Annotated in this window: 46 protein-coding genes (2 of these 46 only partly in view); 34 read left to right on the top strand and 12 right to left on the bottom strand. The window is 64.2% G+C overall.

Annotated elements, in window-relative coordinates:
* The 30 genes from UB31_RS16445 to UB31_RS16590 form a co-directional block, all read left to right on the top strand.
* On the top strand, nt 1-1386 hold the 3' portion of the coding sequence (locus UB31_RS16445) for a fumarate reductase/succinate dehydrogenase flavoprotein subunit (RefSeq protein ID WP_045011842.1). It extends 357 nt beyond the left edge of the window; only the last 1386 of its 1743 coding nucleotides appear in the window; its start codon lies beyond the left edge, outside the window; its stop codon occupies nt 1384-1386.
* Nucleotides 1387-1416: 30 nt separating this feature from the next.
* Complete coding sequence (locus UB31_RS16450) at nt 1417-1650, top strand: 4Fe-4S dicluster domain-containing protein (protein WP_045011595.1); 234 nt, start codon at nt 1417-1419, stop codon at nt 1648-1650.
* Between the two features lie 2 nt (nt 1651-1652).
* Nucleotides 1653-2630 carry a HEAT repeat domain-containing protein gene (locus tag UB31_RS16455; RefSeq protein ID WP_045011596.1) on the top strand — a complete coding sequence of 326 codons (978 nt, stop codon included), beginning with the start codon at nt 1653-1655 and terminating at the stop codon, nt 2628-2630.
* A gap of 115 nt (nt 2631-2745) precedes the next feature.
* Nucleotides 2746-3918 (top strand): fumarylacetoacetate hydrolase family protein, encoded by a 1173-nt coding sequence (locus UB31_RS16460; protein ID WP_045011597.1) that lies wholly within the window; start codon nt 2746-2748, stop codon nt 3916-3918.
* 278 nt (nt 3919-4196) lie between these two features.
* Nucleotides 4197-4967 (top strand): FadR/GntR family transcriptional regulator, encoded by a 771-nt coding sequence (locus UB31_RS16465; RefSeq protein ID WP_045006368.1) that lies wholly within the window; start codon nt 4197-4199, stop codon nt 4965-4967.
* Between the two features lie 2 nt (nt 4968-4969).
* Nucleotides 4970-5896 carry a Gfo/Idh/MocA family protein gene (locus UB31_RS16470; protein ID WP_045011843.1) on the top strand — a complete coding sequence of 309 codons (927 nt, stop codon included), beginning with the start codon at nt 4970-4972 and terminating at the stop codon, nt 5894-5896.
* Between the two features lie 2 nt (nt 5897-5898).
* The gene (locus tag UB31_RS16475) at nt 5899-6975 is read left to right on the top strand and encodes an aldose epimerase family protein (protein WP_045011598.1); all 1077 of its coding nucleotides are present in this window, start codon (nt 5899-5901) and stop codon (nt 6973-6975) included.
* On the top strand, nt 6972-7853 hold the full coding sequence (locus UB31_RS16480; protein ID WP_156163208.1) for an SMP-30/gluconolactonase/LRE family protein: 882 nt from the start codon (nt 6972-6974) through the stop codon (nt 7851-7853). Before UB31_RS16475 ends, UB31_RS16480 begins: the two co-directional genes overlap by 4 nt.
* Before the next feature lie 73 nt (nt 7854-7926).
* Nucleotides 7927-9000, top strand: coding sequence for a multiple monosaccharide ABC transporter substrate-binding protein (chvE, locus tag UB31_RS16485; protein WP_045011599.1), 1074 nt, complete (start codon nt 7927-7929; stop codon nt 8998-9000).
* Between the two features lie 63 nt (nt 9001-9063).
* A complete protein-coding gene (mmsA, locus tag UB31_RS16490) occupies nt 9064-10641 on the top strand; it encodes a multiple monosaccharide ABC transporter ATP-binding protein (protein WP_045011844.1) in 1578 nt (525 codons plus the stop codon).
* Nucleotides 10638-11828: a multiple monosaccharide ABC transporter permease gene (gene mmsB, locus UB31_RS16495; protein ID WP_045006364.1), complete on the top strand. Its 1191-nt coding sequence runs from the start codon at nt 10638-10640 to the stop codon at nt 11826-11828. Before mmsA ends, mmsB begins: the two co-directional genes overlap by 4 nt.
* Before the next feature lie 63 nt (nt 11829-11891).
* Nucleotides 11892-12554, top strand: coding sequence for an HAD family hydrolase (locus tag UB31_RS16500; RefSeq protein ID WP_045011600.1), 663 nt, complete (start codon nt 11892-11894; stop codon nt 12552-12554).
* Nucleotides 12555-12562: 8 nt separating this feature from the next.
* Nucleotides 12563-13513, top strand: coding sequence for a sugar-binding transcriptional regulator (locus UB31_RS16505; protein WP_045006362.1), 951 nt, complete (start codon nt 12563-12565; stop codon nt 13511-13513).
* Nucleotides 13514-13880: 367 nt separating this feature from the next.
* Nucleotides 13881-15134: an ABC transporter substrate-binding protein gene (locus UB31_RS16510; protein ID WP_245305544.1), complete on the top strand. Its 1254-nt coding sequence runs from the start codon at nt 13881-13883 to the stop codon at nt 15132-15134.
* Between the two features lie 90 nt (nt 15135-15224).
* Nucleotides 15225-16097 carry a carbohydrate ABC transporter permease gene (locus tag UB31_RS16515; RefSeq protein ID WP_045006360.1) on the top strand — a complete coding sequence of 291 codons (873 nt, stop codon included), beginning with the start codon at nt 15225-15227 and terminating at the stop codon, nt 16095-16097.
* A 4-nt stretch (nt 16098-16101) separates the two neighbouring features.
* A complete protein-coding gene (locus tag UB31_RS16520) occupies nt 16102-16932 on the top strand; it encodes a carbohydrate ABC transporter permease (protein WP_045006359.1) in 831 nt (276 codons plus the stop codon).
* 15 nt (nt 16933-16947) lie between these two features.
* A complete protein-coding gene (locus tag UB31_RS16525; protein WP_045006358.1) occupies nt 16948-17955 on the top strand; it encodes an ABC transporter ATP-binding protein in 1008 nt (335 codons plus the stop codon).
* A gap of 39 nt (nt 17956-17994) precedes the next feature.
* On the top strand, nt 17995-18768 hold the full coding sequence (locus tag UB31_RS16530; protein ID WP_045011601.1) for an SDR family NAD(P)-dependent oxidoreductase: 774 nt from the start codon (nt 17995-17997) through the stop codon (nt 18766-18768).
* Between the two features lie 38 nt (nt 18769-18806).
* Entirely contained in the window at nt 18807-20453 is a 1647-nt protein-coding gene (locus tag UB31_RS16535) for an FGGY-family carbohydrate kinase (RefSeq protein WP_045011602.1), read from the top strand.
* Between the two features lie 17 nt (nt 20454-20470).
* Nucleotides 20471-21406 (top strand): carbohydrate kinase family protein, encoded by a 936-nt coding sequence (locus UB31_RS16540; RefSeq protein WP_045011603.1) that lies wholly within the window; start codon nt 20471-20473, stop codon nt 21404-21406.
* Between the two features lie 126 nt (nt 21407-21532).
* Entirely contained in the window at nt 21533-22954 is a 1422-nt protein-coding gene (locus tag UB31_RS16545; protein ID WP_045006354.1) for an amidase, read from the top strand.
* Between the two features lie 82 nt (nt 22955-23036).
* A complete protein-coding gene (locus UB31_RS16550; RefSeq protein ID WP_045011604.1) occupies nt 23037-23987 on the top strand; it encodes an ABC transporter permease in 951 nt (316 codons plus the stop codon).
* Nucleotides 23984-24877 (top strand): ABC transporter permease, encoded by an 894-nt coding sequence (locus UB31_RS16555; RefSeq protein WP_045006352.1) that lies wholly within the window; start codon nt 23984-23986, stop codon nt 24875-24877. Before UB31_RS16550 ends, UB31_RS16555 begins: the two co-directional genes overlap by 4 nt.
* Nucleotides 24878-24879: 2 nt before the next feature.
* Entirely contained in the window at nt 24880-25893 is a 1014-nt protein-coding gene (locus UB31_RS16560; protein ID WP_045006351.1) for an ABC transporter ATP-binding protein, read from the top strand.
* On the top strand, nt 25890-26894 hold the full coding sequence (locus tag UB31_RS16565; RefSeq protein WP_045006350.1) for an ABC transporter ATP-binding protein: 1005 nt from the start codon (nt 25890-25892) through the stop codon (nt 26892-26894). The genes UB31_RS16560 and UB31_RS16565 overlap by 4 nt, the downstream gene beginning before the upstream one ends.
* A 54-nt stretch (nt 26895-26948) precedes the next feature.
* The gene (locus tag UB31_RS16570) at nt 26949-28445 is read left to right on the top strand and encodes an ABC transporter substrate-binding protein (RefSeq protein ID WP_045011605.1); all 1497 of its coding nucleotides are present in this window, start codon (nt 26949-26951) and stop codon (nt 28443-28445) included.
* 524 nt (nt 28446-28969) lie between these two features.
* On the top strand, nt 28970-30055 hold the full coding sequence (locus UB31_RS16575) for a cytochrome-c peroxidase (protein ID WP_045011606.1): 1086 nt from the start codon (nt 28970-28972) through the stop codon (nt 30053-30055).
* Nucleotides 30056-30073: 18 nt separating this feature from the next.
* Nucleotides 30074-30394, top strand: coding sequence for a plastocyanin/azurin family copper-binding protein (locus UB31_RS16580; protein ID WP_045006348.1), 321 nt, complete (start codon nt 30074-30076; stop codon nt 30392-30394).
* Between the two features lie 84 nt (nt 30395-30478).
* On the top strand, nt 30479-32137 hold the full coding sequence (locus UB31_RS16585; protein ID WP_045011607.1) for a methyl-accepting chemotaxis protein: 1659 nt from the start codon (nt 30479-30481) through the stop codon (nt 32135-32137).
* Nucleotides 32138-32311: 174 nt separating this feature from the next.
* Nucleotides 32312-33286, top strand: coding sequence for a magnesium transporter CorA family protein (locus UB31_RS16590; protein WP_045006347.1), 975 nt, complete (start codon nt 32312-32314; stop codon nt 33284-33286).
* Nucleotides 33287-33300: 14 nt separating this feature from the next.
* Here UB31_RS16590 and UB31_RS16595 read toward each other — a convergent pair whose 3' ends face one another.
* The 10 genes from UB31_RS16595 to UB31_RS16640 form a co-directional block, all read right to left on the bottom strand.
* The gene (locus UB31_RS16595; RefSeq protein WP_045006346.1) at nt 33301-34854 is read right to left on the bottom strand and encodes a hydantoinase/oxoprolinase N-terminal domain-containing protein; all 1554 of its coding nucleotides are present in this window, start codon (nt 34852-34854) and stop codon (nt 33301-33303) included.
* Nucleotides 34855-34860: 6 nt separating this feature from the next.
* On the bottom strand, nt 34861-35967 hold the full coding sequence (locus UB31_RS16600) for an S-methyl thiohydantoin desulfurase family protein (protein WP_045006345.1): 1107 nt from the start codon (nt 35965-35967) through the stop codon (nt 34861-34863).
* Complete coding sequence (locus UB31_RS16605) at nt 35964-36650, bottom strand: AroM family protein (protein WP_045006344.1); 687 nt, start codon at nt 36648-36650, stop codon at nt 35964-35966. The genes UB31_RS16600 and UB31_RS16605 overlap by 4 nt, the downstream gene beginning before the upstream one ends.
* 7 nt (nt 36651-36657) lie before the next feature.
* Nucleotides 36658-37734, bottom strand: coding sequence for an ABC transporter ATP-binding protein (locus tag UB31_RS16610; protein ID WP_045006343.1), 1077 nt, complete (start codon nt 37732-37734; stop codon nt 36658-36660).
* Complete coding sequence (locus tag UB31_RS16615; protein ID WP_045006342.1) at nt 37731-38795, bottom strand: ABC transporter substrate-binding protein; 1065 nt, start codon at nt 38793-38795, stop codon at nt 37731-37733. Before UB31_RS16615 ends, UB31_RS16610 begins: the two co-directional genes overlap by 4 nt.
* Before the next feature lie 20 nt (nt 38796-38815).
* The gene (locus UB31_RS16620) at nt 38816-39679 is read right to left on the bottom strand and encodes an ABC transporter permease (RefSeq protein WP_045006341.1); all 864 of its coding nucleotides are present in this window, start codon (nt 39677-39679) and stop codon (nt 38816-38818) included.
* 8 nt (nt 39680-39687) lie between these two features.
* Entirely contained in the window at nt 39688-40563 is an 876-nt protein-coding gene (locus UB31_RS16625; RefSeq protein WP_045006340.1) for an ABC transporter permease, read from the bottom strand.
* Nucleotides 40560-41342, bottom strand: coding sequence for an IclR family transcriptional regulator (locus UB31_RS16630; RefSeq protein ID WP_045006339.1), 783 nt, complete (start codon nt 41340-41342; stop codon nt 40560-40562). Before UB31_RS16630 ends, UB31_RS16625 begins: the two co-directional genes overlap by 4 nt.
* Nucleotides 41343-41524: 182 nt before the next feature.
* Nucleotides 41525-42151, bottom strand: a complete 627-nt coding sequence (locus UB31_RS16635; RefSeq protein ID WP_045006338.1) for an alpha/beta hydrolase — start codon at nt 42149-42151, stop codon at nt 41525-41527.
* The gene (locus UB31_RS16640; protein ID WP_045006337.1) at nt 42148-43086 is read right to left on the bottom strand and encodes a ring-cleaving dioxygenase; all 939 of its coding nucleotides are present in this window, start codon (nt 43084-43086) and stop codon (nt 42148-42150) included. The genes UB31_RS16635 and UB31_RS16640 overlap by 4 nt, the downstream gene beginning before the upstream one ends.
* Before the next feature lie 129 nt (nt 43087-43215).
* Between UB31_RS16640 and UB31_RS16645 the strand changes: the two genes are divergently transcribed.
* Nucleotides 43216-44127 carry a LysR family transcriptional regulator gene (locus UB31_RS16645; RefSeq protein ID WP_045011608.1) on the top strand — a complete coding sequence of 304 codons (912 nt, stop codon included), beginning with the start codon at nt 43216-43218 and terminating at the stop codon, nt 44125-44127.
* 207 nt (nt 44128-44334) lie between these two features.
* Nucleotides 44335-45066, top strand: a complete 732-nt coding sequence (locus UB31_RS16650; protein WP_156175375.1) for a hypothetical protein — start codon at nt 44335-44337, stop codon at nt 45064-45066.
* Nucleotides 45067-45204: 138 nt separating this feature from the next.
* On the opposite strand, the gene UB31_RS16655 is transcribed toward UB31_RS16650, so the two are convergent.
* Nucleotides 45205-47898 (bottom strand): hybrid sensor histidine kinase/response regulator, encoded by a 2694-nt coding sequence (locus tag UB31_RS16655; protein WP_045011610.1) that lies wholly within the window; start codon nt 47896-47898, stop codon nt 45205-45207.
* Entirely contained in the window at nt 47895-48926 is a 1032-nt protein-coding gene (locus UB31_RS16660) for an ABC transporter substrate-binding protein (RefSeq protein ID WP_045011611.1), read from the bottom strand. The genes UB31_RS16655 and UB31_RS16660 overlap by 4 nt, the downstream gene beginning before the upstream one ends.
* Nucleotides 48927-49220: 294 nt before the next feature.
* Between UB31_RS16660 and UB31_RS16665 the strand changes: the two genes are divergently transcribed.
* Together UB31_RS16665 and UB31_RS16670 are read left to right on the top strand one after the other, a co-directional pair.
* Nucleotides 49221-49967 (top strand): hypothetical protein, encoded by a 747-nt coding sequence (locus UB31_RS16665; protein WP_045011612.1) that lies wholly within the window; start codon nt 49221-49223, stop codon nt 49965-49967.
* 71 nt (nt 49968-50038) lie between these two features.
* On the top strand, nt 50039-57671 hold the beginning of the coding sequence (locus tag UB31_RS16670) for a leukotoxin LktA family filamentous adhesin (RefSeq protein ID WP_045011613.1). Its footprint extends 8909 nt past the window's final position; 7633 of the gene's 16542 nt are visible here — the first part of the coding sequence; its start codon is at nt 50039-50041; the stop codon falls past the right edge of the window.

Raw genomic sequence — 57671 nt, forward strand, 5'->3', positions numbered from 1 at the left:
AACGGCGACTACGCCGTCAAGAAGGTGCACCACATCGGCACCTATGTTCTGCCGATGCCGAACGGCGAGACCGTGAAGAAGGCGCTGTACCGCCAGCTCCGCCGTGCCCGCATCCTGATCTCCAACCGCTACATGGCGACGCGGCTGCTGAAGTCTTCGGATGGCCGCATCGCCGGTGCGATCAGCGTCAACACCCGCACGGCCGAGATCCTGGTCATCAAGGCCAAAGCCGTGATCCTCTGCATGGGCGCAGCCGGCCGTCTGGGCCTTCCGACCTCCGGCTACATGTTCGGCACCTACGAGAACGCCGCCAATTCCGGCGACGGCTATGCGATGGCCTATCACGCCGGCGCCGCGCTCGCGAACCTCGAATGCTACCAGATCAATCCGCTGATCAAGGACTATAACGGCCCCGCCTGCGCCTATGTCGCCGGTCCGTTCGGCGCCTTTACCGCCAACAACGAGGGCTCGCGCTTCATCGAGTGCGACTATTGGTCGGGTCAGATGATGCTCGAGTTCTACAACGAGCTGCTGTCCGGCAAGGGCCCGGTGTTCCTCCAGCTCAAGCATCTCCATCCCGATACCATCTCGGAGATCGAATCCACGCTGCACAAGGTGGAGCGGCCGACGCGCGGCCTGTTCCAGCAGGGGCGCGGGGTCGACTACCGCAACGAGTCGATCGAGATGCATATCTCCGAGATCGGCTTCTGTTCCGGTCACAGCGCCTCCGGCGTGTTCGTCGACGACAATGCCCGCACCACCGTCCCCGGCCTCTATGCCGCCGGCGACATGGCGAGCGTGCCGCACAACTACATGCTCGGCGCCTTCACCAACGGCTCGGTCGCCGGTATCGACGCGATGGAGTTCGCCGACAGCCACGACTTTGCGGAGTTCGACGCCGCCGATGTCGCGAACGAACGCGACCGCGTGCTGGCGCCGACAAAGCGTGAGGACGGCATTCCGCCGAACCAGGTCGAATACAAGACCCGCCGCCTCGTCAACGACTATCTCCAGCCGCCAAAGGTTACACGCAAATACGAGCTTGGCATGCGCCGCCTCGCAGAGACGCGCGAAGACATGCAGGAGCATATGATCGCGCGTAACGCGCATGAATTGCTCCGTGCCCTCGAAGTGCAGTCGATCATGGATTGCGCCGACATGGCTGTGCATGCCTCGCTTTACCGCGAGGAGAGCCGCTGGGGCCTCTATCACTGGCGCACGGATTTTCCGGAGAAGGACAACGAGAACTGGTTCTGCCACACGCTGCTGAGCAAGCAGAACGGCAAGATGACCAGCGAGAAGCGTGCCGTCGAGCCCTACGTCGTGCCGATCGCGGACGACGAGAAGGATCTCTACGACAAGCAGCGTATCCGCGCCACCGCCTGATCCACCACAACTTAGCACCAGGAGCATTCAATGCCTCTCGCTTCCTATCAAACGTCGGTTCCGGTGGTCGTCGACGACGCCAAATGCATCGCCGACAAGGGCTGCACCGTGTGCGTCGACGTCTGCCCGCTCGACGTGCTCCGCATCAGCGACATGTCTGGCAAGGCCTACATGGCCTATGACGAGTGCTGGTACTGCATGCCCTGCGAGGCGGATTGTCCGACCGGCGCCGTCACCGTCAACATTCCCTATCTCCTGAGGTAGTCATGTCGAGCCCGTTCGAATCCTACGACGATCTCGAAGACGCCGACGAGCGGCTTCAGGCTGCCGACCCCGCCGAGCGCCGCGTCGCCATCATCGCACTCGGCCATTCCGGCGATCCGGCAGCCGTCGGCCATCTCGCCAAGATGGTCGCCGATCCCGACGCCGGTGTGCGCCAGCAGGTCGCCATGGCGCTCGGCGAGTTCGACGGGCCGGAGGCCGCGAGCGCGCTGGTCAAGCTGCTGGTCGATCCCGAAAGGATTGTGGCATCGGCTGCGGCAGACAGCATGGCCGAGTTCAAGGATCCGGCTTGTGCCGAAATCATCCTGCCGCTGGTCAAGCATGCCCACGCCTTCGTGCGCATGGGCGCGCTGCGCGCGCTGAAGGAGCTGCGCTGCAAGGATACGCTGAAGCCCGCGCTGGAAGCGCTCCAGGACACGGACGCCGCCGTGCGCGTGCAGGCGATCGGTGTGATCGGCTTCTTGAAGCTGGAAGAGTCGATCCCCGCGCTGACCGCACTGATCAATGATCCCGACGCCCATGTCCGACGCGCCGCGGTGAGCGCATTGGCCTTCTCGCATCTGAAGCCGGCGGCCGAGAGCATAACCCGCGCGCTGAAGGACACCGACTGGATGGTCCGTGAGATGGCCGCGGAAACGCTGGGCCTCAACGTCAACGGTTCGCTTGCGGCCGACCAGCTCATCGGTTCACTCGCTGATGAGTTCTGGCAGGTGCGGCTGAAGGTGATCCGCAGCCTCGGCAAGATGAAGATCGAGCGCGCGGTGCGCCCGATCGGCAATAGCATCAGCCACGACCAGGCCAATCTGCGGAAGGAAGCCGCTGCCGCACTCGGCGAGATCGCGCATCCCGACGGCGAGGCATTCCTGGCTGTCATCGCCGACGACGCCGATCCCGACGTGCGCAAGAACGCGCGCTGGGCGCTCCAGCAGATTGCGGCCCGCAAGGCGCGGGCAGGGGCATAGCTGCGAGGCATCCTGCCGCTCTGGACTTCCCCCGCCAGACGTTTATTTGTCTTCGCCAACGTGATCGGCCGCTGTTTGAACGTGGCCGATCCGAAAAACAGCGAGGACGCCGGCCATGACGACACTGTCCGTTAAAGACCTTCTCCCCGAGGATGGAACGAAGGGGACGCTCGTCGGCCGTGTCTGGCTGCCGCAGGCGAACGGCCCGGCCGTGGTCGTCGTGCGCAGCGACGGCGTCTTCGACGTCACCGCGAAATTTTCGACCATCAGCGCGCTCTGCGAGGAGGACAATCCCGCCAAGGCGCTTGCCGCAACCAAGGGTGAGCGCATCGGCGATCTCGAGGCGATCATGGCCAATACGGCACCAGATCACCGCGATCCGAAAAAGCCATGGCTGCTTGCGCCCGTCGATCTCCAGACGCTGAAAGCTGCCGGCGTTACCTTCGCCATCTCGATGCTGGAGCGCGTGATCGAGGAGCGAGCGAAGGGCAACCCGGCCTCGGCCGAAGCGATCCGCAAGGAGGTGACGCGGTTGATCGGTGACGATCTGTCAAAGCTCAAGCCGGGCTCGGACCAGGCGATGCGGCTGAAGCAGGTGCTGATCGATCAGAACGCCTGGAGCCAGTATCTCGAGGTCGGCATCGGTCCCGATGCCGAGGTCTTCACCAAGGCGCCGACCTTGTCCTCGGTCGGCACCGGCATGGATGCCGGCCTGCATCCGAAATCGACCTGGAACAATCCGGAGCCGGAACTCGTGCTGTTCGTGTCGAGCCGCGGCAAGATCGTCGGCGGCGCGCTCGGCAATGACGTCAATCTGCGCGACTTCGAGGGCCGCTCGGCGCTGCTGCTCTCGAAAGCAAAGGACAACAACGCCTCCTGCTCCATCGGTCCGCTGCTGCGCCTGTTCGATGAAACGTTCTCGCTCGATGATGCGCGCAAGCTTGATATCAGCCTGAACGTGAAGGGGCAGGACGGTTTCGTTCTCGACGGTCATTCCTCAATCAGCATGATCAGCCGCGATCCGACCGACCTGGTCGAACAAACCATCGGCAAGGTGCATCAATATCCCGACGGCTTCGTGCTGTTCCTCGGCACGATGTTCGCGCCGGTCAAGGATCGCGATGCGCCGGGGCAGGGCTTCACCCACAAGCGCGACGACATCGTCACGATCGCTGCGCCTCAACTCGGCAAGCTCGTCAACCGCATGCGGACCAGCGACGAGTGCGAACCCTGGACCTTCGGCATCGGTGCGCTGATGAAGAACCTCGCGCAGCGGAAGCTGATCTAGCTCTTCGCCTCCAGCGCGACCGAAGCTCGTCGCGACCCCGCTGGCCGAGAAAGGGAGCGCACCTTCATCTTCGCGTTGCAGAGACGGAACAAAATCGCGTGGGGCGTGTCATAGAACGGCCACCCCATACTTCTCCGAGTCAATGAAGAATAGTCAGATAATATGACTAGTCAGCTCGCCTCGTCCGTGAAATAGTTGCCCAAATGGCCCCGAGAGGGCCGTGCGTGGGTGCCATATTACCAAAATGGGCGCTCGCCGGTAATTGGGAGAGGCGCCTCATGACCGCGCGGATCGTGGTCATCCCGACCAAACGAGCTCATTCCAACAACGCGGAAGTCGCGCGCTCGATCGGCGTCGACATCATCGCCGGCCGCTACGCGGAGGGAACGCGGGTGCCGGGCGATGCCGAGCTGACCGCGATGTTCGGTGTGTCGCGGCCGGTGCTGCGGGAGAGCGTGAAGACGCTGGTCGCCAAGGGCCTGCTCACCACCAAGGCGCGGGTCGGCACCGTCGTGCGCGAGCGCGCCGCGTGGAACATGTTCGACGCTGACGTGCTGGCCTGGCATCTCGACGCCGGCATCGACAAACGCTTCCTCAACGATCTCGCCGAGATCCGTCTCGCGGTGGAGCCGCGGGCGGCCGTGCTCGCGGCGGCGCGGCGCTCGGAGGAGGACCTTGCCGAGATCCGCCGCAGCATGGAACGCATGCGCCTTGAGGCTTCCGATTCCGTCGGCTTTGCCGATGCCGATCTCGCGCTCCACGTCGCGGTGGCGCGTGCGTCCGGCAATCTGTTCATGCGCTCGATCGGACATGTCATCGAAGCCGCCTTGCGCGCGTCGTTCCTGCTCAGCGCGCCGGTCGAGCCGGACGATCGCGACGCCGTGCTGCTGTGGCACCAGAAGATCGTCGATGCCATCGCGGCCGGCGATGCCGACACCGCCTCGGAAGCGATGGTCTATGTCATTCACAACGGCATGCACCGCCACGAGGGTACCGTGATCGAGACCGCGCCGGCCGAGCCGTTGTCATCCGCGGATACTGGAGAATGAGCGTGACTGAACTTCGCATCGCCATCGTCGGCTTTGGCAAGATCGCGCGCGATCAGCATGTCGGTGCGATCGCCGCGACATCGGGCGCGACGCTCGCGGCCGTCGCAAGCCGCAATGCGTCGCTGCCGGAGCTGCCGCATTTTGCCACCATCGAGGAATTGCTCGAGAAAGGACCGCCGATCAATGCGGTCTCGCTCTGCACGCCGCCGCAGGTTCGGCGTGCGCAGGCCGCGGCCGCACTCGCCGCCGGCAAGCATGTGATGCTGGAGAAGCCGCCCGGCACCGGCGTCGCCGAGCTCGATCCACTGATCGCGATGGCGGCGGATGCGAAGCGCACACTGTTTGCGACCTGGCATTCGCGCCACGCGCCTGCGGTCGAACCGGCACGCGAATGGCTCGCCACGCGCCGGATCAAATCCGTGCACATCAATTGGAAGGAAGACGTCCGCGTCTGGCATCCCGGGCAGGTCTGGATCTGGGAGCCGGGCGGGCTTGGCGTGTTCGATCCCGGCATCAACGCGCTCTCGATCCTGACCCGCATCCTCCCGCAACCGGTGTTCGTCACCGCGGCCGAGCTTGCCTTTCCTGCCAATCGCCAGGCGCCGATTGCCGCGAGCCTGACGCTGGCCGACATCAGCGGCCTGCCGGTCACCGCCGAGTTCGATTTCCGCCAGACCGGCCCCCAGAGCTGGGATATCGCCGTGGAAACCGATCAGGGCCGGATGGCGTTGTCCGGCGGCGGCAGGCGGATGGCCGTCGATGGCAAGGCCATTGCCGAGGCGCCTGATCAGGAATATCGCGAGCTTTACCGGCGCTTTGTCGAGCTTGCGGCCACGGGCGCAAGCGATGTCGATCTGGCACCGCTTCGTCTCGTCGCCGATGCCTTCCTGCTCGGCAAGCGCACGATCGTTGAACCGTTTATGGACTAGACATGGCTGGCTCAAAAATAACAAAAGACGTCTTTGGAACGCTGCCGGACGGCCGCACTGTCGATCGCATCGTCTTGCGCGGAGAGGGCGGGTTCGAGGCCCGCATCATCACCCATGGTGCGGTGATCCAGGCGCTGATCGCGCCGGATGCCAAGGGCGGCTACGACGATGTTGTGCTCGGCCATGATGCCTTCGCCGGCTATCTCGCCGAGCGAAAATTCTTTGGCGCCACAGTCGGCCGCTACGCCAACCGCATCGCCCAGGGGCAGTTTTCGCTCGACGGCGAAACGGTGCAGCTTCCCGTCAACAACGGCCCGAATGCGTTGCATGGCGGCCTGGACGGGTTTGACCGCAAGCTATGGGACATTGCCGAGATCGATGAGGGCTCGCAACCCGCGGTGACGCTGATCTACACGAGCCCGCATGGCGAAGAGAATTATCCCGGCCGGCTCGACGTCCGCCTGACCTATCGCGTCACCGGCCCGACCGAGCTGTCGCTGACTATGGAGGCGCGGACCGACCGGCCGACCATCGTCAATTTGACCAACCACAGCTTCTTCAATCTGGAAGGTGCGACCTCAGACACGCCCATCCTCGACCATAAGCTGATGGTCGCGGCCGAGCATTTCCTCGCCATCGACCCCACCGCCATTCCACTGCCGGAGCCGCCGCGCGCGTTGGCCGGAACGCCCTTCGATTTCCGCAACGCCCACCCTGTTGGTGAGCGCATCCGCGAGAGCGATACGCAGCTGCGCAACGGCAAAGGCTACGATCACACCTACTGCCTCGGGCGCGAGGGCAAGCTTGCTCTCGCCGCGCGGCTGGAGGCGCCGCGTTCGGGGCGGATCATGGAGCTCCTCACCAATCAGCCTGGTCTTCAGGTCTATTCCGGCAATTATCTCGACGGAACGATTTCGGGGAAGGGCGGCAAGCTGATCCGGCAATCGGACGCCATGTGTCTTGAGCCGCACATCTGGCCGAATGCGCCGAACCGGCCGGATTTTCCGAGCCCGCGCCTCGATCCCGGCCAAGTCTATCGGCATCACACCGTCTACCGCTTTGCAGTGAGGGCGCCATGATCGAAGAGGTGCCGACTTCCGTCCTCTCGAACGATCCCTGTCATCTCGGCGAGGGGCCGACTTATGACGTGACTACCGACACCGCCTGGTGGTTCGACATTCGTGAGGGGCGTTTGTTCGAAGCGCATCTCGGCAGTGGCGCGATCCGCGTCCACGCACTCGGCCGGATGGCGAGCGCGCTCGGGCGCATCGATGCCGAACGTCAGCTGATCGTGGCGGAGGATGGCCTCTATATCCGGACACTCGCCGATGGCGCGATGACGCTGTTCCGTCCGCTCGAAGCGGATAATCCCGACACGCGCTCCAATGACTGCCGCGTGCATCAGTCCGGCACGTTCTGGATCGGCACCATGGGCCGCAAGGCGGAAAGAGGGACCGGCGCGATCTACGCGCTCCATGGCGGCAAGATCTCGATGCTGTTTCCCGGCATCAGTATTCCCAATTCGATCTGCTTCTCGCCGGACGGTGCGACCGGCTATTTCACCGACACCGCGCGCGCGGTGCTCTACGCGGTTCCGCTCAATCCCGCGACCGGCTTGCCGCGTGGGGAGCCGGAGGTTTTGTTGCGCCACACCGGCATCGGCGGCTTGGACGGCTCGGTCTGCGATGCCGACGGGCAGATCTGGAACGCCTGCTGGGGCGCAAGCCGTATCGATGTCTACAGTCCGCAAGGCGAGCACCTGCGCTCCTTGAGTGTGCCGGCAAAGCAGGCGAGCTGCCCCGCCTTCGTCGGGCCCGATCTGTCGCGCCTGCTCGTCACCTCCGCCTGGCAGGACATGGACGCGGCCGCACGCGCCGCCGATCCGCAAGCCGGCTGCACTTTTCTGCTGGAGGCATCCGCGCGCGGTCGCGCGGAGCCAGACGTCAAGCTCGCATAGGAGACCAGAAACACCCCACGACCATCCTTTTCGACGAAACCAAAAAACAGTCTGACACCCAAGGGAGTGAAACATGCTGAAACTGAAGACGACATTTTTCGCGCTGGCGCTAGCCGGCGCCGCGACGATGGCCGCAGGCGTCACCGCCTTCGCCCAGGACAAGCTGACCGTCGGCATCGCCATGCCGACCAAGTCCTCGGCGCGCTGGATCGACGACGGCAACAACATGGTCAAGGTGCTGAAGGAGCGCGGCTACAACACTGACCTGCAATATGCCGAGGACGACATTCCGAACCAGCTCTCGCAGGTCGAGAACATGGTGACCAAGGGTGCGAAGGCGCTGGTGATCGCTGCAATCGACGGCACCACGCTGTCGGACGTGCTCAAGCAGGCCAAGGCCAAGGGCATCACCATCATCGCCTATGATCGCCTGATCCGCGGCACGCCGAACGTCGACTATTACGCGACCTTCGACAATTTCCAGGTCGGCGTCTTGCAGGCCGATTCGATTGTGCAGGGCCTCGGGTTGAAAGACGGCAAGGGCCCGTTCAACATCGAGCTGTTCGGCGGTTCGCCCGACGACAACAATGCCTACTTCTTCTACAACGGCGCGATGAGCGTGTTGAAGCCATATATCGACAGCGGCAAGCTCGTCGTCGTGTCCGGCCAGATGGGCATGGACAAGGTCGCGACCCTGCGCTGGGACGGCGCCACGGCGCAGGCCCGCATGGACAATCTGCTCAGCGCCTACTACGGCAACAAGAAGGTTAATGCCGTGCTGTCGCCCTATGACGGACTTTCGATCGGCATCATCTCCTCGCTCAAAGGCGTCGGCTATGGCAGCGCCGATCAGCCGATGCCGATCATCTCGGGCCAGGACGCCGAAGTGCCCTCGATCAAGGCGATGCTGCGCGGTGATCAATACTCGACCATCTTCAAGGACACCCGCGATCTCGCCAAGGTGACCGCCGACATGGTCGATGCCGCGCTCGCCGGCAAGCAGGTCACCGTCAACGACACCAAGACCTATGAGAACGGCGTCAAGATTGTGCCGTCCTATCTGCTCAAGCCGGCCGTGGTCTACAAGGACAATTGGGAGAAGCTGCTGGTCGACAGCGGCTACTACAAGAAGTCGCAGTTTCAATAAGACTCTTTCTTCCCCTCTCCCCGCCTGCGGAGAGAGGGGAAGTAACGGATGGGACATGACACGATGACCGCCATGCTGGAGATGCGCAACGTCAGCAAGAGCTTTGCCGGCGTGCAGGCGCTGCGCGACGTCAACTTCTCGGTCGAGGCAGGGCAGATCCAAGCGCTCGTCGGCGAGAATGGCGCCGGCAAGTCCACGCTGATGAAGGTGTTGAGTGGCGTCTACCCTCACGGCAGCTACGAGGGCACCATTATCTTTGATGGCGAGGAGCGCCGCTTCCGCGACATCAACGATTCCGAGGCGCTCGGCATCATCATCATCCATCAGGAGCTGGCGCTGATCCCGCTGATGTCGATCGCAGAAAACATCTTCCTGTCGCATCCGCCGTCAAAACTCGGCGTGATCGATCGCGACGAGGTCTACCGCCGCACGCGCGATCTGCTGGTGCAGGTCGGCCTGAAGGAATCGCCGGATACGCTGATCACCGATCTTGGCGTCGGCAAGCAGCAACTGGTCGAGATCGCGAAGGCGCTGTCCAAGCGAGTGCGCATGCTGATCCTGGACGAACCGACCGCGAGCCTGAACGAGGCCGACAGTGCTGCGCTGCTCGAACGTCTCATGAAATTCCGCGAGCAGGGCATCGGCTCGATCCTAATCTCGCACAAGCTCAACGAGGTCGCGCGCGTCGCCGACCACATCACGGTGCTGCGCGACGGCCGTACCGTCGACAGCATCGACTGCCATGCCGAGCCGATCCAGGAAGACCGCATCATCCGCAGCATGGTCAACCGCGATCTCGCCCATCGCTTCCCCGAGCGCAGCGCGAAAATCGGCGAACCCGTGCTCGAGGTCGCCAATTGGTCGGTCTATCACCCGATCCATCCCGAACGGCAGGTGATCAAGAACGTCAATTTCGGCGTGAAGCGCGGCGAGGTCGTAGGCATTGCCGGGCTGATGGGCGCCGGCCGCACCGAATTCGCCATGAGCTTGTTCGGCCGCTCCTGGGGCACCAATGTCAGCGGTCGCATCCGGCTCGAAGGCCATGAGATCGCGCTGCCGAACGTCGCAGCCGCAATCGACGCCGGCCTCGCCTATGTCACCGAGGACCGCAAGCAGCTCGGGCTGATCCTGGCCGACGATGTCCGCAAGAACATCACGCTCGCAAGCCTCGACCAGGTCGCACCCAACCGCGTGATCGACGATATCGCCGAGCTGAAGGTCGCCAGCGACTATCGGAACCGAATGCGGATCCGCTGCTCCGACGTCTATCAGGAGACCGGCCAGCTCTCCGGCGGCAACCAGCAGAAGGTGGTGCTGTCGAAATGGCTGATGACCGACCCCAAGGTTTTAATCCTGGACGAGCCGACGCGGGGCATCGATGTCGGTGCCAAATACGAGATTTACTGTATCATCAACGAGCTTGCGGAGGCCGGCCGCGGCGTCGTGGTGATCTCCTCGGAGATGCCTGAGCTGCTCGGCATCTGCGACCGCATCTGTGTCATGAACGATGGCGCCTTCGTCGGCGAGTTCCCTGGCACTGAAGCGACGCAGGAAAAAATCATGCGCGCCATCATGCGCAATGAACGAAGCAATGAAAACAGCGTGCCTGAGGCCGTGGAGATGGGAGGATCGCAGCCATGACCGACAAGACGGTTTCGCTGCCTGAGGAGCGCCGGCACGGCAGCTTCATCAAGAACAATTTGCGTACCTACGGCATGCTGCTGTCGCTGCTCGCGATCATGCTGTTTTTCCAGGTCATGACCGGCGGCACGCTGCTCCAGCCGCTCAACCTCACCAACCTGGTGCTTCAGAACAGCTATATCGTCATCATGGCGCTGGGCATGCTGCTGGTGATCGTCACCGGCCATATCGACCTTTCGGTTGGTTCGGTCGCGGGCTTTGTCGGCGCGGTCGCGGCCGTGCTGATGGTGACGTATAAGGTCGACTACACGCTCGCCTTCATCATTTGCCTCGCGGTCGGCGCCGCCATTGGTGCTGCGCAAGGCTACTGGGTCGCCTATTTCAAGATCCCGTCCTTCATCGTGACGCTGGCCGGCATGCTGGTGTTCAAGGGGCTTGCGCTCGCGGTGTTGCAGGGCCAGTCGCTCGGCCCGTTCCCGCCGACGTTCCAGAAATTATCGTCCGGCTTCATTCCGGAACTGCTGCCCGAAGCCGGCACGCTGCATCCGACCTCGATGCTGATCGGCGCCGTGCTGGCGCTGGGGCTGGTCTATGCCAGCGCCAAGAGCCGCACGCGCGAGCTGTCGCACGGCATCGAGGTCGAGCCTTACGCGTTCTTTCTCGGAAAAAGCATCGTGCTGGCCTGCGCGGTGCTGTACTTCACCTATCTGATCGCGATCTATCGCGGCCTGCCCAACGTGCTGGTGATCATGAGCGCGTTGATCGCGCTCTACGGCTTCGTTACCCGCCGCACCGTGATCGGGCGCCATATCTATGCGGTCGGCGGCAATGCCAAGGCGGCCAAACTCTCGGGCATCAAGACCGAGCAACTGACCTTCCTCACCTTCGTCAATATGGGTGTGCTGGCGGCGCTCGCCGGCCTCGTCTTCGCCGCGCGCCTCAACACCGCGACGCCAAAAGCAGGTTTGGGCTTCGAGCTCGACGTCATCGCCGCCTGCTTCATCGGCGGCGCCTCGGCCTATGGTGGCGTGGGTCGCGTCGGCGGCGCCGTGGTCGGCGCCATGATCATGGGCGTGATGAACAACGGCATGTCCATCCTCGGCGTCGGCATCGACTACCAGCAGGTCATCAAGGGCCTGGTGCTGCTCGGGGCGGTCTGCATCGACGTGTATAACCAGCGGCGGTAGCTAGATCGGCACACCATACGGTGAGCTATTGCTCAGTTGATGGGTATATGATCGAATGGCCGGATGGCGAACGGCCAGCCAGAACCTGATCTCATCATCTTCGATTGCGACGGCGTGCTCGTCGACAGCGAGCTGTTGAGCTGCCGTTGCCTGTCGGAGGTGCTGGCGGAGTTCGGTTTCGACCTTCACGTGGAGCAGGCGCTCGAGCTCTTTCTGGGGCGTAGCACGGCTGCGATCGGACAATATTATCGCGAGCGCGGCGAGATCCTGCCTGACGATTTCCTCCCGCGCCTGAAGGCACGGGTGCTCGAGACGTTTGCGGGGGCGCTCCAGCCGATCCCCGGGGTGAGCGCCGTCTTGTCCGAGTTGAAGGCGCCGCGTTGTGTCGCATCTTCGAGCGATATCGATCGGGTCTCGCTGTCGCTTAACGTGACGGGTCTCGCTTCGCATTTCGATAGCCGTCTCTACACCGCGCAGATGGTCAAGCACGGCAAGCCGGCGCCGGACCTCTTTCTCTACGCAGCCGAAAAGATGAAGGCAGATCCTAAGCGCGCCCTGGTGATCGAGGACAGCGTCAGCGGCGTGCAGGCGGCGAAGGCGGCCGGCATGACGGTCTGGGGATTTGTCGGCGGCAGCCATTATCATGGGCGTGACGGTCACGCTATACTGGCCGCCGCCGGGGCCGATCGGGTCTTCGCGCGCATGAGCGATTTCTGGGAGGCGTGACTTCAGCTATGGCCGTCGAGAACGAAAAGTCGAGACTCGACGACGCCGCGCGCGCCGGCTGGCTCTATTTCATTGCCGGCCACACCCAGGACGAGATCGCAAAGATGCTCCAGGTGTCGCGGGCCTCTGCCCAGCGGCTGGTGTCGCTGTGCCTTGCCGAGCGGCTCATCACCTTCCGGCTCGAACATCCCATCGCCGCCTGCATGGAGCTGGCGGCACGGCTGAAGGAGCGATTTGATCTCGCCCATTGCGAGGTGGTTCCGGCTGATCCGGCCGCGCCGCAGGCCACAGCCGGCATCGCCGAGCGCTGCGCCAATCTGCTGGACGCGACGCTGCGCTCGGAGACGCCGGTGATCGTCGCGCTCGGCACCGGGCGCGCGGTGCGCGCCGCGGTCGAGCGCGTCACGCCGATCGACCGGCCCAATCACCAGATTGTCTCGCTGGTCGGCAACATCTCCGCAGACGGCTCGGCGAGCTTCTACGATACCGTCGGCCGGCTCGCTGATCGCACCGGCGCCCGGCATTATCCGATGCCGCTGCCGTTCCTGATGTCCTCGGAGGACGAGCGCAACAAGATGGTCCGCATCGAGCCGATCGCCAAGGTGAAGGCGGTCGCGGCCAAGGCTGATCTGCGCCTTGTCGGCATCGGCCAGATGGACCAGAAGGCGCAGGTCCATGTCGACGGCTTCGTCACCCGTGACGAACTGTTCGAGATGATGCGCCAGGGCGCCATCGGCGAGATCACCGGCTGGGCCTATGACGCGAAAGGCCGCCTGCTCAAGGCCGGCACCAACAAGCGCCTCACCAGCATTCCGCCGGAAGTACCGGCGAAGACCACCACGATCGGCGCGGCTGTCGGTGCGGCCAAGGTGCAGGCGATTGCGGCGGCGCTGAATGGGCGCCTGATCAACGGCCTGATCACGGACGAGACGACGGCAAGGGCGATTCTGGAGCGGTAGGGCGTTCGCTCTTCCAGCCTCCCGAGGCGGGAGGTCTTGCCACCCACACCGCTGTCATCATCCGCGAAAGCGGATGATCCAGTACGCCGCGGCCTGGCTTGGGGCAAACCAACAGACGATACGGAGCACTGGATGCCCCGCTTTCACGAGGCATGACAGCGAGAGTAGGGAATGGGCCGGCCCTCCCGCACCGCAGCACTCATAAGTTGCGAGAATGCTCGCGCGCGTGCTTGACAAGCGTCGCCCCTCAGTTGAACATACGCTCAACGCGTGGGCATATGCTCAAAAACGCGATTTGAGGGAGGTCACCGTGAAACACGTCCTCGGCGTCGTCTGTGGCGCCTCCGTACTGCTTGCCGTCCCCGCGATGGCCGAAACGACCCTGACGATCGCGACCGTCAACAACGGCGACATGATCCGCATGCAGGGGCTGACCAGCGAATTCACCAAGGCGAACCCCGACATCTCCGTGAAATGGGTGACTCTCGAAGAGAACGTGCTGCGCCAGCGCGTCACCACCGACATCGCCACCAAGGGCGGTCAGTTCGACGTGCTGACCATCGGCACCTATGAGGTGCCGATCTGGGCCAAGAAGGGCTGGCTGGTGCCGCTCGCCAATCTCGGCGCCGATTACGACGTCGCCGACCTGCTGCCGAAGATCAAGGACGCGGTCTCCGTCGACGGCAAGCTCTACGCCGCGCCGTTCTATGGCGAGAGCTCGATGATCATGTACCGCACCGATTTGTTCGAGAAGGCCGGCCTGAAGATGCCGGAAAAGCCGACCTGGGATTTCGTGATCGACGCCGCCAAGAAGGTCACCGACAAGAGCGGTGGCGTCTACGGCATCTGCCTGCGCGGCAAGGCCGGCTGGGGCGAGAACATGGCGTTCCTCTCCGCCATGGCCAATTCCTACGGCGCGCGCTGGTTCGACGAGAAGTGGGAGCCGCAGTTCAATACGCCGGAATGGAAGGCGACACTCACGACCTACGTCAATCTCATGAAGGACGCCGGCCCTCCCGGCGCGAGCTCCAACGGCTTCAACGAGAACCTGGCGCTGTTCAACGCCGGCAAGTGCGGCATGTGGATCGACGCGACGGTGGCGGCATCGTTCGTCACCAACCCGAAGGAATCCAGGGTCGCCGACAAGGTCGGCTTCGCGCTGGCGCCCAACACCGGGCTCGGCAAGAACGCCAACTGGCTGTGGGCCTGGAGTCTCGCAATCCCCGCCGGATCGAAGAAGTCGGAAGCCGCCGAGAAGTTCATCGCCTGGGCGACGAGCAAGGACTACACCAAGATCGTGGCGGCGAAGGAGGGCTGGGCCAATGTGCCGCCGGGCACGCGGACCTCGCTCTACCAGAATCCTGAGTATCTGAAGGTCGCCCCGTTCGCCAAGCTGACGCTGGCCTCGATCGACGCCGCCGACCCGAACAAGCCGACAGTGAAGCCCGTGCCTTACGTCGGCGTGCAATACGCTGCCATTCCCGAATTCCAGGGCATCGGCACCCAGGTGGGGCAGCAATTCTCCGCCGCACTTGCGGGATCGATGACGGTGGATGCGGCGCTGACCGCGGCGCAATCGGTGACCGAGCGCGAGATGAAGCGCGCCGGTTACATCAAGTAGACCCGAGCTCTCCCTGAGCTCACACTCGCGGCCATCCACTTTTCGCTTGATGGATGGCCGCCTTTTCCCCTCGCCCGAGGAGACGCGTGGATGGCAACCCGGCAGACGCAATTCCTTGCGCGGTCGCTCCTGGCCCCGGCCGTCGGGCTCCTGTTCATCTGGATGATCGTCCCGCTCGCGCTGACGATCTACTTCTCGACGCTGCATTACAGCCTGCTCGATCCCGGCTCCGAGGCGTTCGTCGGGCTGGAGAATTTCCGCTACTTCCTCACCGATCCCGCGTTCCTCGCCTCGCTCCAGAACACGCTGGTGCTGGTCGGCTCGGTGCTGGCGCTGACCATCCTGCTCGGCATTCCCCTGGCGCTGCTGATGGACCAGCCCGTGATCGGCCTCAACATCGTACGGCTGATGGTGATCGCGCCGTTCTTCGTGATGCCGACGGTGAGCGCGCTGGTGTGGAAGAACCTGCTGATGCACCCGGTGTCCGGGCTGTTCGCCTGGCTCGCCGAGGTGTTTGGGTTGACGCCGATCGACTGGTTCACCGACGCGCCGCTGCTCGCCGTGATCCTGATCGTCGCCTGGCAATGGTTGCCGTTCGCGACCTTGATCCTGCTGACCGCGCTGCAATCGCTCGACGAGGAGCAGAAGGAGGCGGCCGAGATGGATGGCGCCAGCGCGCTCTCCGCCTTCATCTACATCACGCTGCCGCACCTGGCGCGACCCATCACCGTGGTGATCCTGATCGAGACCATCTTCCTGCTCACGGTGTTCGCCGAAATCTATGTCACCACGGGCGGCGGTCCGGGCCTTCAGACCACCAACATCGCCTTCCTGATCTATTCGCAGGCGCTGATCCAGTTCGATGTTGGCAGCGCATCGGCAGGCGGTCTCGTGGCGGTGGTGATCGCCAACATCGTCGCCTTCTTCCTCGTCCGTATCGTCGGCCGCAACCTGGAAGCCTAAAATCATGGCGCGCAAGTCAACGACGCAGCGGGTGGTGGTCTCGACGATCGGGGCGTGGTTCTTCGGCTTCCTGATCTTCTTCCCGATCCTGTGGATGGTGCTGACGAGCTTCAAGACCGAGCTCGAAGCTTTCGCCATTCCGCCGTCCTTCCTGTTCTTCCACTGGACCACCGAAAATTACGCCACCGTCCAGGAACGCAGCGACTATCTGCTCCATGCGATGAACTCGATCATCATCGCCGGCGGCTCGACGTTGATTGCGCTGCTGATCGCGATCCCCGCAGCCTGGTCGATGGCGTTCTCGCCGACCAAGCGCACCAAGGACATCCTGCTCTGGATGCTCTCGACCAAGATGATGCCGCCGGTCGGCGTGCTGGTGCCGATCTACCTGATCTTCAAGACCTTCGGCCTGCTCGATTCCCGCATCGGCCTCGTCTTCATCCTCTGCCTCGGCAATCTGCCGATCGTGATCTGGATGCTCTTCACCTATTTCAAGGAAATTCCGCGCGACATCCTGGAAGCCGCGCGCATGGATGGCGCCACCATCGGCCGCGAACTCGTCTATGTGCTGACGCCGATGGCGATCCCGGGCCTGGCGTCGACCATGCTGCTCAATTTGATCCTAGCCTGGAACGAGGCGTTCTGGACGCTCAACCTGACGACCTCGAACGCCGCGCCACTCACCACGTTCATCGCGTCCTATTCGAGCCCGGAAGGGCTGTTCTGGGCCAAGCTGTCGGCGGCTTCCACGCTGGCGATCGCGCCCATCATCATCCTTGGTTGGTTCAGCCAGAAGCAGCTCGTGCGCGGGCTCACCTTCGGCGCGGTAAAGTAAGGGGGCTGCCGGATCATGGGTCAGATTACGCTTCAGGACGTGCAGAAATCCTTCGGCCCCGTGCACATCATCAAGGGTGCCGATCTCGAGATCGCGGACGGCTCCTTCGTGGTGTTCGTGGGACCATCCGGCTGTGGCAAGACCACGCTGCTGCGGCTGATCGCCGGGCTCGAGGACGTCAGCGGCGGCAAAATTTTGATCGACGGCAAGAACGTCGTCGATACGCCCCCCGCGAAGCGTGGTCTCTCGATGGTGTTCCAGTCCTACGCGCTCTATCCGCATATGAGCGTGCGCGGCAATATCGGTTTCGGCCTGAAGATGGCGGGCCTCTCCAAAGACGAAACCAACCGCAAGGTGGAGGCCGCCGCCGCGACGCTCAACCTCACGCCCTATCTCGACCGCAAGCCGCGCGAACTCTCCGGCGGCCAGCGTCAGCGCGTCGCGATCGGCCGTGCCATCGTCCGCGAGCCCAAGGCGTTCCTGTTCGACGAGCCGCTGTCGAACCTCGACGCGGCCTTGCGCGTGCAGATGCGCATCGAGGTGACGCGGCTCCAGAAGCAACTTGGCACCACCGCGGTCTACGTCACCCACGACCAGGTCGAAGCCATGACCATGGCCGACAAGATCGTCGTGCTCAATGGCGGCAAGATCGAGCAATATGGCTCGCCGCTGGATCTCTACGAGAAGCCCGCCAATCTCTTCGTCGCCGGCTTTATCGGCTCGCCGAAGATGAATCTCGTGACCGGCGAGCCCGCCAAACAGCAAGGCGCGACCACCATCGGCGTGCGGCCGGAGCACATCAAGATCGAGCGCGATGGCGGCGGCGGCTGGCAGGGAACGATCGCGGTTGCCGAGCATCTCGGCAGTGACACTTTCCTCTATGTCGATGCCGGTCCGCTCGGGATGCTGACCGCGCGCTACATCGGCGAATTGAGCCTCCATGCCGGCGACCACGTGTCGCTGGCGCCGGACCCCGCGCGGATTCATCGCTTCGATGCAGGCGGCAACGCCATTCGGGGTTAACAAGAAACGGCAAGAAACGAAAGAAACGGAAATACCAACATGTACCTGGAGAAATTCAAGCTGAGCGGCAAGACCGCGTTCATCACCGGCGGCGGGCAGGGCATTGGGCTGGCCTGCGCCGAAGCGCTGGCCGAGGCCGGCGCCAGGGTCGTGATCGGCGATCGCGACAGCAAGGTCGCCGACAGCGCCAAGGCCAGTCTGAAGGCGAAAGGCTACGATGCCGAGACCGCGATCATGGACGTCACCGACACCAAGCGCGTCGCGGAAGTTGCGAACGACCTCGTCGTCCGCCACGGCAAGGTCGACATCCTCGTCAACAATGCCGGCATCGCCCGCAGCGAGACGCCGGCGGAAACCGTCACCGACGAGCATTGGCTCAACGTCATCGACGTCAATCTCAACGGCACCTTCTGGTGCTGCCGCGAATTCGGCAAGCATATGCTCAAAGCCAAGAGCGGCGCCATCGTCAATATCGGCTCGATGTCCGGATTCATCGTCAACAAGCCGCAGGAGCAGGCCTTCTACAACGCCTCCAAGGCGGGCGTGCACCATCTGACCAAGTCGCTGGCCGCCGAATGGGGCGCGCGCGGCGTGCGCGTCAACGCGGTGGCGCCAACTTATATCGACACGCCGCTCAACGCGTTCGTCAAGAGCGATGCCAGAATGTATGACGCCTGGATCGGTGGAACCCCGATGGCGCGGATGGGGCAGGTCGACGAGATCGCCTCGGTCGTGCTGTTCCTGGCCTCGGAGGCGGCGAGCCTGATGACCGGCAGCATCGTGCTTGTGGATGGCGGCTACACTTGCTGGTAGGCTTGCGTCAAAATTGACGAAAGCGACCGGGAGCAACAATGCCGCGAGCGTATATCGGCGTCGACGTGGGGACCACGAGCACGCGGGCAGGGGTGTTTGACGAGGCGGGCACCTTGCTTGCGACCGCCAAGCATCCAATCCGGATCTGGCACGAGGCCGGCGACATCGTCGAGCAGTCGTCGGCCGACATCTGGGACGCCTGCGTGAGATCGGTGCGGGCCGCGATGGCGGAAGCTGCAATCGCGCCCGACAGCGTCGGCGGCGTCGGCTTCGATGCGACCTGTTCCCTCGTGGTGCTCGATCCCCTGGGCGAGCCGGTCACCGTCAGCGGATCCGGTGACAGGCAGCGCAATGTCATCGTCTGGATGGATCATCGCGCCATTGCCGAGGCGCGGCTGATCAACGAGACTGGGGACGCGGTGCTGCGCTATGTCGGCGGCTCGATCTCGCCCGAGATGGAGATGCCAAAGCTGTTATGGCTGAAGCGGCACATGCGCGCGAGCTTTGACGCCGCCGGTCATTTCTTTGATCTGGCAGATTACCTGACCTGGCGCGCGACGGGATCGCTGCAACGTTCGACCTGCACCGTCACCTGCAAGTGGAACTATCTCGCCCATGATGGCGGCGGCTGGAGCGCACCGTTCTTCAAGCGCATTGGCTTGTCGGAATTCGTCAGTGAGAAATACGCCCGCATCGGCACCGAGATCGTTGCGCCGGGCACGCGCCTCGGCGCGGGTCTCACGCGCGCCGCCGCCTTCGATCTGGGCTTGTCGCCGGGTACGCCGGTCGGCGCCTCTCTGATCGACGCCCATGCCGGTGGCATCGGCGCGATCGGCGGCCGCGACGGATCGGGCGGGGCGGCTGACGTCTCGGACCGCCTTGCCTACATCATGGGAACGTCGGCCTGCATCATGGCGACGACGAAGGAGCCGTGTTTCGTGCCCGGCGTCTGGGGGCCTTATTATTCCGGTATGGTGCCGGACTTCTGGCTCAACGAGGGCGGGCAGTCGGCCGCGGGCGCGGCGATCGACCATCTTCTCAAATCGCATCCGGGCCATGCCGAGGCGAGTGCGGCGGCGCGTAACGACGGCGTCGATCTCATCGAGTTCCTCGAGCGCCGCATCATCGCGCGCGCCGGCGATGCCAGCCGCGCCGCGCTGCTCGCCCGTGATATCCATGTCCTCCCCGAATTCATCGGCAATCGCTCGCCCTATGCCGACCCCGATACGCGCGCGGTGATCGCGGGCCTCGATCTCGACACCGATATCGGCGCCATGGAGCGGCTGTTCGTTGCCGGCCTATGCGGGCTCGCCTATGGTCTTGCCGAGGTGATCGAGGCCTTTGCCGCGCATGGCGTTCATTCCAGCATCATGATCATGGGCGGCGGCGCCAGCCGGAGTCCGCTGGTGCGACAGATCATGGCTGATACCACCGGCCTGACGGTCGCGCTGCCGCAGACGAAGGAGCCGGTGCTGCTAGGTGCGGCGATGTTAGGTGCGGTTGCCGGCGGCGCCTATGCCTCGATCGGCGAGACCATGGCAAAAATGTCGGCGCTGGGACGGAAGAGCGCACCGACCGCGCCCGACATGGCCGCGTTTCACGCCCGCAAGCGGGATGTGTATAAGTTGCTCCGCGAGGTCGACCGCGGCAGCCGTGCCGCGATGCGCCACGCCGCAAAGGACTGAATTCGGGGTTGAAACGGATGCTGATGTCTTGCGGCGATGCGCTGATCGATTTTGTACCGACTCGAAACGCCGAGGGGCGCGAGGCGGTGATGCCGGCGGTCGGCGGCTCCTGTCTTAACGTTGCGATCGGGATGGCGCGGCTGGGGGCGCCAACTGTCTTTGTCGGCGGCATCTCGACCGATCTGTTCGGGCGCATGATCGCCGATCATGCCGCAGCCTCGAACGTAGAGCTCAGCTTCGCCACCCGCAGTGATCATCAGACCACGCTCGCCTTCGTGCGCATCGTCGCGGGCGAGTCGCATTACGCCTTCTATGATGCCGAGACCGCGACGCGGAATTGGACCTACCGGCGCGGCTCTATTCCCTTTGATAAAGTCGAAGTCCTCCACGTCGGATCGACCACGCTGGTCAACGACCAGGGCGCGGCCGAGACCAAAGCCCTGATTGCAGACGCGCGGGCGTCCTCGACGATCTCCTTCGATCCAAACTGCCGGCCTAATCTGGTCAAGGACAAGCCGGCCTATCTCGCGCGCATGGCGGAGTTCGGCGGCCACGCCGATCTCATCAAGATGTCGGATGTCGACTTCGCCTATCTCTTTGGCGAGGAGCCCTATGCGCAACGTGCGAGCGCGCTGCTGGGGCAGGGCACGAGCCTCGTCGTCATCACCCGCGGCAACAACGGTGCCATGGCCTGGCATGCCAAGGCTGGGCATGTCGAAGTCACTGCGCCAAAAGTCGAGGTCGCCGATACCATCGGCGCCGGCGACAGTTTTCAGGCCGCGCTGCTGTTCGCCCTGCACAAGCAGGGACGCCTTGCCCGGCAGCAATTGAAGGACATCGGCGCTGACGAGCTCCGCCGCGCGCTGTCCTTTGCCGCCAATTGTGCCGGCCTGACCTGCACTCGCCCGGGCGCCGATCCGCCCTGGAGCCATGAGATCACCTGGAGCTGGTAGCTAGACAGGGTGTCCGGGCTCCTAATTTCTGAGTTGTTCCGGTGAATTGCGGCCATGCGCCGGCCGAAATGGACAGGATAGCCACACGCTGGCAAGGTCCGCGCGACCTCACGCGAGCCTGCCCTTATGAGCAACGATCTGTGTTTCCTGTCCGCCGTCGAACTGCGCGCGCGCATCAGCGGCAAGGAGGTCTCCCCTGTCGAGATCACCCGCGCTGTGCTCGCGCGCGCCGAGGCGCTCCAGGGCGAATTGAACTGCTTCATCACGCTGTGTGGCGACGAGGCGCTTGCCGAGGCGCGCGAAGCCGAGCGCAAAATGACGGCCGGCGAGCCGCTCGGCTTGCTGCACGGCATTCCCTACACCGTCAAGGACATCGTCAACACCAAGGGCGTGAAGACCACGTTCGGCGCCGTTCCCTACAAGGACAATGTGCCGAATGAGGATGCCGTGGCGGTTGCGCGGTTGCGCGCCGAGGGCGCGATCCTGATCGGCAAGACCACGACGCCGGAATTCGGCAGCAAATGTCTGACCGACTCACCGCTGTTCGGCCGCACCCGCAATGCGTGGAGCGCGGAGCGTTCCTCCGGCGGCTCCAGCGGCGGCGCGGCGGTGGCGGTGGCAAGCGGCATCGCGCCGCTGGCGATCGCGACCGATGGTGGGGGCTCGACGCGGATTCCCGCCGCCTGCAACGGCGTGGTCGGGCTGAAGCAGAGCAACGGGGTCATCGCGCACAGCCAGGCGCTCGATGCTTTCGGCAATCAGACCTATGTCACGCCGATGACGCGCGATGTCGCCGACACCGCCTTGATGATGCAGGCGATGGCCGGCGAGGATGCCTGCGATCCCTGGTCAATCGGCGTGCCCGTGCCTGATTTTATCGGCACGGCCACCCCGCGCGGCGATCTGCGCGGGCAAAAAATCCTGTATTGCCTGTCGCCGCCCGGACGTCCCGTGTCTGCGGATGTCGCCACGGCCTTCAAGGCAAGCCTCGATCGGTTGGCGAGCCTGGGTGCCGAGCTCGAGCAATTTTCGGGCGAAGGGTTTGATATCGAGCCGATCTGGCGCGCCATCAACCACACGGTCTGGCGCACGCGTTTTGCCAAGCTGGTTGCCGAGCACGGCGACGTCCTCAGCGAGGCCTTCGTCAAGCAGGTCGCGCTTGCGACCAATGTCAGCGGCGTCGCCTATCAGGAGGCGATGTTCGCGCGCACCGCGCTGTTCCGGCGCGTGCAATCCCTGCTTGCGCGCGGTCATCTGCTGGCGATGCCGACCATCACCCGCACCGCATTGCCGATCGACCAGGATCTGTTCGGCACCATCGAGATCGACGGCAAGCATTTTGACAGCGTCCGGCCGCACTGGTTCCCCTGGACCATGCCTTTCAACATGACCGGCCACCCGGCAATCAGTCTCCCCTGCGGCTTCGGCCGCGACGGCCTGCCGATCGGGCTTCAGCTTGTCGGCCGATTCCGTGCCGACGCAGAATTGCTGCGCGTCAGCGCGCTGTTCGAGGCCTCGCACGACCTTTTGTCCCGCCGGCCCGGCTGATGAGGCACTTGCCGCAAAGGGCTTGCCTTGGGCGTCCGGACATGTTGATCGTGCCGCGGATGAGCCCTGAAACCGAGCGCGCATGAGCGTATTCTTTCTCCGACGTCTCCTGACCTTGCTCGCGACGCTGGTCGGCGCATCCGTGATCATTTTCCTGGTGCTGGATGCCTTGCCCGGCAACGCTGCGCAGATGCTGATGGGCGCCGATGCGTCGGCGGATGCGGTGCGCGCGCTCACGGTCAAGCTCGGGCTCGATCAGCCGCTCGCGGTTCGTTACCTGCACTGGATCAAGGGACTTCTGATCGGCGATCTCGGCAACTCTTATGTTTACGGCACGCCAGTCGCGAGCCTGATCGCGGAGCGGCTGGTACTGACCATTCCGCTCGCGATCATGTCCATGCTGATCACGGTGACGCTGGCGCTCTCGGCCGGCATCTACACCGCCGCCAACCACAACAAGCTCGGCGACGTCGGCGTGATGTCGCTGACCCAGATCGGCATCGCTCTGCCGAACTTCTGGTTTGCGATTCTACTGGTGCTGCTGTTCTCGGTGCGGCTGCAATGGTTGTCCGCCGGCGGTTTTCCCGGCTGGGAGGACGGCATCTGGTTGGGTGTCAAATCGCTGCTGCTGCCGGCGGTCTCGCTGGCGGTGGTGCAGGCCGCAATCCTCGCGCGCGTCACGCGCTCGGCGGTGCTGGAAGTGCTGCGCGAAGACTTCGTTCGCACCGCGCGCGCAAAAGGTCTCGGCAAGCGCGAGGTGCTGTGGAGCCACGTGCTGCGCAACGCCATGATCCCGGTGATGACGGTGATGGGGCTGCAATTCGCTAATCTGCTGGCCGGCACGATCGTGATCGAGAACGTGTTCTATCTGCCGGGCCTTGGCCGGCTGATCTTCCAGTCGATCGCCAACCGCGACCTGATCGTGGTGCGCAACTGCGTGATGCTGCTCGCGGCGATGGTCGTCGTCGTCAATTTCGTGGTCGACATCCTCTATGCCTTTATCGATCCCCGCATCAAGGTGCACGATTTGTGAGCGCGCCGCTGACTAGCCTCGCTGACGCACCGATTGCTGTGCGTCCTTTGCCGGCCCGGACGTTTTGGGGCCGCGCGCTGCGCCATCGCAGTTTTGTGCTGGGCGGCGCGCTCAGCCTGCTGGTGCTCGTCTCGGCGCTGCTGTCGCTGGTGTGGACGCCGTGGTCACCCTACGAGATCGACATCGCCTCGAAACTCCGGCCACCATCCGCGGCGCACTGGCTCGGCACCGATTCCTTCGGGCGCGATATCGTCTCGCTGCTGCTTGCGGGCGCCCGCTCCACCATTCTGGTCGGCATCATCGCTGTCGGCATCGGTCTCACCTTCGGCGTCTGCCTCGGCCTCATCGCCTCGGCCCGGCGCGGCTGGACCGAAGAGATCATCATGCGCTTCTCCGACTTCACCTTCGCCTTTCCGGCCGTGCTCTCAGCCATCATGCTCGCCGCGGTGGTGGGGCCGGGCATGGTCACCTCAATCATCGCGATCGGCATCTTCCAGATCCCGACGCTGACCCGGTTGACGCGCGGCTCGGCCAACGCGATCTGGGCGCGCGAATATGTGTTGGCGGCGCGCGCCGCGGGGAAGGGCAAATTCCGCATCACCATCGAGCACGTGCTGCCCAACATCCTGTCGATCCTGATCGTGCAGGCGACCATCCAGTTCGCGCTCGCAATTCTTGCCGAAGCCGCCTTGTCTTATCTCGGCCTCGGCACGCAGCCGCCGCAGCCGTCCTGGGGTCGCATGCTGAACGACGCACAGACATTGCTGTTCCAGTCGCCGATGCTTGCGGTCTATCCGGGTGCCGCGATCGCCATCGCCGTGCTCGGTCTCAATCTCCTCGGCGACGGATTGCGCGACCTGCTCGATCCCCGACTGGCGCGGGAGCGGTGACGATGGCTGATCCCGCAACCCTACCGCTGATCGAGGTCGCCAATCTCGGCGTCCGCCTCAACACCAGCCGCGGGCCGGCACAGGCAGTGCGCGGCGTCAGTTTTGCGTTGAAGCGCGGCGAGACGCTCGGGCTCGTCGGCGAATCCGGCTGCGGCAAGTCGGTGACGGCGTTGTCGCTGATGGGGCTGTTGCCCGATAGCGCGGTCATCACCGGCAGCATCAAGCTCGAGGGACGCGAACTCGTCGGGCTACCGGATGCGGACTATTGCGGCTTGCGCGGCAACCGCATCAGCATGATCTTTCAGGAGCCGATGACGGCGCTGAACCCGATGCACACGATCGGCCATCAGGTTGCCGAGCCGCTGCGGCGTCACAAGAAATTTTCGGCGGCGCAGGCGCGGCGAGAGGTAATCGCCTTGCTCGACCGCGTCGGCCTGCCCGATCCGGCCAAGCGCATCGATGCCTATCCGCACCAATTTTCCGGCGGCCAGCGCCAGCGCGTCACCATTGCGATGGCGCTTGCCTGCGAGCCCGACCTGTTGATTGCGGACGAGCCGACCACCGCGCTCGACGTCACCATCCAGGGCCAGATCCTCGATCTCATCGCCGATCTCGTCGAGGAGCGCGGCATGTCGATGATCCTGATCTCGCACGATCTCGGCGTCATCGCCGAGAACGTGCAGCGCATGATGGTGATGTATGGCGGCACCGTCGTCGAGAGCGGGCCGACCAACGAAGTGTTTCGTCGCATGGGACATCCCTACACGCAGGGCCTGTTCCGCGCGCGGCCGAAGCTTGGCGCGCGCAAGGGGACGCGGCTGACGACGATCGCGGGCACCGTGCCGGAGCTCGCGGATCTTCCGGCCGGCTGCACCTTCTCCGAACGATGTCCGCTTGTGATCGATCAGTGCCGCGCGGCGCTGCCGCCGATGGTCGAAGTCGGCCCCGGCCATGGCGTGCGCTGTGTCCGCACCGATGTCTCCATGGCCGCGAATGTCGGAGCGCTGTCCGCATGACCGCCGCGCCTCTTCTCGACGTGAAAGACCTCGAGCAGCGCTACACGCTGCCCCGCGAAAGCCTGTTCCGCCCGCCCGGCCAGGTGCGCGCGCTCAATGGCGTCAGCGTGCAGGTCAATGCTGGCAAGAGCCTCGGCATCGTCGGCGAGTCCGGCTCGGGCAAATCGACCTTCGCGCGGGTGGTGATGGCGCTGGAGCGGCCGACATCGGGACAGGTGGCGATGCTCGGCCGCGACCTCAATCAGATCTCCGCCAATGAGCTGCGCCGTGCGCGCCGCGATTTCCAGATGGTGTTCCAGGACCCTTACGGCTCGCTCGATCCGCGCCAAACTATCGCGCGCATCGTGGCTGAGCCGCTGACCGTGCTGGAAGGCGCCGATCGCAGCACGTTCCGCGAGCGCGTCGCCGCGGTGCTGCGGCAGGTCGGTTTGCGCGATGCCGACATGGACAAATATCCGCACGAATTTTCCGGCGGCCAGCGTCAGCGCATCGCGATTGCCCGCGCGCTGATTACGCAGCCGAAGCTGATTGTGGCCGACGAGCCGGTCTCCGCGCTCGACGTCTCCGTGCAGGCGCAGGTGTTGAATCTGATGCAGGACCTCCAGGAACAGTTCGGCCTGAGCTACGTCCTGATCAGTCACGACCTCGCCGTCGTCGACTATCTCTGCGACGAGGTCGCGGTGATGTATCTCGGCCGGATCGTCGAGCAGGGCCGCCCCGAGGATTTGTTCGAGCGCTGCGCCCATCCCTATACAAGGGCGCTGCTGGACGCTGTGCCGCGGGCGCGTGCCGGTGGCGGCCGGCGCCGGCGCGGGGCCCAGGCGATCGCCTCGCAATCGGCGACTGCCGCCGGTTGTCCCTATGTCGCGCGCTGTGCGCTCGCCGACCAGCATTGCCGCGAGGCCCTGCCTGAGTTACGCAAGGTTGGCGAGGCCCATCTCGCCGCCTGCCACAAGGCGGAGGCCGTGATGGCGTTGCCGCAGCCTGCCGCGGAGGGTTAGTCTCGGGCGCAGGTTTGGCGTAGACTGGGAATTGAGAAGGCAGGGGAGATACGTATGTTCAGGAAACTATCGATCGTCGCTTTTGCCGCAGCCCTTGCCGCGGCGCCGCTGCCGGTGCTGGCACAAAGCAAGAAAGACAGCGTCGTCATGGCGATGGCGCTGGAGCCGCCGGGACTCGATCCCACCAACGCTGCGGCGGCCGCGATCGCCGAGGTCACGCTCTACAACATCTATGAGACCCTGACCAAGATCAACGAGGACGGCTCGGTCTCGCCGCTGCTGGCCGAAAGCTGGACCGCGTCGCCCGACCTGAAGAGCTATACGTTCAAGCTGCGCAAGGGCGTCAAATTCCACAATGGCGAGGCCTTCGATTCCGCCGCGGTGAAGTTCTCGTTCGAGCGCAATGCGGTGCCGACCAGCACCAACAAGGACAAGAGCCTGTTTCAGAACTTCGAGTCCGTTGCTACGCCCGATGCCGACACGGTGGTGCTCACTCTGAAGAATTCCGAGCCGAACCTGCCGTTCCTTTTGGGACAGGCGAGCGGCTCGATCGTCGAGCCGAAGAGCGCGCCGACCAATGTCACGCAGCCGGTCGGCACCGGGCCTTACCAGCTCGGTGCCTGGGCCAAGGGCTCGTCGATGACCCTGACCAAATGGGCCGACTACCGCAACGCCGCTGCGATCAAGCTTGCGAAGGTGACGATCCGCTTCATCTCCGATCCGTCGGCGCAGACCGCGGCGCTGCTCTCGGGTGACGTCGATGCATTCCCGCGCGTCGCGGCGCAGCGCACCATCGCGCAGTTCAAGGCCGATCCGCGCTTCAACGTCCAGGTCGGCGGCTCCCGTGCCAAGACCATCGTCGCCATCAACGAGCGCAAGAAGCCGCTCGATGACGTCCGCGTGCGCCGCGCCATCCTGGCCGCGATCGACCGCGAGGCGATGATCGACGGTGCGGTCGACGGCTTCGGCAGGCCGATCGGCAGCTTCTACGTGCCGGGCGCGCTCGGCTTCGTCGACACCACCGGCATCAATCCCTACGACCCCGAGAAAGCCAAGAAGCTGCTTGCCGAAGCTGGCGTCACGACCCCGTTCGAGCTGTCGCTAAAACTGCCGCCGCCGTCCTATGCGCGGCAGGGCGGCGAGATCCTCGCGGCCCAGCTCGCCAAGGTCGGCATCATCGCCAAGATCGAGAACGTCGAATGGGCGCAATGGCTGTCGCAGGTGTTCGCCGGCAATGGGCCGCACAATTTCGATCTCACCATCGTCAGCCATGTCGAGCCGTTCGACCTCGTCAAGATTACCGAGCCGGACTACTACCTCGGCTACAACAACGACGCCTTCAACGCGCTGTACAAGCAGATCGTGTCGACGCCGGATGAAGCGGCCCGCGCAAAGCTGCTCGGCGACGCCCAGCGCATGCTGGCTACCGACGCCGTCTCCGGCTATTTGTACCAGCCGCAACTGATCACCATCACCAACAAGAAGCTGAAGGGCGTCTGGAAGGAAGTGCCACAGTTCGAGAACGATTTTTCGACCTGGGCCTGGGAGTAGGGCCACAAGGGCACGGCCCTGTTCACCTCTCCCACGGGAGAGGTGAACAACAAAATCTGAAAAACAACCCCATGCACAGTAGCCGGTGACTGCCGGTTCAATGGCTTACGCATTCCCCGGAGCCGTTGCCCCGTCGGGCAAAACAGTGGCATGATGTGATCATGGCGGGGGCGCCGGTAACCGGTGCCGTCTCCGGCTTGCTGTGTCAGCTGCAGCTGATCACCATCGCCGGCAAGAAGCTCAAAGGTGACCGGAAGAAAGTCCCGCAGCCCGAGAACAATTCTCGACGGCGGCCTGGGAATAGGCGCGGTGCTCCCACATCTCAGTGAAATTGCACAGTTCATCGGTTGTTGCCGATTCTTCCTGCACTTTATAAGTGCGGAATTGCCGAAAGCCGATAGTCAAACGGCGCGGCCGGTACGATTTTATTTAACGATTTGTAGCTAAATTCATCGTGATTTCTGATTGCGCGTTGCTTCGACTTTTTTCGGTGTCGCAAATGGCACCTTTTGGGGGACATTTGCATGCCGACCCAGGGCTCCTATCGCTCGCGGCTGTTTATTGCGACGATCGCATCGGCCACACTCGGCATTCTCGGTTTCGCTACGATCGGTTTTGGCGCCGCTGTGGTCGGCGAAAGCCGAAAGGTCGAGATCACGCAGAAAGGATCGAGCGGCCTCGATGCACTCAAGGCGCAGTATCGCAGGCCCGCGACGATCCCTTTCCCCAAGGACAATCCTTACACGCCCGAGAAGTCGGCGCTCGGCAAGAAGCTCTATTTCGACACGCGCCTCTCGGTAACCTCCGCGCAGTCGTGCGCGAGTTGCCATAGCCCGGGCTTCGGCTGGGGCGATGGCCTTGCCGTCGGCGTCGGTCACGGCATGGCGAAGCTCGGTCGTCGCTCGCCGACAATTGTCAACGCGGCCTGGAGCGCGATCTACATGTGGGATGGCCGTCTTCCGACGCTGGAAGATCAGGCGCTCGGTCCGATCCAATCGCCCGGCGAAATGAACATGAAGCTCGACCAGCTTATGGAGCGGCTCGCGAGCATTCCCGAATACAGGCCGATGTTCGACGCGACGTTTCCAGGCCAGGGCATGAAGCCGGCGACGTTGGCGCAGGCAATCGCGACCTATGAGCGTACCGTTGTCTCGGAACGAGCGCCGTTCGACGCCTGGATCGAAGGCAACGAGAAGGCGATCTCCGAAGAGGCCAAGCGTGGCTTCGCTGTGTTCAATGGCAAAGCGCAATGCGCCGCCTGCCATGAGGGCTGGAATTTCACCAATGAGGGCTTTCAGGACATAGGCCTGCTGAGCACCGACATCGGCCGTGGTGAATACCTTCCCGGAGTGATCAAGATGCAGCACGCGTTCAAGACGCCGGGCCTGCGCGAGATCACCCGCCGCGGTCCTTTCATGCATGACGGCTCGCTCGCCACGCTCGAAGCGGTCATTGACCATTATGACCACGCCGGCGTTGACCGGCCCAGCCGATCGGACCTCATGCGTCCGCTCGCACTGACCGCGCAGGACAAAACCGATCTCATCGCATTCCTCAAGACATTGACCAGTGAACTCGGTCCGACGGCCGTGCCGGTCCTCCCACGCTAAACCTCGAAGGATATTCACATGCGCACAATTGCTCTCTTCACCTGCGTCATCGTCGCCGGCTTTTCGGTTGGGGCCTACGCCGCGACCGAAGTGATCCACCAGCAGGGGCGCGTCTTCTCTGCCGAGAGCGTCTCGGTCAAGAAAGGCGAGGCCATCACTTTCCTGAATGACGACACCGTGCCGCATAACATCATGTCGGCCAGCAAGGGCAACGAGTTCAATCTGGGATCGCAGGCGCCGGGCACCTCGACAGACGTGTCTTTCAAGGAATCGGGCGACGTGCAGGTGATCTGCGCCATTCATCCGCGCATGAAGATGATGGTCAAGGTGACAGACTAGGATTTTTGTTTTGACGCGTTTTCTTTACGCGAACCGGTATCCACTTCGCTCGAAAACGCTCTACCAAGGCACCGGAGATTGACGATGTTGATACGCTACAAGATTTTCGGTGCCTTCAGTGTCGTGATTCTCCTGGCCTGCGGCATAGCCTTCTACGGCATTCGCGCCATCGGCAATTCCGGCGACATGGTCGTTCGTCTCTATGACGGCCCGTTGATGGGGATCAACCACGCGCGTTCCGCTCACTCAGCGCTGCACGAGGCACGGCTGGTGCTCCAGCGGGGCCTGGTCGCGGGCAGCTCCGGCGAATTGGTTGCGAAGTTCGAGGCGCTGGTACGCGAAAGCGTCGAGGACCTGAAAGTGGTGCGCGAGCGCGCCGCGACGCCCAATGTTTCGGCTGCGCGCGAGAAGGTCGAGAGTCAGCTCAAGGACTGGTCGACCGCCGCGCTCAAGATCCTGAAGCCGTCGCCCGGCGGCACGACGGAGATCCCGACCAGCTTCCTGCTCGCACAGCAAGGCGACCGGCTGATGGCGTCGATTGACGATCTCGTCGAGCTCGTCGCGGCTTACGGCTATGAATATCGCATGGCAGCGGAAGCAGACGTGGAGTCGGCCCGCACGACGATGCTGTCGGTTGCCATCGGCACCGTAGCGATCGGACTGATGATCGCGCTTGCGTTCTCGTACTCGATGAGCCGGCCCATTTCCGCCGCGGTGCGGGTTGCCGAACGCGTGGCGGCCGGCAACTTCACCGATGACATCGCGGTGCGTCGCAGCGATGAGCTCGGCCGTCTCCTCAAGTCGCTCGCTGTCATGCAGGCGAGCCTGAAGACCCGCGCCGATGACGATCTCGCACTGATTGCCGCCAAGGACCAGAGCAGTGCCGAGCAAACCAATCATCGGCAGCGTCTGGAAGCCGAGATCGATGCCTTCCGCTCCGCCTTCAGCTCGGTATTGAGCAATACCGCTCGCATGACCGGCGAATTGACGGACACGGCACAGGGTCTCGCTTCCACCGCACGGGCTGCCGGCACGCAAACGAACGAAGCGGCTTCGACAGCAAAAGAGACGTCGGTCAATGTCCAGACAGTGGCGACGGCCGCGAGCCAATTGGGACAGTCCGTCCAGGCGATCACGTCCCAACTTGCAGACGCAACCGCCATCGTCCAGCGCGCATCCGGCATGGCGGAAGCTGCAAACCAGACGATCGGCAGGCTTGCGAGCGCCGCACAGCAGATCGACGAGGTGGTTGGCTTCATCCGGACCATCGCTGGCCAGACCAATCTGCTTGCGCTCAACGCCACGATTGAAGCGGCGCGCGCCGGCGAGGCGGGCAGAGGCTTTGCGGTCGTTGCGTCGGAAGTGAAGGCGCTGGCGACGCAGACGGCAAAGGCGACCGAGGAGATTTCGTCGCAGATTACCGAGGTGCAGTCAGCGACGCGGGAGGCGGTCGACAATGTCGGCGCCATCGCGTTGATCATCGGCGATATCGACGGCTTCACCGGGCGGATCGCGGCTGCGGTCAGCCAGCAGAACGCGGCGGCCGGCGAGATCTCCAGGAATATCGGACAAGCGGCTTCCGGCACGGCTCAGGTCGCGCGCAGCATCGCGGGAACCGCCGAGGCGACAGACAACGCCAATCGCACCGCCGACATCGTTCTTGCCACGGCTCACGACCTGTCCAGTCAGGCGACGCAGCTGCGTTCGTCGGTGGATCGCTTCCTTTCGAACGTCGCGGCGTAGGCCAGGGGCACCAAGGACAGGTGCCCGGCCTCCGGCTTCGGCTGCAGTTCCATATCGATAGTCCTGCGCCGGCGGAAACGTCGCCGCCTTGCGACGTACTAGCTCGGTTGTCGCGGCCGTGTCACAGTCCTGCGAGTTACATGAAGCGGGCCGACGGCACGTGGAGTTCGATAATTGCTCAGGCTATACAGATGGCCGTCCGATGATTGGCAAAACATCGGTGCGGAGATGCCGGCCGAGATCATCTGGGCCGATCTGCTGAATGCAACGGACAAGGAAAAGCAGTTCGTCGAACGGCTGCTTGGGATATGCGTGCCGTCCGAGCAGTCGCTCGGCGAGATCGAAGCTTCGAGCCGGCTGATCTACGACCATGGCACGCTCTATCTCAGTTCGCCGGCGGTCCGGTTCAACGAAGACAATGAGGCCGAGATCACGCCGGTCGGATTCGTCATCGGGCCCCGGGTGCTGGTGACGGTGCGGTTCTGGCCGCTGCCGATCTTCGACGATATCGGCAAGCGCATCGGGACCGACGATAGTCTCGAGAACGGCATGTGCGTGTTCACCAGCCTGCTCGAGGCGATGGTCGACCGCGGCGCCGATGTGTTGGAGCATCTGGGCGCGAAGGCCGACACGCTTTCAAGGAGCGTCTTCAAGGGTGGACTCGTTCGGACCAAACGGCCGGTACGCTCGAGCCAGCGGATGCGCGAGGCGCTGGAGAATGTCGGTGAACTGGCTGATCGTCTCGCCAAGGCGCGAGACGTGCTGCTCGGAGTCGGGCGCATCGCGTCGTTTGCCGGCGATGTCGGAAGTGAATGGATCACGGCCGCGTCGAAGAAGCGCCTCGAGGCCATATCGAAGGATGTCGCTTCTCTCAGCGACTACGAGACGCGGTTGTCCGACAAGATCCAGCTTTTGCTCGATGCGGTGCTCGGCTTCATCAACATCCAGCAGAATGAGATGTTCAAGGTCCTCACGATCGTGTCCGTGGTCGGCGTGCCGCCCACGATCCTGGTCGGTGTCTGGGGCATGAATTTCAAGAACATGCCGGAGCTGAGCTGGACATTCGGCTATCCGCTGGCCTTGCTCGCCATCATCGCCAGCGGTGTGCTGCCGCTGATCTGGTTCAAGCGGCGTGGCTGGTTCGATTGAGACAGCGGCGCCCGCTACGCCGCCGCAGGCAAATCCGGATTGGCGATTGCACCGGCGACACGGACGCGCACGCGCAGCGCATTGCCGGGCAGGTAGGCGATCGGCATGTCCTCGACGTCGACGGTCTTGAGGCTGTCGCGCGCTGCACCCGCCTGGACGGCGCGATCGGCTGCGATATCGCGCGCGGCTGCGATCGCATCCTCGCGGCTGAGATCGCGGAACACCTGATCGGCTTCGCCGCTGACCTGCGCGATCGCGGCGCCCACCGCATTGGCGCAATCGCCATGCGGCACGCGCACGATCTCGGAAATGCCGGGCAGGCGGTCCGGCACCAGGAAGGCGCCGCCGCCGACTGCGAGCAGCGGCACGTCGCCGGCCTCGGTCTTCATGCGGTCGATGTCTTCTTCCAGCTTGCGCCAGGCATCGCGCATCGCGGCCTCGATCAGGCGTTTGGGCAGATTGGCGACGCGCGAGCGGTCGCCGATATCGATCAAGCCGGCGGCGACGGCGATGTCGGTGGCGGTGAGACGCGCGCCGCCGAACACCAGCGCGTCGGATGTCAGCCGATAGCCGACGCTGAGCGGGCCGACGCGAACCGGATCTTCGTCGACATGGCTGCCGCCGCCGAGTCCGATCGACAAGAGGTCGGGCATCCGGAACAGCGTCCGCACGCCGCCGACCTCGACCACGGCATTCGCCTCGCGCGGAAAGCCGTGGCGAAGCTGGCCGATATCGGAGGTGGTGCCGCCGACGTCGACGACCATGGCATCGTCGAGGCCGGACAGATGCGCCGCGCCGCGCATGGAATTGGTCGCGCCGGAGGCAAAGCTCATCACCGGGAAGGCGGTGGCGATCTCGGCCTGCATCACGGTGCCGTCGTTCTGGGTCAGGAACAGCGGCGCATCGACGCCGCTGTCGGCGATCGCCTTGCGGAAGGCCGCGACTGTGGTGATGGCGAGATCGTGCAGGGAGGCGTTGAGCAGTGCGGCGTTCTCGCGCTCGAGCAGGCCGATGCGGCCGAGATCGTGCGACAGCGTCACAGCGACGTCGGGGCAGATCTCGGCAAGAATCTCGCGCGCCGTGGTTTCACAGGACGGATCGAGCGGCGAGAAGCTCGAGCATACCGCGACCGAGCGCAGGCCCTTGTCCCTGATTTTTCGCGCGGCGTCCTTCAGCCCGGCGATGTCGAGCCGCATGAACGGGCGGCCGTCGTAATCGTGGCCGCCCTCCAGCATGAAGATATCGCCGTTGACGAGCGCGGCGAGGTCCGTGGGCCAGTCGCAGAACGGCGGCAGCGATGCGCTTGCGGGCATGCCGATGCGGATCGCGGCGATCTTCTGCACATGGCGGCGCTGCACCACCGCGTTGATGAAGTGGGTGGTGCCGATCACGACCGCATCGACCTTCACCGCGGCGGCGGGCTCTGTGCGCAACGCTTTCAATGCGTCGAGGATGCCCGAGGTCACGTCGGCCGTGGTCGGACGCTTGACGGAGTGGACGACCTTCTCGTCGACGATCAGCACGGCATCCGTGTTGGTGCCGCCGACATCGATGCCAATACGCTTCATGGGATCTTAAGCTCCTGCCGTAGCCGGCGCGAAGAGGGAACGGTAGTCGAGGTCGTAGCCGAAGGCGCGCGGGCCGACGAATTCGAGACCTCGGGGACTCGTGAGCACCGGCGGCGCCGGCAGCGCCACGACGGTGACGCGCTGGCCGTAGCGCACGGTCTCGGTGCCGACGCCGTGGCCGTTGACGCTGTCGAGCACGCAGATCAGATCGGGCGATGTCGCGATCGCTTCCTCGCCGCGCCAGGCCACGACCCATTCGTTCTGGAACGAGAGCTTGAGCCGGCTGCCGCGGTCGGCATCGCTGCCCTCGACCGTGGCCGAGCCGCGCAGGAAGCCTTCCGTCGTGCGGCGTGCCACGTCGACAATCTTGCCGGTGAAGAGTTTCTTGCCGCCTTCGGTCGACAGCAGCGCGGCGATCGGGTCTTCGTGGCGGCGGTTCGCCGCCTGGACGGCGTGACCGATGCGGATCGCCTTGGTGGTGGTGAAGTGGATGCCCCAGTCCTTCACCTCACGGCCGGTGCGCGGCGCCTTGCTGGTGGAGGCGATCGAGCCCATCTCGACGCAGATCTTGCGGCTCGCCCGCTCCATCCACTTCCAGCTCGGCACCTTCGTCACCACGGCTTCGATGCCGCGCGGATCATAGAGCGTGCAGGGGTAGGGGCGCAGGTCGCCGATCGCGACCGAGGTCATCTGCGCCTCGGGGAAGGCGCGGCCCATGCAGTCGGCATCGACCACGGGAATGCCGAGATGCGCGGCCGCCATCAGTGCCTGCACGCCATTGCCGCCGCCGATCTCGACCGACATCACGGCGCGGAACTTGATGTTGTTGATCTCTTCCTGCATGCGCACGGCGCGCGCGATATTGCGACTGTCGGCAAGCCGCTCCTGTCCGACCAGCGGCGCGCCCATGTTGGAGACCACCGCGACCCAGTCGTCGTCGCCGAGGTCGAGCGGCGATATCAATTGCACGCGGTGGCCCTCGGCATAGAGGCGGCGCAAATTGAGCAGGCCGAGATAGGGGCTGCCACCACCGCCGGTGCCGAGGATCCAGGCGCCGACCGCGAGCGCCTCGATCTCCTCGAGGTTGATCGTCTTCAATTCCACCTTGCTCACGACACCAGCTCCTCGACGATACGGGCCGCGGCGGCAATGCCGAGGATCACCGGGCCGGGATAGGCGGTGCGGACGCGCGCCTTGTTGGCGCTGGTGTAGCTGATGCAGTCCATCACCACGAGATCGGGCTCAAGGTCGGCCATCGTGCGCGCGGCTTCGTCGACAGTGGCATCGCTGGAGCCGGGACGCAGCGTGATGCCGACCACTTCGACGCCTTCGCGCTGCCATTTCTTGTCGATCAACGCGGTCTGCTCGGGGAGTGGCGAGAACACGCCGAGCCGGCCTTTCGGCAGCACGGCCTCGACGAGATTATGCAAAATGGCCGAAGGCAGGATGACGAGGCCGTCGGCCGCAAGATTGGGAAATTTTCCGGTGCAGGCCATCAATGTCACGCCGACGCCCTCGTGCTTGAACCGCGTGATCTGCTGGCTCGCGCGGCGCTCCACTTCCTTCTTGCTGATGGTGACGCCGTCGCCGTTCGGCAGCAGCGTGAACAGCGTGTCGTAGCCGTCCATCGGCGGGATGGCGTCGATCTCCGCGCGGCTCATGCCATCGAGCGCGCCGCGCAGCTCGATCTCGATGCCCGGCGACAGCACGGTGGCGATTTCTGACGCAACGGTCGGGCGCGGGCTCTGGCCGATCACGACCACCCCGATGCGCTGGTGCTTCAATGGCATGTTCATGTTGGGTCTAGTCCTTCAAGACGACGAGATCGGCCGGCGTCCAGTCGAGCGTGACACCGTTGCCGGGAACGAACAGGCGGTCCGTGCCTGCATTGGGCTGCTGCACGAGGACGCGATGGCCGCCCCCGAGCGTGATGCGATAGAGCACTGCGCCGCCGAGGAAGTTGGTATTCTCGACGACACCACGTGCGGAGGCGGCGGTGCCGTCGGCCGGCGAGAGGCGAATTTTCTCGGGGCGCAGTGCCACCGAGAGAACGCCGGTGCCTTGCGTCTCGATGGAAGCCGGCAGCGCCAGGATCAGGCCCTTGCCCACGTCGAGAGCCGGGCCACCGGCGCTTGTCGTGGTGCGTTCGCCACGGAAAATGTTGGTGTCGCCGATGAAGTCGGCGACGAAACGGGTAGTGGGCTGGTTGTAGATCTCCGCCGGCGTGCCGACCTGCTCGACGCGGCCGCCATTCATCACGGCGATGCGGTCGGACATCGCGAGTGCTTCTTCCTGGTCGTGGGTGACGAAGACCAGGGTCAGGCCGAGCTTCTTCTGGAGCTGCTTGAGCTCGAACTGCATCTGCTGGCGCAGCTTCTTGTCCAGCGCGCCGAGCGGTTCGTCGCAGAGCAGGACGCGCGGCGCGATCACGATGGCCCGCGCAAGCGCGACACGCTGCTGCTGGCCGCCGGAGAGCTGCGTGGGGCGGCGGTCCTCGAGGCCGGAGAGCTCGACCATCGCCAGCGCCGCCTTCACCTTCGTCGCGATGCTTGCCTTATCGAGCCCACGCATGCGCAGCCCGAAGGCGACGTTCTCGGCGACGGTGCGATGCGGGAACAGTGCGTAGTTCTGGAACACCATGCCCATGTCGCGCTTGTGAGCGGGCACATGGGTAATGTCGGCGCCGTCGACGCGGATCGCGCCCGCGCTCGGTATCTCGAAGCCCGCGATCATGCGCAGTGTCGTGGTCTTGCCGCAGCCGGACGGGCCGAGCAGGGAGAAGAATTCGCCCTGCCGGATGTCCATGGCGACCGCGTCCACCGCGCGCACGCCGCCGTCATAGACCTTGCTGACGCCGGCGATTTCGATCGACGCGCTCATGCGCGGAAGATCCGGTTGACGCGCTGGTCGATCTCGTCCTTGCGCTCGTTGTACCACTTCCAGTCGACCTGGATCAGCTTCGAGACCTTTTCCGGCGTGGTGAGCAGCTTGGCGTCATATTTGGGGTCGAGCTTCACCTTCCGGTTGGCCGGTGAGTACCACACGGTCTCCGCGAGACGCTTCTGCACCTCGGGACGGAGCATGTAGTTCACATAGGCGTTGGCGAGCTCCTTCATCTTGCTGCCGGGCGTGATGGTGAGGACCTGCTCAAGCGACAGCACGCCTTCGCTCGGCGAGACGAAATCGGTTGGTTGGTTCTGCCCGTCATAGCGATAGATGCCGGAATCGTGGATGACGCAGAGGCCGACTTCGCCCGACAGCAGCATCTTCTCCATCGCACCGGTGAAATCGACGATCTTGATCGGCTTCAGCTTCTCAAGCGCAGCATAGGCCGCATCGAGATCGAGCTGGCCCTTGCCGAACAGCGTGCCGCACATCATCAGAAAGGCCTGGCCGAGGCTGTTGACCGGGATAACATAGCCGCCGCGGACACCGTTGTACTTGGCGTCCCACAATTCCTTCCAGGAGGTGACGCCGCTGTAGCCCTTGTCGGTGCGCATGCCGAGGCCGATGGCGCTGGTGAAGATCGAGACGCCGACGATCTTGTCGCTGATGGCGTAGGGGTAGACGTCGGCGAGGTTCGGCACCAGCTTGGGATCGATCTTCGGCTCGACCAGACCCATTTCGGCTGCCGCCCACTGCTCGTTTGAATTGGTGTGCAGCACGTCGTAGATCGGCGCGGAGCGCGAGCTCGCCTGGAGTTTCGGCAGATAGGGGAATGCGGAATCGGTCTGGAGCTTGCACTTGAACTCGCTCTCGAAGGCGGGGCCGATCTCGGCCTTCATGACCTCGCCCCATTTTCCGCCCCAGCCGGTAATGCGCAGCGTAGGATCGTCAGCGCGCGCGACATAGGGTGCGGCGATCGTGCCGATACCGAGCGAGGCGCTCGCGGTCAGAAAGCGGCGGCGGTTGAGCCGTGACGATCCCAGTGCTTTCATCATGTTCAATTCCTTCGATGCGGTTACAATTTGACGTAGGAGCGCAGGCCGACGGTGCGGTCGAGCCCGATGACGACGACAAAGGCGAGAACGATCGAGACTACCGAGGCGGCGCCGATGGTGCCGTCGAGATCGAACTTGAGATAGTTGAACAGCGTGACCGGCAGCGTCTCGTTGCCCGGTGAGACCAGGAACAGCGACACTGGAAACTGGTCGAAGGAGACGATGAAGGCGAAGATCGCGCCCGCCAGCACGCCAGGCTTGATCAGCGGCAGCGTCACCTCGAAGAAGGTGCGCAACGGACTTGCGCCGAGATTTTGTGCGGCTTCCTCCAGGCGCGTGTCGAAATTATGCAGCACGGCAAGCGTCGTGCGAACGACGTAGGGCAGCGTCACCAGCGTGTGGCCGGCGACGAGGCCCCAGGTGGGGCGGCCGACATCGAGCAGCACATAGGTCTGGAACAGTGCAAGTCCCGTCAGGATCGCGGGCAGCATCAGCGGCGAGAGCATGGTCGCCACGATCAGCCGGGTGCCCGGCAGATTGCCGCGCGCGAGCGCCAGCGCCGCGGAGGCGCCGAGCACGGTAGCGGATACCGTGGTGAGGACCGCGACTTCGAGGCTGAAGCCGAGCGCCTGCATGAAATCGCGCGAAGCGAAGAATTTTTCGAACCAGCGCAAGGACACGCCGACCGGCGGAAACTGGATGAACGGCGTCGGGTTCAGGGCAAACACGACCACGACGGCGATCGGTGCGAGCAGGAAGACCAGGATGGCGGTGTTGATGGCCAGATAGATATATCGGCCATAATGCCGGGGGACGGCCGTACGCACGGGCGCTGCCGCGCGGTCGGGAGCGAGCGACGGGCTGTGCGAGGTGGAGGTGCTCATCGCCAGCCTTATTGCAATTCGCGCTGGCCGGAGACGAGGCCGAGCGCGCGGTTATAGGCGATAACGAGCAGCAGCGAGATCATCAGCAGGACAATGCCGAGGGCGGCCGCGAAGCCGACGTTGAAGTTCGCCGAGATCTGCTGGTAGATCAGGATCGGCAGCGTCATGATCTGGAAGCCGCCGAGCAGGATCGGCGTGACATAGGCGCTGATCGCGAGCGCGAACACCAGCAGCGAGCCGGCGAGGATGCCGGGCAGGCTCAAGGGCAGCGTCACCTCGATGAAGGCGCGCAACGGGCTCGCGCCGAGGTTTTCCGCGGCCTGCTCCAGCTGTTCGTCGATGCGGCCGATCACGCCGGTGAGCGTCAGCACCATGAAGGGGACGTAGATGTGGACGAGGCCGACCACGATGCCGGTCTCGGTGTACATCAGCTTCAACGGCTGGCTGATGAGCCCCAGCGAAATCAGCGTCTGATTGATCACGCCCTTGTCGGAGAGCAGCGTCATCCAGGCGAAGGTGCGCACGACGATGCCGGTCAGCATTGGCGCCAGCACGGCCATCAGCAGCAACGCGTGTCCGGTGCGGCTCTTGATGCGCGCCATCCAGTGCGCCAGGGGATAGCCGATCGCGAGCGCGACCAGCGTGGTCACGAGCCCGATCCGGATCGTGGTCCAGATCACTTCGAGATAATAGGGATCGTCGAACATGCGGGCGTAGTGGCGCGTGGTGAAGGCCACCTTCGGCGCCACCACCGGATTGCCGGTGAGCACGCTCATCACCGCCATCAGCCCGATCGGCAGGAAGAAGAACAGCGCAAACAGCAGCACGCTCGGCAGAATGAAGAGCGCGAGGCCGTTGGGGCGTTGGGGCGCGGCGCTGCTCATCGCGTCCCCGTCTGAACGCGCGTCGTGGCCTGATCGAGCGGGTCGCCGGTCAGTCGTCGCAGTTTTGCAGCCATCGCCGCCAGCTCGCGGCGGACATTGGCGCGCTCGGCGGCGGTGGTCGCCTGCACCGAATAGGACACCGCGATCCCGATCATCTCGCCGGTCTCGCCACTCTTCAGCGCAAAGCCCTGGGATCCAACGCCCTCGATCGATTCATCGGCTGCTTCGGACACGCCGGTGCGGCGGATCTCGTCCAGGCGCGCCATCGCCTGCTTGAAGTTCTGCGGCGAGTTGCGCGGCAGTTTTGGATAGGTCGCGGGCACGCGCGCACGGATGTCCTCGTCGGAGAGGCGCGCGAGCATGGCGCGGCCGTTCGAGGTAGCAAGCGCCGGCGTGCGCTGGCCCGGCGGATTGACGACGCGCAGGGGATTCGAGCCCGGCACGATCCGGAGCACGACCTGCTCGTAGCCGTCGAGCACGGCAATGTAGCCGGTGTGCCCGGTGCGGGCGCAGACCTCGCGCAGCTCGCGCTCGGCCATGCTGATGAGGTCGTCATGGGCGCGGTGCAACCGGCCGAGCTCGAAGGTGAGGAGCCCGGGACGATAACGGCGGGTGTGGGGGTCCTGCTCGAGCAGGCCGCAGTCGCGCAGAGAGCGCAGCAGCCGCGACGTCGAGCTCTTCGGCTTGCCGGTCAGCGCCATCACGTCCGCGAACGACAGATCGGGCCGCGCGCTGGAAAAGCAGTGCAGGATCTCGATGGCGTTGGTGAGGGCGCTCATGCTCGGCGGTCCAAGGGAGTTCCAAATTCCGGAACCTTGTCCCAAATTCTAAGCCTGGCGTGGAAACGGGCAAGCGGAAATTTCCGGCACTGTGGTGCCCGATTGCGCAGATGCGACCGAAGGTCGCCCGTAGGGGATTTGGAAGCGGCGCGCCGCGATCAAACGGTGCGCCGCTTCTTTTGTCAGACGGCTTCAGCGGCCACGTTGCTGATCCAGTCGCGGGCGAGCGTCACGTCGGCCTGCGATAATTGGTGGCCCGCCGGCAGGACCTTGCGGGTCACGCTGGCGCCGGCCTGCGACAGCAGTGCGGCGAGGTGCGCCGAGTTGCTTGCCGGCACGATCGGATCGGCTTGGCCGGACAGCAACAGCACCGGCTTGCCTGCAAGGTCAGCCTTGGGTGAATCCGACAGCGGCACCATGGCGCGCAACAGGATTGCACCGGACAGGACGTCCGGCTTCAGCAGCAACAGCGCGGCTGCGATGTTGGCACCGTTGGAGAAGCCGACTGCGACTGGCGCTGCGATGCCGTAGCGCTGCCGCGCGTCCGCGACGAAGTCGCCGAGCTCGCGCGCGCGGTGGCGTACGTCCGCCTCGTCGAACACGCCCTCGGCGAGACGGCGGAAGAAGCGCGGCATGCCGTGCTCCAGCACGCGGCCGCGCGGCGAGAGCAGGGCGGACCCCGGCGAGATCATCTTGCCGAGCCCGAGCAGGTCGTTCTCGTCGCCGCCGGTGCCGTGCAGCAGCAGCAGCGGTGGGGAGCCCGCGATGGTCGCGGGCTCGAAGCGATGGATGAATGAACTCTCGGTCACGACACGCTCTCTTCCAGGTTCGGCAGGACGCCCTCGATCTGCTTGCGATGCGCTTCGAGGAAGCTCGGCAGCTTCAGGTCACGTCCCAGCGTCGCGACGGGTTCGTCGACGGCGAAGCCGGGAATATCGGTCGCGATCTCGAACAGCACGCCGCCGGGCTCGCGGAAATAGATCGAGCGGAAGTAGTTGCGGTCCTTCTGCTCGGTCGGGCGCAAGCCATGATTGGCAACCAGCTTCTGCGCCATCACTCCCTGCTCGGTATCGTCGGCCGCGCGGAAGGCGATATGATGCACCGAGCCGCCACCCTGATGGCCACGCAAAAAGCCCTTGGCCTCGTAGATGTCGACGACACTGCCTTCGGCATCGCCCGATACCTTGAAGCGGATCACCGAGCCTTCACGCCCGGTCTCTTTGAAGCCGAACACGTCGGTGAGGACGGCAGCCGTCTTCGTCGCACTGTCGAGCAGCAGGGTCACGCCATGGAAGCCGCGGATCGCATGTTCTGCCGGTACGTCGCCATTGCTCCAGCCGGATTCGTTCTCGGCACCGGGGACGCCCACGAGCGCGAGCGCCATGCCATCAGGATCGGTGAACGGCAGCACGGATTCACCAAAGCGCTTCTCCAGCGCCTCGTAGGCGATGCCCTTCTCGATGAAGCGCTGCGTCCAATAGCCGAGCGAACGCTGCGGCACGCGGAAGGCCGTCTGATGCGTCTCGCCGACGCCGCGGCGCCCGGCCGGTGCGCCAGCCCAGGGGAAGAAGGTCAGGATGGTGCCGGGCCGGCCGGTCTCATCGCCGTAATAGAAGTGATAGGTGCCGGGGTCGTCGAAATTGACCGTCTTCTTGACGAAGCGCAGGCCGAGATCGCGGGTGTAGAAGCCGAAATTCCTGATGGGGTCGCCGGCAATCGCGGTGACGTGGTGCAGTCCAGACATTGTCGTCCTCCAAAATTCGGGGAGCGGTCTTGCTCTGTCCGGAAATATCGTGTCGCTTTGGATTGGAGACAATCCATGCAAATATGACGTCTATGTCTACGATTTGGAAACAATCGCAGGGGCCGGCTCTTGGATAAGGTCGCCAGCCTCCGGGCCTTCGTGAAGGTGGTCGAAAGCGGCAGCTTTGCGGAGGCCGGCCGCCAGTTGCGGCTGTCGCGCTCGGCGATCAGCAAATATATCGCCGACCTCGAGGGGAGCCTCGGCGTGCAGCTCCTGAACCGGACCACGCGGCATGCGAGCCCGACCGAGAACGGCCAGCGCTATTTCGAGCGCGCGGTCGTGATCCTCTCGGAGATCGAGGCCGCCGATCAGGCGGTGACGCAGCTCCAGTCGGCGCCGCGCGGCCTGTTGCGCGTCAACGCGCCGATGTCGTTCGGCACCATGCGGCTCGGGCCGGTGCTCGCCGACTTCATGGAAAAATACCCGGAGCTTCAGCTCCAGCTCGTGCTCAGCGACGATCTGCTCGATCCCGTCCAGGACGGCTTTGACGTGACGTTGCGGATCGCGGAGCTGGAATCCTCCAGCCTGATCGCGCGGAAGATCGTGCCCGTGCCGCGCATGATCTGCGCTTCGCCGGATTATCTGGCGCGCCACGGTACGCCAAAACATCCGCAGGATTTGCGCGACCATGCGTCGCTGACCTACGGCTTCCTGCTCACCGGCAATCAATGGAAGCTCACGGGTGCCGACGGCGACCACTGGATCCAGCCGGCCTGGTCGCTCTGCGTCAACAACGCCGAAGTGCTGCGCGATGTCGCGATCAAGGGCAGGGGACTCGCGCTGCTCCCGGAGTTCATTGCCGCTGATGCCTTGAGGAAGGGCGATCTGCGCACGGTGCTGGGCAAATATTCCGCGCCGCCGCTCGCGCTTTATGCGGTCTATCCGCCGACGCGGCACCTGTCGGTGAAGGTGCGGCTGTTTATCGATTTTCTGGTTGAGCGTTTTGGGCGTGAGGACGAGGCGGTTGGGCGCCGAAGCTAGGGTGCGTGCTCATGAAATCCGCGATGCCCACCTATCTCTTAGCAGCGGTGGAGGAGTGGACATTTGCGTGAGGTCCGAGAAGGGCCACAAGCGGACACTTCGTCAGGGCGGTGTACTGTCCGTCCGCGAGGGAGTCAAAGATATTGGACACGAGCCAACCAGCGCGATAGCTTTCCATATTCATCAACCTGCAGCATGAGTCGATCCTTGTTGGAAAAAGAATACTCCGAGAGGTACGTCGCTTTCCTAGATATCCTTGGCTTCAGCAACATCGTTTCAACGTCAGTTGCTTCAAAGGAAAGCACCGCGACGTTGATCGCGGCGGTCGAAACCATAGGCGAGCTACAAAAGCAGTACGATTCGTTGAAGTCGGACGACTTCCGGGCGCAGACATTCTCCGATTGCATCGTAATGTCTGAGAAGGCTTCCCCGCTGGGTTTAGTCCATCTCCTTGCGGCGACCACACATGCAGCCTTGTCTCTTCTGGAGATCGGAATTTTCATTCGTGGCGGCTTCGCCAAGGGATTGCTATATCATTCGGACCAAGTGGTGCTTGGCCCAGCAATGATCCGAGCGTATCAACTCGAATCGTCGATCGCTCGCTACCCACGCATTTTAGTCGACCAGAGCACCCATCAGGACTCGTGCACAGACGCCTTTCAGAAGGCGGCGACAGGGTGGAGTATATCCCCCAGAATCGCCTTGGCAGAGGATGGCCCGCCGTTTGTCGATATTTTCGACCTGACTCGAGATCCAGCTGTATTTGAAAATGGCCTGGAGGACATTGAAAAGATACAGAAGGTCATTGAGACTGAATTACATAAGTCAATCTACATACCGGCACACTACGAGAAGCTACGTTGGTTAGCGATCTACTGGAATAGCGTCTCTGCCGAATTCAATCGTCCGCTGGTGAAGTTTCCGCACCAATCTGCTTAGTGCGAAGGTCCCCAATGGGTCAAAATCGAGAGCACTCCCAATGAGCACAACGAGTCCGCTTTTGGCCGGATCGTGATCGAAATGCACGACAATCGGCTTGCTGACGAACTCCCATCTCGCGCGTTATGAGCGTAAGCCCTAGCTGACCGACCGCTGCTCGGCAGGCGCGAGCAGATCGTTCAGCGCGCTCATCGAGGCCTCTCGAAGCGCGGCCAGTTCGCGCGCGGCGCTCTCGCATTCGGCGGGCGACATTGCGGGCGCCCCCAATTCGACCTCGCGGCAGTGTTCGAGCAGGCGGACGAGCCCGAGTGCGCTCGCAGCGCTGCCGAGCTGGTGCGCGGATCGCGCAAGCCGGTTGCGATCGCCGGCCGCGGCAGCTCCAGCAATGTCTTCGATCAGTTTTTCGCTGGTCTGATCCAGCAGATCATGGAGCTTCGCGATCTGCGAGGCGCCGAGCAATTCTTTCTGGTCGTCGAGAAAGTGCCGGTCGATCAATGCGCCGGTCGCAAGCGGCGCGTTGGTCGCACCCTGCTCGGGCTCGTCTTCGATCGCCTCGCGAAGCGCGTTGATCAGGATCGGCTTGCTGACGACCTTCGTGATGTCAGCGCCTGCGAGCCGCTCGCGGGTGCTGCGCGACACGTCGGCGGTCACGACGATGATCCGCGGCATCGGCTGCAACGGAAGCTGTCGAATGCGCGCGGCCGCCTCGACCCCATCCATGTCGGGCATGTGCAGATCCATCAGGATGACGTCGAACGGCTGGTTGCGGGCGACCGCGACCGCGGCCGCGCCGTTTCTTGCAATCGTGGCGCGGTGGCCGAGCCGGTTCAGGATCGCTTCGCCGACCTCGCAATTGACGGGGTCGTCGTCGACCAGCAGCACGCGGAGCTGCCGCGATGGCGGCTCGATCACACCTTGCGTGACGCCGCTTGCGGCGTGACCGAGCGGCACCAGAAGCGTGAAAACGCTGCCGGCGCCCGGCGTGCTCTCCACCGTCAACTCGCCGCGCATCAGCCGCGTCAGGCGGCGCGCGATCGCAAGGCCAAGGCCGGTGCCGCCGAACCGTCGCGCAATGCTGTCGTCTGCCTGCACGAAATCCTCGAAAATCCGCTCGTGCATGTCGGGCGCGATGCCGATGCCGGTATCACGAACGATGACGCGGAGGAGCGCGTGATCGTCATGCCGCTCGGTGGTCGTGCTCAGTGAAATCCCGCCGCGCGGGGTGAATTTGATGGCGTTGCCGATCAGGTTGAGCAGGATGCGATTGAGCCGCACCGGATCGCCGTGCACGAATGTGCTGACCGTCGCATCGCAGCCGAGGTCGAAGGTCAGCCCCTTGCCGAAAGCCTGAGGACGCATCAGGTCGGCGGCCGTCTCGATCAGCCGGTCGAGGCGGAAGTCGCGCGTCTCCAGCGCCTCAGTGCTGGCCTCTAGGCGGGCATATTCGAGAATGGCATCGACCAGTGCGATCAGCGTTTCGCCCGATGCGGCCGCGGTCGCGAGGTGGCGGCGCTGAACCTCGCTGAGGCTGCCGTCGTCGAGCAGCTGCACCACGCCCATGACGCCGTTCAGCGGCGTGCGCAGCTCGTGGCTGACCACGGCGAGGAAGCGCGATTTGGTCTCGTTGGCCGCGACTGCGACGCTGCGCGCGCGCTCGGCCGCATCATGCTCGGCAAGGGCGTGATCGCGCGTCTTCTCGAGCTCGGAGGTCCGCTCGATGACCTTGCGCTCGAGGGTCGCGTAGGATTCGCGCAGGTGCGCGGCCATCCGGTTGAACTGGTCACCGAGCGCCTCCAGCTCGTCGCCGGTCTTGATCGCGAGCCGCAGGCCGAGATCGCCGCTTCCGATCCGCCGCGCGCCTTGCGTCAGCAGCTGGATCGGCACCGTCATGCGTCGGCTGAGCCAGAGGGACACCAGAACCGCGAAGGCGAGCAGGACGATCAGCAGAAATGTCGAGCGGCCGATCGAGGCGTAGATCGGGGCGTAAGCTTCGGTCAGCGGGAGCTCGACGAACACGAGCCAGCCGAGCGAAGGTACGGTTGCATAGGTCGACAACACCCGCTGACCCGACAGATCCTCCTTGACCAGGCCGCCTGAAGGCGGACCCACGCCATCAAGCGCGGCGCGGACGTCAGGGTGCCCGGAGAGGTCACTGCGGCGCAGCGCCGGCCACAAATCGGGATGCGCGATCAACAGGCCCATGCGATCGACCACATAGGCCTTGCCGGTGTTGCCCACCCTGATGCCGGCGACGAGGTCCCAGATGAAACGCAGATTGACCTCGGCGACGACCACATTGGGGTTGAGGCCGCCGCTGCGCGCGGCGAGTGTCATGAACGGTTCGGTATCGCCAAAGAAGTAGACCGGCCCGTAATAGGTCCGGCTTTCATTGGCGCCGCGGAAGGCGGGCGAGGCGGAGAGGTCGGTCTTGCTGCCGATCCTGTCCGCGACACGGCGCGACACGCGCACCCGCTCGCGGCCCTGCGCGTCGAGCTCGGCAATTTCCGCGATCGCAGGCGAGAGGCGCAGCAGGCGGATGGCGTTCAGGCGCTCGTCTTCATTGGTCGACAGCTCTGGAGGCAAACGCGAGAGCCATCTGATCTGGTTCTCGATCTGGCCGATGAACTGGCCGATCTGAATGGCCGCGCTTGCTGCCTGCTCGCGCTGGGTCGCTGCGAGAAGCTGCTTCTGCTCGCGGTAGGAAAACCAGACGTCGAAGCCGGTGTTGATGGCAAGTGCGGCGAAGGCGAGGGCGACGATCGAGTAGAGATATTTCCGGAACAGCCGGCCGGGAGGCGTCCGCAGATCTCCCTGGTCGATCGTTTCGTTCACTCGCGAATCTCGTCGGCGCGTGCAAGCAGGGTGAATGGTATCGTCAGTCCGAGCGCGTTGGCGACGGTGCGGTTGATGAGGAGCTCGTATTTCCGTGGCGCTTGCACCGGGAGATCGCCGGCCTTGGTGCCGCGCAGGATGAGATCGACATAGTCGGCCGAGCGCACCTCCAGCGTCGGCCCGTAGCTCATCAGCCCGCCCGCATCCATGAAATAATGGAATGGATAGATCATGGGGACGCGATACTTGGCTGTTGCCGCGATGATCGTCTGCCGGTTCACCACCAGGAAGCTGTCGACGAGCGCGATCATCGCCGCCTTCGGTGGTTCGGAGAAGCGGCTGATCGCGCCGTCGATGTCCGCTGTCGCGCTGACGGGCGCGAGGACCACGGCCACCCCGGATGCCGCGGCCTCCTGCTCGAGAGAATCGAGGAAGAAGCGTCCGGCGCGAGGTGTGGTTGCCGGATTGAACAGGACGCCGACGCGCGCGATATCCGGCACCGCCTCCCGGATCAGCTGAAGCCATTTGCCGCCCATCTCGGCGGTGCTGCTGGTGAAGCCCGTGACGTTGCCGCCGGGATGCGCGAGGCTTTCGACGAAGCCATTGCCGACAGGGTCGTTTGAGGTCGCGAAAACGATCGGGATCGTCTTGGTGGCCGCCATGACGGCCGCGGTTTCGCCCGTCGAGCCTGTCAGGATGACGTCCGGTTTGAGATCTATGAGCTCCCGCACCGCGGCCTTGAACTTGTCGGGTCCGCCGAAAGTCGAACGGATTTCGAAGCGGTAATTGACTCCTTCGACCCAGCCTCGCTGCCTCAAGCCTGCGATGAGTCCACCAAGGCGAGTGGTTGCACTGTCGGTCATGCTTCTTCTGGTCAGCTCGTCGTCGAGCGGCAATACGGTCAGCGAGGCGACGATCCGCATGCGATCCGGCGTTGCGCCGAGCGCGAGCCATCCCGCGGCAGTTGAGCCCGCAAGGCGTATGAAGCCGCGGCGATCGACCGCGAAAGCGGAAGGCCGTTCGGTCATGGAATGTGTTGCTCGATGATCCGTCCCAAGGCGGATGCTTAACGCGAAAGGGCGGCATCCACAATTGATGAAAAAAAGCATTTATGAATGTTCATTCGCAGCGTTCGGCAGCACGATACCGTATTCATACGCGCCTTGGGAATCGCTGTTTCGAGCTTTGTCTGCTCCGTGACGCTTTGTAAGGCCTTGTGGCATTGCACATTTTCCGTCTCGGTTTGGGTGACGGTTCGGGGAAGCCGATTTCGTAACTGTCGATTTTTGAGCCGTTGTTTCAGGTTGTTTTGAAGGTTTACGATGCGCAGAATCTATCTTGTCCCGGCTCTTGCCGGCCTTCTCATCACAGTTGCGGCCGGACCTCTTGCGGCCCAGGGCGTCGTACCAAAGCAGAAGGCCGCGCCCGCGCCGAAGGCCGTTGCGGCAGGTGCGCCGCCGGCCGCCGCCACTGGCGCAGCGCCCGCGGCCTCTGGCGAAGCGGCGACTGCCGACGACAAGACCAAGGCGATCGACGGCTTCCGCTCCGCCAAGTTCGGCACGGGCGAGGCCGAGGTGCGCGCGGCGATGGTCAAGGATTTCAACGCCAAGCCCGATGCCATCAGGGCCCAGGACAATCCGTCCGAGCTGACCCACAGCCTGCTGCTCTCCGTTCCGGAGCTGCTGCCGAATGGCGGGACCGCCGAGCTCTCTTACGTGTTCGGCTACAAATCCAAATCGCTGATCCAGGTCGGCGCGGTCTGGTCCAAGGCGAGTGATGCAGCCATCACGCCGGAGAAACTGTTCTCCAACGCCAACATCCTGCGCGCCCATTTCCTCAGCGAAGGCTTCAAGCCCGACTCCATCGCGGTCAACATGCCCGTCAACGGCGGCATCGTGATGTTCCGCGGCAGCGATGCCAAGGATCGCTCGGTGATTCTGCTCCTTCAGGGCACGTTCGAGAATAAGGAGAACAACCAGCGCCTGCTCACGCCGACGAGCCTGCTGCTGTTCTATGTGGCCGACGCCAAGAGCCCCGACATCTTCAAGCTTCCGCCCGGCCAGTTCTGATGCTGGGCGGTTGCACGCCATTCTCCCACCGGGTTGTGGATCGGCGCTAATGCCGATGACGAGGATCTGAAATGCGCGGACCATTTGCGACGCGAGACAAGGACGAACTGACGCTGCGAGGGCTCGCGCGTTTCCGTTCGATGTCGCTGCTGTGCGCGATGCAGATGGTCTTCCTGCCGGTGTTCAGCGTCCGGCTCCAGGCGCAAACGGCGAATGTGATCACCCCGGACGGGCGCACCGGCACCTCCCTGCAAACCTCCGGCGGCGTTACCAACGTCACGACGTCGACGGTATCAGGCAACAGCGCCTTCAACTCGTTCTCGCAGTTCAGTGTCGGCCAGGGCAACACCGTCAATTTGCAACTGCCGAACGGCACGCAAAACCTCGTCAACATCGTTCGCGACGCGCCGGTCTACGTCAATGGCACGCTCAACTCCTACATGAACGGCGCGATCGGCGGTAATGTCTATTTCGCGGATCCTAAGGGGTTCGTGGTCGGCCGCAGCGGCACGGTGAACACCGGCAGCCTCAACGTGTCGACCCCGACGCGGGAGTTCACCGACAGCCTGATCGGCCCGGGAGGGGCGATCAACGGCACGGCCGTCGGCAATCTGATGGCTGGCTCGTTCCCGGTCTCGCCGGATGGCAACATCCGGATCTACGGCCGGGTCAATGCGATGGATGGCGTCCGCCTGACCGGACAGAACGTCTTTGTCGGCGGTGCCAGCCAGCGCGACATCGCCAACCTCGACCATGCCGCGAAGTTTGCGGCGTCCGTCAACTCGAAGGGATTGCATAGCGCCAGCGCCATCACTGTGAGCAACGGCTCGATCCATATCGGCGCCGTCAACAAGGCCACGGTGAACGGGCGGCTGACCGCGCGCAGCAAGATCACGACGCCGAGCACGATCACGGTCGTCGCCGGCAACAATGCCAAGATAGGCTCGAATGCGAGGTTGAGCACGGCGAGCAAGACGGGGGATGCTGGCGGTGTCCTCGTCAAGGCCGGTAACGATGTGAGCGTGACGAGCGGCGCGAAGATCAACGCCAGCTCGAAAACGGGCAATGCGGGCCTGGTCGAGCTCAGCGGAAACGGCGTCATCGACGTGGGCAGCGGCGTCAGCATCAATCTCAGCGCCCCAAGCGGCCGCGCCGGTACGCTGCTGATCGATCCGACCGATGTGGTCATCGGCGACACGACCCTGGACAGCGGCGCGGGTGTCACGCTGTCGAACACCTCGGTGGCCAACGCCATTGCCGCGCTGAGCGCCGGTGCCACCTATCTCGTCCAGGCCGACAATTCGGTCATACTGGCCGCGCATGCGGTGATCGATGCCCGCAATCTCGACACGGCCACCAAGACGCATTCGGTCGGCAACGCCATCAATGTCGAGATTGACGCTCCGACGATCACTATCAACTACGGCGCCCAGATCCTCGCCCAGGCGATCAACGCCAGCGGAACGACCTATACGAACGGCAATGTGACGCTGGCGGCCACGGCCAGCCAGAACCTGCTGTCCGGCCACGCCTATGCGACGACGGGCATCACGATCGACGGTACGATCACCGGCGGAGATGTCAGCATCGGCGCGACCTCGACAGCCGTCTCGAACATGTTGAGCTCGCTTCCCGGATCGTTCGCTCTGGTCGGCGAGAGTGTTGCGGGGCTGAACCTCGGCGTCAACGGCGGCTACGTCGCAGCGAGCGCGACGGCGAACGTCGCGATCAACCGCCACGCCAATATTTCCGCCAGCGGCAACATCCTGGTCACCGCGACCGGGTCAGAAACGGCGGCGGACCCGGTGCTCGCAGGCACGATTGGCGGTGGCCTTCCGTTCGGCGCGTCGGTCGTGGTCGGCAACGTCATCGGCAACGTCTCCGCCAACGTCGCAAACGGGGCGACGATCAATGCCGGCGGATATCTGAATATCACCTCCACCAACAACGCCACGGTGAATGTCGCCGCGGTCGCGACGACCACCAGCGCGGCTGTGGTCGCGACGTTCGCCTATTCGAACGCTTCGGTGACGACCAGCGCGAATGTCGAAACCGGCGCCCATCTGAGTGCTGGAACGGCGAGCGGTTCGCCGGGCGGCCTCTCCGTCTACGCCATCAACAACAACAGCTTCTCGACGTCGGCGACGTCCGTTGCCCTGGATAATCCGGCGCTCAACGGCGGTGTCGGCGGCGCGATGGCGATGAGCAACATCAACACCTCCGCCAACGCGACCCTGGGCTCATCGCTGGGAACCAGCGCAAACCCGATGACCGGTCCGGTGACGGTCGAGGCCTTCTCGAACACCACGTCGAACTCGACGATGTCGTCGACCATCACCGGCACGCCCACGCTGATTGCGGGCCTGCAGGGGCTTGCGGTCGTCGGCTCCGAGACGGGCAACATCATCGCGCAGCAGATGTTCAGCACGCTGGTCACGTCCGACCTGAACCTCAAGGCCGCCGCGGCGCTGTCGCTTTCCAACAGCACCGAAAGCGCCACGGCGGCGATCGCGCAAAACCCCAGCGGCGGGGCACCCTCGATCTACACGACCGGCAACGTCGCGGTGGTCTCCAACGTGACCGACGTCGGCGTGCGCAGCAACGCGACCTCGGCGGCGATCACCTCGAGCCCCATCGACGGCCAGTCCTACGCGCTGAGCGCAGCCGTGGCCTGGGGCAACTACACCCATAATTCCAATGCCTATGTCGGCGATGGCGTCACGATCAGCGCGCCGAACATCGGTGTCGCCGCAAACACCTCCATGCCGATCACCAATACCTGGACCCAATGGGCCGGGCTGACCGAGGTGATCAGCCACCTCAACGGCAATCTGGGTATTGGCGGCAATATCCTCACCAGCTACGCGAACGCAGGCGCGGACGCCGGCGACACGCTCGGAATTTCCGGATCGCTGAACAACTTCATCGTCCACAACAACACGACAGCGTGGGTTGCGAGCAGCGCAAACCTGAATGCGACCTGCACGGTTGCGACGTGCGGCAGCGGCGCATGGTCGGCCAACCTCAACACGGGCACCCAGCCGTTCGACGCGACGCTCTCCGTCACGGCCGCTTCCTATACCGCCTCGATCGATGCGGCCGGCAATGTCGGCACGCTCGGCTTTCTTCCCGGCAATACCTCGGGCGGCTCGTCGTTCGGCGGCTCGCTCAATCTGGTCCAGATCTCCAACACCACCATCGCGGGCGTTGCCGCCAATGCGACGATGGCGTCGACCGACAACATCTCGGTTGAAGCCGTCACGACCGACCAGTTCTTCGGTGTCGCGCCGACATCGGGCAAGGCCGCCGGTACGCTGGCACTGAACGGCATCACGTCGATGGCGCTGCTCGACAACACGACGCACGCCTCGATCGGCAGCGCAGCCACGGTTTCGGCGCCGACCGTCAACGTCTATGCCGCGCAGGACCTGTCGATGCTGACGATCGCCGGTGCCGTCTCGATCGGCGCCAACTCGGCGGTCGGTCTCGCCGTCGCCTATCTCGGCGCCAACGCCGACACCGCGGCCTATATCGGCGATAACAGCAGCGACATCCGTAACGGTGCATTCAGCACCGACGATCCGTTCTCTGGGACCGGCGGTGGCAGCGGCTCGTTCAGGGCCGACTATCTGACCATTTCGGCGACGACGTCCGGGCGCATCACTGCGGCTTCGGTTGCGGCCGCGATCTCGGAGCCGAGCGTCTCCAGCTTCGCGACCAAGGCGGGGGCGGTGACGGCGGCGGCCACCGGCGGGACCTCGGGCATTGCAGCCGGTGCGGCCAAGGCCGGTTCGACCGGATCGAGCACCAGCGGATTCAGCATCGATCTCGCCGGCAGCTCGTCGGTAAGCGACGTCTCGTTCGCCACCAGCGCCTACATAAAGAACGCCGGGACGATCAACAAATACACCACGACTAGTGCCGTAGAGACCAAGACAATCGTTCAGGCGCTCAACGACACCATCCTGGACAACGGCTCCGGCTCGGCCGCGGCCAACATGGCCGGAAGCGAGGGATCGAACAGCGCGGCCGTTGGCGGCGCAATCGCGTCGGCGACGTCAAACAACGCCACGAGCGCCTATATCAGCGGCACCACACTGAACAACCAGAGCTCGGTGACGGTGCAGGCGCTCAACGGCGGCTCGGAGACCGTTGTCGCCATCGGCGTGGCGGGCGCGCCGGAAGGCAATGCGGCCGCGCTGTCGGCATCCGTCGGCATCGTCACTGACAGCGCCAACGCCTATATCGAGAACTCGACGATCACGGGCCAGTCGACCGGCGTCAACCGCGCGCTTGAGGTCGACGCCTACCAGACGACCAACATCGCGATCGGCGGCGGTTCGCTCTATGTCTCCGGCGGCAAGGCCGGCGTCGGCATCGCACTGACTTATGCCTCGATCGCCAATCCCACCGGCGGAAACGCAACCGACGCGCACATCAGCACGACCGCGATCTCCAACTACGACACCTTGCTGGTGCTGGCCGACAGCGCCGGAGTGATCGCGGCCGGCGCGGCTTCGGGCGGGGCAGGATCCAACGGGCTCGCCGGCGCCATTATCGTTGACGAGGTATCGCCGACCACGACGGCCTATATCAACAGCGGCGCTACGATAAGCATCAGCGTCGGCAGCGTCACGGTGATCGCGGACAGCGGCGATGTGTCGGCGCTGGACACCGCGCTCGGAAATCTCGTCAAGAAGTCGAACAACAACCTGCTCGCCGCGGACACCTGCACGACCGCCGGCGGCACGGGAGGGCAGAACTGCATCGATTTCAGCGCAGCCGCGCTCAATGGTGGAACCAGCAACGGACCGGGCGGCAGCATCATTTCCGTTGCCGGCATCATCCAGGCCGGCAAGAACAATGTCGGCGCCTCGATCATTTACGACACCATCTCGACGACGCATTCGGCCTATATCGCCAACGTGCTCCTGACCGGCCGCGTCAATGTGAGCGCGATCGACGCCTCGAAGATCCAGTCGGTCGGCATCGGCTTCGGCCTCTCCACCGGACAATTCTCCGGCGTCGGCGCCATGACGATCAGCTCGATCACCAACACTGTTTCGGCCGCGATCGGCAACAGTCGTTCGAGCACGACGAATTCGACGATTTCGGGCAACAGCATTTCAGTCACCGCGACCGATAATTCCAGCATTACGGGCAGCGCCGCGGTCGCAGGCGGGTCGACGCAGGGAAGCGCTGCGGGCCTGTCACTCGTCAACAGCAACATCGCCAACAATGTCAGCGCCGGCATCATCGGCTCCAAGGTGAATTCGACCGGTAACATTGCCGTCGGTGCCAGCTCGAACGCCAGCATCTCGACGGTTGCCGTCGGCGTTGCGATCTCCGGGCAGGTCGGGCTTGCGGGGTCGGTGGCCACCAATTTGATGGGAACCAACGTCTCCGCCAGCATCACCGGCGGGGCCGATGTCACCGCAAGCAACAATGTCGCGGTGATCGCTGGCAACACCGACAACGTGGCCGTGATCGCCGGCGCTCTCTCCATCTCCAGGGGCGCGGGTGGCTTTGCCGGCTCGATGGTGACGAACCAGATCACCGGCAGCACGTCGGCCTATATCAGCGGAACGAACACCAAGGTCGATGCGCTCGGAACCAGCTCGACCGGCACGTTGTCGGTCAACAGCGGGACCCTGGCGCACGCCAACGACCTCAGCGGCTTCCAGGCCCCCACCGACAGCACGCCTGACCTGACCGAGACCCAGGACACGGTGAAGGGCCTTGCCGTCGTCGCCAGCTCGCATCAGGCCGTCGTGACCAACGTCGTCTCGCTGGCGGCAGGCAACGGCATCAACATCATGATCAACCCGATCACCTCTGTGATGAGCGGGTCGACCAACGCCTATATCGACGGCGCCAGCATCGATACGCGCCTGACCAGCGCGGGCCTGCTGCCGCAGATCGACGTCGCCGCCTCGAGCTTCTCCTATTCCGGCGCGTTCGGTGCCGGCATCGTGCCTCCGACCGGAAGCGGCGGGGGTGGCGCGACCATCATCTCGACGACGATGTCGCGCACGACGATGGCCACCATCACCAACGCGACCGTCGGCAGCGTTTCGTCGACGACGACCCCGACCGTCGGCGCCGTCACCGTGAAGGCCAATGCCGAGCAGGATGCGTCCTCGATCGCCGTCGGTTTCAACACCGGCTCGGTCGGACTGAACGTCTTCGTCGCCACCACGGAAGCCTATGTCGACGGCGGCGCACTGACGGCCTCGTCGCTCACCGTGACAGCTAACGACACCACCGGCATCTACTCGGCGAACGGGTCGGCCGCCTATGGCAGCCAGGCTGCGGCTTCCGCTGCGTTCCTGGTTCAGGTCTCCGCGAACCGGACCGAAGCCTATGTCGGTGACGAGTTCCACTATCAAGGCAACGGCACGGCGCACACGACCGCGCTGAACCTGAGCGGCGCACTCGACGTCGAGGCCAACACGACCGATCGCTTCCAGGCCTATTCGGTCGGCGGCTCGCTCTCGACCGGGACGGCCGCGATTGCCGGCATGGCGAACATCGAGATCGCCAACAACACAACTATTGCCGGCGTCTACGACACCACGGTGCAATCGCCCACGGGCGGCGCGGCCGGCGCGATCACCATCAATGCCAATGAGGATGTTGCGATCAAGGAGATCGCCGGCGCAATTGCGATCGGCGCCAGCGGTGGCGGGGTCGGCGTCGGTGCTGCGGCCAATGTCATCGTCTTCAAGAGCCAGACCATTGCGGAAAGCCGCAACAGCGACCTCAATTCGTCCGGTGCGATCAATGTCGGCGCGCTCAGCACCAAGGAGGTGCTGTCCTACGCGGTGACCGCCGGCGTCGGCGGCAGCGTCGGCATCGGTGCGACCGTTGGTGTCATCATCATCGGCACCAATACCGCGGATCCCGACACGCAGGGCCAGGAAACCGGGCAGCTCAACCAGGGCGGTACCGGCACCATTGCGTCGGTGAACAACAGCACCAATTCCAGCCACGGTAGCGATGCCGTCGCCAGCGGCACGGCGGGCAATCCGAACAACGCCAATGTGAGCTCGACCTACGACGTCTCGACCGTGCTGACCGGTGGCAATGACGGCGTCACCGCGCAGATCGCGGGCGGCAACGTCACGGGCACGCAGGTCAACGTCGCCGCCACCAGCGCCAACGCGACCAAGATGTACCTGCTCGGCGCCGGCTTCGGCAAGAACGTCGGCATCGGTGCCGGCATCGGCTACACCAGCGTGGACAGCAGCGTGCTCGCCAATCTGAGCGCGATCGTCTCCGCGCCCTCCGTCACCGTCGCGGCACAAGTCAAGGATGCCGGCACCGGACCGTATGCCGGCAAGACCATCGACAGCGAGGCGATCGCCGGCGGCGCGGCGCTTTACTTCGGTGCGGACGCAGCCGTGGCGGTCGGCAATGTCGCCAACACCGTGACGGCCCAGATCGGCGGCTCCGTGACCGGGACGGGCGGCACCGGCGTCGCCGTCATGGCGCTGGACTCCTCGACCCAGAGCGTATTCACGGGCGGCGTCACCGCCGGTTTCGCGGCCGTCGGCGCTTCGATTGCAACCGCCGGACGATCGAGCTCGGTCGCGGCGAAGGTTCTGGACGGCGCCACGGTCAATGTCTCGGCGCTGGCGGTTGGTGCGGCCGGAGTCGGCACGTTAACCACGACCGCAACGGCGCTCGGCGGCGGTATCGTCT

Origin of the sequence: Bradyrhizobium sp. LTSP849 (genome assembly GCF_000938255.1) — a bacterium.
Taxonomy (GTDB): Bacteria; Pseudomonadota; Alphaproteobacteria; order Rhizobiales; family Xanthobacteraceae; genus Bradyrhizobium.

Coding starts and splice junctions, on each gene's coding strand:
- UB31_RS16450 (WP_045011595.1), top strand. CDS start 1,417: ATGCCTCTCGCTTCCTATCAAACGTCGGTTCCGGTGGTCGTCGACGAC.
- UB31_RS16455 (WP_045011596.1), top strand. CDS start 1,653: ATGTCGAGCCCGTTCGAATCCTACGACGATCTCGAAGACGCCGACGAG.
- UB31_RS16460 (WP_045011597.1), top strand. CDS start 2,746: ATGACGACACTGTCCGTTAAAGACCTTCTCCCCGAGGATGGAACGAAG.
- UB31_RS16465 (WP_045006368.1), top strand. CDS start 4,197: ATGACCGCGCGGATCGTGGTCATCCCGACCAAACGAGCTCATTCCAAC.
- UB31_RS16475 (WP_045011598.1), top strand. CDS start 5,899: ATGGCTGGCTCAAAAATAACAAAAGACGTCTTTGGAACGCTGCCGGAC.
- UB31_RS16480 (WP_156163208.1), top strand. CDS start 6,972: ATGATCGAAGAGGTGCCGACTTCCGTCCTCTCGAACGATCCCTGTCAT.
- chvE (WP_045011599.1), top strand. CDS start 7,927: ATGCTGAAACTGAAGACGACATTTTTCGCGCTGGCGCTAGCCGGCGCC.
- mmsA (WP_045011844.1), top strand. CDS start 9,064: ATGACCGCCATGCTGGAGATGCGCAACGTCAGCAAGAGCTTTGCCGGC.
- mmsB (WP_045006364.1), top strand. CDS start 10,638: ATGACCGACAAGACGGTTTCGCTGCCTGAGGAGCGCCGGCACGGCAGC.
- UB31_RS16500 (WP_045011600.1), top strand. CDS start 11,892: ATGGCGAACGGCCAGCCAGAACCTGATCTCATCATCTTCGATTGCGAC.
- UB31_RS16505 (WP_045006362.1), top strand. CDS start 12,563: ATGGCCGTCGAGAACGAAAAGTCGAGACTCGACGACGCCGCGCGCGCC.
- UB31_RS16510 (WP_245305544.1), top strand. CDS start 13,881: ATGGCCGAAACGACCCTGACGATCGCGACCGTCAACAACGGCGACATG.
- UB31_RS16515 (WP_045006360.1), top strand. CDS start 15,225: ATGGCAACCCGGCAGACGCAATTCCTTGCGCGGTCGCTCCTGGCCCCG.
- UB31_RS16520 (WP_045006359.1), top strand. CDS start 16,102: ATGGCGCGCAAGTCAACGACGCAGCGGGTGGTGGTCTCGACGATCGGG.
- UB31_RS16525 (WP_045006358.1), top strand. CDS start 16,948: ATGGGTCAGATTACGCTTCAGGACGTGCAGAAATCCTTCGGCCCCGTG.
- UB31_RS16530 (WP_045011601.1), top strand. CDS start 17,995: ATGTACCTGGAGAAATTCAAGCTGAGCGGCAAGACCGCGTTCATCACC.
- UB31_RS16535 (WP_045011602.1), top strand. CDS start 18,807: ATGCCGCGAGCGTATATCGGCGTCGACGTGGGGACCACGAGCACGCGG.
- UB31_RS16540 (WP_045011603.1), top strand. CDS start 20,471: ATGCTGATGTCTTGCGGCGATGCGCTGATCGATTTTGTACCGACTCGA.
- UB31_RS16545 (WP_045006354.1), top strand. CDS start 21,533: ATGAGCAACGATCTGTGTTTCCTGTCCGCCGTCGAACTGCGCGCGCGC.
- UB31_RS16550 (WP_045011604.1), top strand. CDS start 23,037: ATGAGCGTATTCTTTCTCCGACGTCTCCTGACCTTGCTCGCGACGCTG.
- UB31_RS16560 (WP_045006351.1), top strand. CDS start 24,880: ATGGCTGATCCCGCAACCCTACCGCTGATCGAGGTCGCCAATCTCGGC.
- UB31_RS16565 (WP_045006350.1), top strand. CDS start 25,890: ATGACCGCCGCGCCTCTTCTCGACGTGAAAGACCTCGAGCAGCGCTAC.
- UB31_RS16570 (WP_045011605.1), top strand. CDS start 26,949: ATGTTCAGGAAACTATCGATCGTCGCTTTTGCCGCAGCCCTTGCCGCG.
- UB31_RS16575 (WP_045011606.1), top strand. CDS start 28,970: ATGCCGACCCAGGGCTCCTATCGCTCGCGGCTGTTTATTGCGACGATC.
- UB31_RS16580 (WP_045006348.1), top strand. CDS start 30,074: ATGCGCACAATTGCTCTCTTCACCTGCGTCATCGTCGCCGGCTTTTCG.
- UB31_RS16585 (WP_045011607.1), top strand. CDS start 30,479: ATGTTGATACGCTACAAGATTTTCGGTGCCTTCAGTGTCGTGATTCTC.
- UB31_RS16595 (WP_045006346.1), bottom strand. CDS start 34,854: ATGAAGCGTATTGGCATCGATGTCGGCGGCACCAACACGGATGCCGTG.
- UB31_RS16605 (WP_045006344.1), bottom strand. CDS start 36,650: ATGAACATGCCATTGAAGCACCAGCGCATCGGGGTGGTCGTGATCGGC.
- UB31_RS16610 (WP_045006343.1), bottom strand. CDS start 37,734: ATGAGCGCGTCGATCGAAATCGCCGGCGTCAGCAAGGTCTATGACGGC.
- UB31_RS16615 (WP_045006342.1), bottom strand. CDS start 38,795: ATGATGAAAGCACTGGGATCGTCACGGCTCAACCGCCGCCGCTTTCTG.
- UB31_RS16620 (WP_045006341.1), bottom strand. CDS start 39,679: ATGAGCACCTCCACCTCGCACAGCCCGTCGCTCGCTCCCGACCGCGCG.
- UB31_RS16625 (WP_045006340.1), bottom strand. CDS start 40,563: ATGAGCAGCGCCGCGCCCCAACGCCCCAACGGCCTCGCGCTCTTCATT.
- UB31_RS16630 (WP_045006339.1), bottom strand. CDS start 41,342: ATGAGCGCCCTCACCAACGCCATCGAGATCCTGCACTGCTTTTCCAGC.
- UB31_RS16640 (WP_045006337.1), bottom strand. CDS start 43,086: ATGTCTGGACTGCACCACGTCACCGCGATTGCCGGCGACCCCATCAGG.
- UB31_RS16660 (WP_045011611.1), bottom strand. CDS start 48,926: ATGACCGAACGGCCTTCCGCTTTCGCGGTCGATCGCCGCGGCTTCATA.
- UB31_RS16665 (WP_045011612.1), top strand. CDS start 49,221: ATGCGCAGAATCTATCTTGTCCCGGCTCTTGCCGGCCTTCTCATCACA.